The sequence below is a fragment of the Crossiella sp. SN42 genome, from assembly GCF_023897065.1.
In the GTDB taxonomy this organism is placed as follows: Bacteria; Actinomycetota; Actinomycetes; order Mycobacteriales; family Pseudonocardiaceae; genus Crossiella.
Genome location: NZ_JAMHIV010000057.1, coordinates 1 through 44,680 on the forward strand (window position 1 = coordinate 1; position 44,680 = coordinate 44,680).

At 70.8% G+C, this 44,680-nt stretch carries 41 protein-coding genes; 31 read left to right on the forward strand and 10 right to left on the reverse strand.

Annotated features, from left to right (window positions below; all coding sequences use genetic code 11):
* Positions 1 to 200: 200 nt before the first annotated feature.
* The gene (locus M8C13_RS42000) at positions 201 to 1,130 is read right to left on the reverse strand and encodes an ABC transporter ATP-binding protein (protein ID WP_252486425.1); all 930 of its coding nucleotides are present in this window, start codon (positions 1,128 to 1,130) and stop codon (positions 201 to 203) included.
* Positions 1,131 to 1,250: 120 nt separating this feature from the next.
* Between M8C13_RS42000 and M8C13_RS42005 the strand changes: the two genes are divergently transcribed.
* Both M8C13_RS42005 and M8C13_RS42010 read left to right on the forward strand, forming a co-directional pair.
* The gene (locus tag M8C13_RS42005) at positions 1,251 to 2,690 is read left to right on the forward strand and encodes an FAD-dependent oxidoreductase (RefSeq protein WP_252486426.1); all 1,440 of its coding nucleotides are present in this window, start codon (positions 1,251 to 1,253) and stop codon (positions 2,688 to 2,690) included.
* Positions 2,687 to 3,103: a DUF6314 family protein gene (locus tag M8C13_RS42010; RefSeq protein WP_252486427.1), complete on the forward strand. Its 417-nt coding sequence runs from the start codon at positions 2,687 to 2,689 to the stop codon at positions 3,101 to 3,103. The genes M8C13_RS42005 and M8C13_RS42010 overlap by 4 nt, the downstream gene beginning before the upstream one ends.
* Here the strand turns inward: M8C13_RS42010 and M8C13_RS42015 are convergent.
* The 3 genes from M8C13_RS42015 to M8C13_RS42025 are packed head-to-tail and all read right to left on the reverse strand — an operon-like array spanning position 3,093 to position 5,640.
* Positions 3,093 to 4,343 (reverse strand): AAA family ATPase, encoded by a 1,251-nt coding sequence (locus M8C13_RS42015; RefSeq protein ID WP_252486428.1) that lies wholly within the window; start codon positions 4,341 to 4,343, stop codon positions 3,093 to 3,095. The two genes, M8C13_RS42010 and M8C13_RS42015, sit on opposite strands and share 11 nt — an antisense overlap.
* The gene (locus M8C13_RS42020) at positions 4,340 to 5,200 is read right to left on the reverse strand and encodes a lipopolysaccharide assembly protein LapB (RefSeq protein WP_252486429.1); all 861 of its coding nucleotides are present in this window, start codon (positions 5,198 to 5,200) and stop codon (positions 4,340 to 4,342) included. Before M8C13_RS42020 ends, M8C13_RS42015 begins: the two co-directional genes overlap by 4 nt.
* A complete protein-coding gene (locus M8C13_RS42025) occupies positions 5,197 to 5,640 on the reverse strand; it encodes a hypothetical protein (protein WP_252486430.1) in 444 nt (147 codons plus the stop codon). Before M8C13_RS42025 ends, M8C13_RS42020 begins: the two co-directional genes overlap by 4 nt.
* Before the next feature lie 53 nt (positions 5,641 to 5,693).
* Between M8C13_RS42025 and M8C13_RS42030 the strand changes: the two genes are divergently transcribed.
* Positions 5,694 to 6,158 carry an NUDIX domain-containing protein gene (locus M8C13_RS42030; RefSeq protein ID WP_252486431.1) on the forward strand — a complete coding sequence of 155 codons (465 nt, stop codon included), beginning with the start codon at positions 5,694 to 5,696 and terminating at the stop codon, positions 6,156 to 6,158.
* A 24-nt stretch (positions 6,159 to 6,182) separates the two neighbouring features.
* Here the strand turns inward: M8C13_RS42030 and M8C13_RS42035 are convergent, their stop codons facing one another.
* The gene (locus M8C13_RS42035; protein ID WP_252486432.1) at positions 6,183 to 6,581 is read right to left on the reverse strand and encodes a hypothetical protein; all 399 of its coding nucleotides are present in this window, start codon (positions 6,579 to 6,581) and stop codon (positions 6,183 to 6,185) included.
* Between the two features lie 139 nt (positions 6,582 to 6,720).
* Here M8C13_RS42035 and M8C13_RS42040 point away from each other — a divergent pair, with 139 nt between their 5' ends.
* Positions 6,721 to 8,157, forward strand: coding sequence for a hypothetical protein (locus M8C13_RS42040; RefSeq protein WP_252486433.1), 1,437 nt, complete (start codon positions 6,721 to 6,723; stop codon positions 8,155 to 8,157).
* Here M8C13_RS42040 and M8C13_RS42045 read toward each other — a convergent pair.
* From M8C13_RS42045 to M8C13_RS42055, 3 genes are read right to left on the reverse strand one after another with little or no spacing between them, the layout of a single operon-like run.
* Positions 8,147 to 8,569 carry a hypothetical protein gene (locus M8C13_RS42045; RefSeq protein WP_252486434.1) on the reverse strand — a complete coding sequence of 141 codons (423 nt, stop codon included), beginning with the start codon at positions 8,567 to 8,569 and terminating at the stop codon, positions 8,147 to 8,149. The two genes, M8C13_RS42040 and M8C13_RS42045, sit on opposite strands and share 11 nt — an antisense overlap.
* Entirely contained in the window at positions 8,562 to 9,206 is a 645-nt protein-coding gene (locus tag M8C13_RS42050) for a response regulator transcription factor (RefSeq protein WP_252486435.1), read from the reverse strand. The genes M8C13_RS42045 and M8C13_RS42050 overlap by 8 nt, the downstream gene beginning before the upstream one ends.
* A gap of 14 nt (positions 9,207 to 9,220) precedes the next feature.
* A complete protein-coding gene (locus M8C13_RS42055; protein ID WP_252486436.1) occupies positions 9,221 to 12,199 on the reverse strand; it encodes an endo-alpha-N-acetylgalactosaminidase family protein in 2,979 nt (992 codons plus the stop codon).
* A gap of 170 nt (positions 12,200 to 12,369) precedes the next feature.
* Here M8C13_RS42055 and M8C13_RS42060 point away from each other — a divergent pair, with 170 nt between their 5' ends.
* From M8C13_RS42060 to M8C13_RS42105, 10 genes are all read left to right on the forward strand, one after another.
* Positions 12,370 to 13,263: an ABC transporter ATP-binding protein gene (locus M8C13_RS42060; RefSeq protein WP_252486437.1), complete on the forward strand. Its 894-nt coding sequence runs from the start codon at positions 12,370 to 12,372 to the stop codon at positions 13,261 to 13,263.
* Entirely contained in the window at positions 13,263 to 13,991 is a 729-nt protein-coding gene (locus tag M8C13_RS42065) for an ABC transporter permease (protein WP_252486438.1), read from the forward strand. The genes M8C13_RS42060 and M8C13_RS42065 overlap by 1 nt, the downstream gene beginning before the upstream one ends.
* A gap of 191 nt (positions 13,992 to 14,182) precedes the next feature.
* A complete protein-coding gene (locus tag M8C13_RS45700; protein WP_252486439.1) occupies positions 14,183 to 15,289 on the forward strand; it encodes a sensor histidine kinase in 1,107 nt (368 codons plus the stop codon).
* A complete protein-coding gene (locus tag M8C13_RS42075) occupies positions 15,286 to 15,891 on the forward strand; it encodes a response regulator transcription factor (protein WP_252486440.1) in 606 nt (201 codons plus the stop codon). Before M8C13_RS45700 ends, M8C13_RS42075 begins: the two co-directional genes overlap by 4 nt.
* 224 nt (positions 15,892 to 16,115) lie before the next feature.
* The gene (locus tag M8C13_RS42080; protein WP_252486441.1) at positions 16,116 to 17,312 is read left to right on the forward strand and encodes an oxygenase MpaB family protein; all 1,197 of its coding nucleotides are present in this window, start codon (positions 16,116 to 16,118) and stop codon (positions 17,310 to 17,312) included.
* A gap of 11 nt (positions 17,313 to 17,323) precedes the next feature.
* Positions 17,324 to 17,752 carry a nucleoside deaminase gene (locus M8C13_RS42085; RefSeq protein ID WP_252486465.1) on the forward strand — a complete coding sequence of 143 codons (429 nt, stop codon included), beginning with the start codon at positions 17,324 to 17,326 and terminating at the stop codon, positions 17,750 to 17,752.
* Between the two features lie 12 nt (positions 17,753 to 17,764).
* Positions 17,765 to 18,250: a hypothetical protein gene (locus tag M8C13_RS42090; RefSeq protein ID WP_252486442.1), complete on the forward strand. Its 486-nt coding sequence runs from the start codon at positions 17,765 to 17,767 to the stop codon at positions 18,248 to 18,250.
* A 92-nt stretch (positions 18,251 to 18,342) separates the two neighbouring features.
* Positions 18,343 to 19,548, forward strand: coding sequence for a hypothetical protein (locus tag M8C13_RS42095; RefSeq protein WP_252486443.1), 1,206 nt, complete (start codon positions 18,343 to 18,345; stop codon positions 19,546 to 19,548).
* On the forward strand, positions 19,545 to 21,068 hold the full coding sequence (locus tag M8C13_RS42100) for a VWA domain-containing protein (RefSeq protein WP_252486444.1): 1,524 nt from the start codon (positions 19,545 to 19,547) through the stop codon (positions 21,066 to 21,068). The genes M8C13_RS42095 and M8C13_RS42100 overlap by 4 nt, the downstream gene beginning before the upstream one ends.
* Positions 21,061 to 21,819 (forward strand): hypothetical protein, encoded by a 759-nt coding sequence (locus M8C13_RS42105; protein WP_252486445.1) that lies wholly within the window; start codon positions 21,061 to 21,063, stop codon positions 21,817 to 21,819. The genes M8C13_RS42100 and M8C13_RS42105 overlap by 8 nt, the downstream gene beginning before the upstream one ends.
* A gap of 1 nt (position 21,820) precedes the next feature.
* Here M8C13_RS42105 and M8C13_RS42110 read toward each other — a convergent pair whose 3' ends face one another.
* On the reverse strand, positions 21,821 to 22,966 hold the full coding sequence (locus M8C13_RS42110; RefSeq protein ID WP_252486446.1) for an NAD(P)/FAD-dependent oxidoreductase: 1,146 nt from the start codon (positions 22,964 to 22,966) through the stop codon (positions 21,821 to 21,823).
* Positions 22,963 to 23,280, reverse strand: a complete 318-nt coding sequence (locus M8C13_RS42115; RefSeq protein WP_252486447.1) for a bifunctional 3-phenylpropionate/cinnamic acid dioxygenase ferredoxin subunit — start codon at positions 23,278 to 23,280, stop codon at positions 22,963 to 22,965. Before M8C13_RS42115 ends, M8C13_RS42110 begins: the two co-directional genes overlap by 4 nt.
* Positions 23,281 to 23,463: 183 nt before the next feature.
* Between M8C13_RS42115 and M8C13_RS42120 the strand changes: the two genes are divergently transcribed.
* The 17 genes from M8C13_RS42120 (at position 23,464) to M8C13_RS42200 (ending at position 44,621) form a co-directional block, all read left to right on the forward strand.
* The gene (locus tag M8C13_RS42120; protein WP_252486448.1) at positions 23,464 to 24,252 is read left to right on the forward strand and encodes an IclR family transcriptional regulator; all 789 of its coding nucleotides are present in this window, start codon (positions 23,464 to 23,466) and stop codon (positions 24,250 to 24,252) included.
* Positions 24,253 to 24,428: 176 nt separating this feature from the next.
* Positions 24,429 to 26,864, forward strand: coding sequence for an FAD-dependent oxidoreductase (locus tag M8C13_RS42125; RefSeq protein ID WP_252486449.1), 2,436 nt, complete (start codon positions 24,429 to 24,431; stop codon positions 26,862 to 26,864).
* A gap of 14 nt (positions 26,865 to 26,878) precedes the next feature.
* Positions 26,879 to 28,021 (forward strand): N-methyl-L-tryptophan oxidase, encoded by a 1,143-nt coding sequence (gene solA / locus M8C13_RS42130; protein WP_252486450.1) that lies wholly within the window; start codon positions 26,879 to 26,881, stop codon positions 28,019 to 28,021.
* The gene (locus tag M8C13_RS42135; protein ID WP_252486451.1) at positions 28,018 to 29,175 is read left to right on the forward strand and encodes an aromatic ring-hydroxylating dioxygenase subunit alpha; all 1,158 of its coding nucleotides are present in this window, start codon (positions 28,018 to 28,020) and stop codon (positions 29,173 to 29,175) included. Before solA ends, M8C13_RS42135 begins: the two co-directional genes overlap by 4 nt.
* A 34-nt stretch (positions 29,176 to 29,209) precedes the next feature.
* Positions 29,210 to 30,682 (forward strand): aldehyde dehydrogenase family protein, encoded by a 1,473-nt coding sequence (locus M8C13_RS42140; RefSeq protein ID WP_252486452.1) that lies wholly within the window; start codon positions 29,210 to 29,212, stop codon positions 30,680 to 30,682.
* A gap of 36 nt (positions 30,683 to 30,718) precedes the next feature.
* Positions 30,719 to 32,248 carry an APC family permease gene (locus M8C13_RS42145; RefSeq protein ID WP_252486453.1) on the forward strand — a complete coding sequence of 510 codons (1,530 nt, stop codon included), beginning with the start codon at positions 30,719 to 30,721 and terminating at the stop codon, positions 32,246 to 32,248.
* Positions 32,245 to 33,792 carry a GMC family oxidoreductase gene (locus M8C13_RS42150; protein ID WP_252486454.1) on the forward strand — a complete coding sequence of 516 codons (1,548 nt, stop codon included), beginning with the start codon at positions 32,245 to 32,247 and terminating at the stop codon, positions 33,790 to 33,792. The genes M8C13_RS42145 and M8C13_RS42150 overlap by 4 nt, the downstream gene beginning before the upstream one ends.
* 48 nt (positions 33,793 to 33,840) lie before the next feature.
* The gene (locus tag M8C13_RS42155; protein ID WP_252486455.1) at positions 33,841 to 34,347 is read left to right on the forward strand and encodes a DinB family protein; all 507 of its coding nucleotides are present in this window, start codon (positions 33,841 to 33,843) and stop codon (positions 34,345 to 34,347) included.
* A 728-nt stretch (positions 34,348 to 35,075) separates the two neighbouring features.
* Positions 35,076 to 35,657: an amidase domain-containing protein gene (locus M8C13_RS42160; protein ID WP_252486456.1), complete on the forward strand. Its 582-nt coding sequence runs from the start codon at positions 35,076 to 35,078 to the stop codon at positions 35,655 to 35,657.
* Between the two features lie 156 nt (positions 35,658 to 35,813).
* Positions 35,814 to 36,380 carry a hypothetical protein gene (locus tag M8C13_RS42165; protein WP_252486457.1) on the forward strand — a complete coding sequence of 189 codons (567 nt, stop codon included), beginning with the start codon at positions 35,814 to 35,816 and terminating at the stop codon, positions 36,378 to 36,380.
* 629 nt (positions 36,381 to 37,009) lie between these two features.
* Entirely contained in the window at positions 37,010 to 37,624 is a 615-nt protein-coding gene (locus M8C13_RS42170; RefSeq protein ID WP_252486458.1) for a hypothetical protein, read from the forward strand.
* Complete coding sequence (locus tag M8C13_RS42175) at positions 37,624 to 37,830, forward strand: hypothetical protein (protein ID WP_252486459.1); 207 nt, start codon at positions 37,624 to 37,626, stop codon at positions 37,828 to 37,830. The genes M8C13_RS42170 and M8C13_RS42175 overlap by 1 nt, the downstream gene beginning before the upstream one ends.
* A gap of 22 nt (positions 37,831 to 37,852) precedes the next feature.
* Complete coding sequence (locus M8C13_RS42180; protein WP_252486460.1) at positions 37,853 to 38,599, forward strand: ABC transporter permease; 747 nt, start codon at positions 37,853 to 37,855, stop codon at positions 38,597 to 38,599.
* A 33-nt stretch (positions 38,600 to 38,632) separates the two neighbouring features.
* On the forward strand, positions 38,633 to 39,637 hold the full coding sequence (locus tag M8C13_RS42185) for an iron-siderophore ABC transporter substrate-binding protein (RefSeq protein ID WP_252486461.1): 1,005 nt from the start codon (positions 38,633 to 38,635) through the stop codon (positions 39,635 to 39,637).
* Between the two features lie 60 nt (positions 39,638 to 39,697).
* Complete coding sequence (locus M8C13_RS42190) at positions 39,698 to 40,762, forward strand: iron ABC transporter permease (RefSeq protein WP_252486462.1); 1,065 nt, start codon at positions 39,698 to 39,700, stop codon at positions 40,760 to 40,762.
* Positions 40,759 to 41,823, forward strand: coding sequence for an iron chelate uptake ABC transporter family permease subunit (locus M8C13_RS42195; protein WP_252486463.1), 1,065 nt, complete (start codon positions 40,759 to 40,761; stop codon positions 41,821 to 41,823). The genes M8C13_RS42190 and M8C13_RS42195 overlap by 4 nt, the downstream gene beginning before the upstream one ends.
* Before the next feature lie 524 nt (positions 41,824 to 42,347).
* On the forward strand, positions 42,348 to 44,621 hold the full coding sequence (locus M8C13_RS42200; RefSeq protein ID WP_252486464.1) for a germacradienol/geosmin synthase: 2,274 nt from the start codon (positions 42,348 to 42,350) through the stop codon (positions 44,619 to 44,621).
* The last annotated feature ends 59 nt before the right edge of the window (positions 44,622 to 44,680 follow it).

Here is a 44,680-nt window from a genome sequence, read left to right on the forward strand (position 1 = left end):
TGGCGGGGCCGGGGGAGCGGCGGTCGGGGCGGAGGCGGCTGGCGTGGTGGGGACGGGCGGAGCTGGCGCGGCGGGGGTAAAGGCGACTGGGGTGGCTGGCGAGGGCGGGGGAGGCGCGGCTGGTGTGGCGGTGGGCGCTGCTGGGGTGGCGCTGGCGGGGGTGGGCGGATGGGTGGCCTTGGCGGGGTTGGCGGGGCGGGTCATGCGGCGGCCTCGGGCTCGCGTTCGGTGAGGGGGTGGCCGGTGAGGGTGAGGAAGGCGTCGTCCAGGGTGGCGCGGTCCAGGCGGAGGTCGATCGGGATGACCTGTTGGGCGGCCAGGGCGGCGGTCAAGGTGTGCAACAGGTTGCCGTGGCCGGTGACGATGACCTCCGGGCCTTCCTGGCGTACCGCGTGCACCTCCGGCAGGGTGGTCAGCGGGTGTGGGTCCAGTGGCGCGGAGGGGCGGAATCGCACGGTCTGCTCATTGTCCACTGTGGACATGAGTCCGGCTGGGGTGTCGATCGCGGCGACCCGGCCTGCGGCCAGCACCGCGATCCGGTCGCAGAGCCGTTCCGCCTCGGCCATGAAGTGGGTGACCAGCAGCACCGTGACGCCCCGGTCCCGGATGCCCTCGATCAGCGCCCAGGTGTCCTTGCGCGCCTGGGGGTCCAGGCCGGTGGTGAGCTCGTCCAGGATGGCGATCTCCGGGTTGCCGATCAGGGCCAGTGCGATGGACAGGCGTTGCTGCTGGCCGCCGGAGAGCTTCTCGAAGCGGGTGTTCGCCTGTTTGGTCAGGCCGAGTTCGGCGAGTAACTGCTGCCAGGGCAGGGGATTGGGGTAGAAGGTGGCGTAGAGCTGGAGCGCCTCGCGGACGGTGATCCGGTCAGGCAGGCGGCACTGCTGGAGCTGGGCGCCGAGCTTGGCGCGCAGGGCGGGGCCGTCGCGCTGGGGATCCAGGCCCAGTACGGAGATCCGGCCGCGGTCGGGGCGGCGCAGGCCCTCCACGCACTCCACCGTGGTGGTCTTGCCCGCGCCGTTGCGGCCCACGACGCCGAAGATCTCGCCGCGCTCGACGGTGAAGGATACCTCGGCCACGGCCACGTGGTTCCGGTAGCGCTTGTGCAGGGAGTCGACCTCGATGACTGGCATGGGATGAGCTTGTCCTGTGCCAGTGCGGCACGACATCACTCGGATCGGTGGACCGGGAGGGCGGCTGGTTGACCGGGAATCAGCTGATCGGTTGATGCGCCAGGCCGTACAGTCGGTGGGGTGGGGGCGAGACTGGCGATCATCGGCGCGGGTCCGGCGGGACTGGCCACGGCACGGGCGGCGCGCGCGGCCGGGCTGGAGCCGGTGCTGTTCGAGCGGAAGACCGAGCTGGGCGGGGTGTGGCGGCCGGGCGACGGCGCGGCCTGGGCCGGTATGACGACCAACCTGTCGCACCAGCTGTGCTCGTTCTCCGAGCAGGCCTGGCCGGAGCGGACCCGGGACTACCCGTTCCAGGGCGAGGTGCACGGGTACCTGTCCGCCTACGCGAGTGGGCTGAGCCCGCGTTATGGCTGTGCGGTCAGCGAGGTCGCGCCCTCGGGTGACGGGTGGGCGGTGACCTGGACCGAGGCGGGGCGGGAGCATCGCGAGGTCTTCGCCGCGGCGGTGCTCGCCTCCGGGGTGTTCTCCCGGCCCTGGATGCCCGAGCTGCCGGGGAGTTTTGCCGGGGAGTCACTGCACAGCAGCCAGTACCGCGGCGCGGAACGGTTCGCCGGGAAGCGGGTCGCGGTGGTGGGGATGTCCTTCAGCGGCACCGAGATCGCGGCCGAGCTGGCCGGGGCGGGGGTGGCGACCACGGCGGTGACCGGCAGGCCGTTCTGGATCCTGCCGCGCTACGAGGGCGGTGTGCCACGCGACCTGCGGGGCATGACCCGCCGGCGTCAGCAGGAGCGGACCCGGTTGCCGAGGGCGGCGGCCAACCGGGCGGCGAACACCCGTTACGACGCCCTCGGCGGCAACCCGGGCCGGTTCGACTCCCGGCTCGCCCTGGACCCGTCCTCGACCGAGCCGCCGCACCTGGTCACCTCCGACCGGCTGCCCGGCCTGCTCGCCGGCGGCGCGCTGCGGATCGCGGTCGGCCACGTGACCGCCTTGTCGCCCAAGGGGTTGGTGCTCGCCGATGGGTCCGCTGTGGACTGTGACGCGGTGGTCTGGTGTACCGGGTACCGGCCCGAGCTGCCGCTGCCCGCGCCGCTACTGGCGGAGATCTCCTTCGCCGACGACTGTTTGCAGCCGATCCTGTTGCACGGCTGCACCTTCCACCCCGCGCTGCCGGGACTGGCCTTCGTCGGCGTGTACCGTGGGCCGTTCTTCGCGGTGATCGAGCTCCAGGCCCGCTGGGCGGTCGAGGTGCTCGCCGGGGCGATGCCGCCGCCCGCGCCGGAGGTGATGCGGGCCGGAATCCAGTCAGAGCTGGACATCCGGCTGGCCCGGCCGCGGCCGCAGTTCCCGCACGGCGACTACGTGGGTTTCGCCGATCGGCTGGCCGCCGAGTTCGGCGTGCTGCCCTCGCTGGATCCGGCGGGGGAGTGGTACGAGCAGCTCTGGCACGGGCCGGTGGTCGCCGGGCACTACCGGCTGCGCGGGCCTGGCGCGAACCCGGAGCTGGCCGCGCGGCAGTTACGATCGGCGTGGGAACGGGTCGGGAGGAGGCCGGGGTGAACGTCAGCGCGCAGCAGCTGTTCGCCACGCTGCCCGGCGAATGGCGGTTCAGCCGGGTGATCACCGGGCAGGGCACCGCGAGCGGCCTCGCCCGGTTCCGGCCCGCCGGGCCAGGGGAGCTGCACTACCGCGAGGACGGCACGCTCACCCTGGACACCGGCTACACCGGGCCCGCCTACCGCGAGTACCGCTACCGGCTCGACGGCGAGGCGCTCCAGGTGTGCTTCCCGGACGGCCGGATCATGCACACCCTGCGCCCGGACGCCGAGGCGGCCACCCACCTGTGCGGCGCGGACGTCTATACCGGCCACTACCGGCTGGCCGACCCGGACACCTTCCACATCTCCTACGAGGTGGCCGGGCCGCACAAGGACTTCACCATCGCCACCGTGTTCCGGCGGGTCACCGGCTGAGCCTGCGCCGGACCTCCTTGGCCGCCAGGTACTCGGCCACGTCGGAGTAGCGCTCGGACTGGTTGGCGAACTCCACGTACGCCTTGGCCCGCACCAGCCAGTCCACAGTGGACGGACGAACCTGGGCGAGGGCCTGTTCCAGGTGCGCCATCCGCAGTGGCGGCTCCGCGCCGGTGCGCAGCGCCTCGTCGATCACCGCGTCGATCGCGCGCTCGGTGACCGCGCGCAGGTCCGCGCCGCTGAACAACGCGGTCGGCTCGGCCAGCCTGCCGGGGTCCACGCCCTCGGTGGGCGCGGCGGCCAGCAGCACGCGCAGGATCTCCGCGCGGGCCGGGGCATCCGGCGGCGGCACGAACACCACCCGGTCGAACCGGCCGGGCCGCAGCATCGCCTCGTCCACGTCCCACGGCGCGTTGGTGGCGGCCAGCACCAGCACCCCGTCGTTGTCCGAGCCGATCGCGTCCAGCTCCTGCAACAGCACGTCCACCAGGCGGCGGGCGTCGGAGCCGTGGTGCTTGTGCCGGGCGAAGGCCAGCGCGTCCAGCTCGTCCAGGAACAGCACGCAGGGCGCCTGGGCGCGGGCGTTCTCGAAGGCGGCGTGCAGGTTCTGCTCGGACACCCCGAGGTAGGGGTCCATCACGTCCTCGATCCGGACGTTGACGAACGGCAGCCCGCACTCCCCGGCGGTGGCGCGGGCCATCATGGTCTTGCCGCAGCCGGGCGGCCCGTACAGCAGCACGCCGCCACCGGTGCGGCGGCCGTACTTGGCGTAGAGCTCCGGCCGGGACAGCGGCAGGATGATCATGCGGTGGATCAGCTGCTTGACCTCGGTCATGCCGCCGATCTGGTCGAAGGTCAGCGTTTCCGCCCGCGCGGGCGGACCCTCCGGCCGCTCGCCGGAGCGACCCTCGGCGGTGACCCTGATCGCGCCGCGCGCGGTGAGCAGCTCGTCGACCAGCCGCTGGAGCTTGCCGACACCCTCCACGATCCCGGCCTGTCTGGCGTGTTCCAGGCAGGCGCGCAGCAGCGGCAGCCGCTGCTCGGCCGCGGCCAACTCGCCGATGTGCACCAGCGACTCGGTGAGGTCGGCGTCGTGGTGCAGCAGCCAGTCGTACTCATCCAGCGCCGCCGCGGTCTGACCGGCGCCGGCCAGCTCCTCGGCCAGCATCAGTCGCAGCATGGGGTCATCCGGGCTGGCCGCGACCGCGCGGCGCAGCGACTCGATCCGGTGCTCGCTCATCGGTTTCGCTCCAGCCAGCGGCGCACCAGCGGCGGCGCCACCCACGAGTAGACGCAGTACAGGACCCAGATCACGGTCAGCCCCAGGGCCAGCGGCAGCAACCCGGCCGCGCGCAGGCCCAGCAGCACCAGCATGAAGCCCAGCCACAGCTTCATCGGCCCGATCCGGTACATCAGCCGCAGCGGCCGCAGCGCCGGGTGCGCGGCCACCCTGGCCTCGCGGGCGGCCGCGACGTAGGCGGCGTTGCCGGGTTCGGCGGCCGCGGCCGCCCGGAACGACCGGTACGCCTGGTCGACGTCCCCGGTCTGGGCCGCGGCGTTGCCGTGCATGGCCCGCGCCGCGGTGGAGTCCGGGTCCTGCGCCAGGGTGTCCGCGCTGTGCCGCACCGCCTCGGCGTCCTGGCCGCGGGCCAGCGCGATCATCGACCGGACCTGGCCGACCGACTCCAGGTGCGGATCGTGGTGTGCGGCCCGGGCGACCAGCCGCTCCGCCTTGTCCACCTGCCCGGCGGACAGGCACAGCCGCGCGTAGTCGCAGAGCAGCTGCGGCTGTTCCGGGTCCTGGTGCAGCGCGGCCAGCAGCGCCTCCTCGGCCGCCGGCCACTGGCCCAGCTCGTGCCGGGTGTTGCCGAGCACCTGCAGCAGCGGCAGGTCCGGCCCGAACCGGCTGATGCCGTCCGCGGCGACCTGGGCCGCCTCCTCGTTGCGGTCCAGCATCCACAGCGCGCTGGCCCGGAACACCGTGGCCGGGTAGCCGACCGCGTCCTCCCCGGGCAGCTGGGCCAGCGCGTCGAGCGCGCGCTCGGGCTGGCGCACCGACATCCAGTGCCGCACCAGCGCGAAGGTCTCCTCGCTCATGCCGTCCACACCACCACGGCCACCAGCAGCGCCTCCGGGATGCCGCAGCCGAACAGCGCGCCGAAACCGGGTCCCCACAGCGAGGCGTGCTCGCCGCCGCGCAGCTGGAACACCCGTTCCGCGGTGTGCTGCAAGCGGGCCTGGGCGAAGTAGCCGAGCAGCGCCACCGCGCGGATGATCAGCCGCAGCGCGTTGATCGCCACCAGGTCCGCGATCAGGTGCGCGAGCACGAGCTCCGCGGCCAGCGCCACCCCGCCGATCAGCAGCACCAGCCGCCGCTCGCGGGCGGCCATGCCCAGCTTGCCGGAGTTGAGAAAGGCGATGGTGGTGACCGCCAGCACGCCGCCGAAGAACGCGACATAGGCCTGGCTGCTCACCCGCCACGGCCGTGCGGTCCCGGCTGACGTGCGAATCGTCGGCCGGAGAAGATCGTCGGACACCCTGCCCCCTCCAGTTCCGCCGAAAGCGTAGTCGACGGCTCTACCCTGTTCCGGTGACGCGGCGAAGTGCGGGCATCCTGGTCCACCGCAGGGGCGAGAACGGGGTGGAAGTCCTGCTCGGACACATGGGCGGCCCGTTCTGGGCGAGCAAGGACGAGGCGGCCTGGTCCATCCCCAAGGGCGAGCACACCGAGGACGAGGCGCCGGAGGCCGCGGCCCGGCGGGAGTTCCTGGAGGAGCTCGGGCTGCCCGCGCCGGAGGGGGAGCTGCTGCCGCTGGGACAGGCGCGGCAGTCGGCGAAGGTGGTCGCGGTGTGGGCGGTGGAGGGGTCGGTGGACCTGGAGCGGGTGGTGCCGGGGACCTTCCGGATGGAGTGGCCGCCGCGGTCGGGGAAGTTCGCGGAGTTCCCGGAGCTGGACCGGGTGGCGTGGTTCGACCTGGAGACCGCGGCGGTGAAGCTGGTCAAGGGACAGCGGGTGTTCCTGGCGCGGTTGGCCGAGCTGCTGGCTCAGAGCTGATCAGCGGGTGCCCGCAGGCCCTGCTCAGTGCGTGCGCCAGAAGACGACCATGATCACGATCTGGAGGGTGAGGACGCCCACGATGATCGACCACTGCCTGCCGAAGCTCCAGCGCCGCGCGACCGCCAGCAGCACCAGCACCACACCGGCGACAGCGGCGACGACGCAGCCCACTGTCCACCACACGTCCCCAGAGCTGCCGCCGATGAAACCGACGATGACCGAGAACAGCACCGCTCCGACGATCATCCAGTCGCGGAGGAAGCCCTCGGCCAGCGCCACCACCGCTCTGGGCAGAAAACCGGCCCACGCGCGGCGGCGCTGGGTCGATCCCTCAGCCTTGTCCACCGCATCGGCGTGCTCGTAGGCCGAACGAAACAGCGGACCGTCCTCATCGGTCGGACCGGGCCGGTCGGCAACCATGGCGTTCACCCTAGACCCAGCGTCGCCGCTGGGCTGAACGGCAGCTTGCTGTCACGAGTTGGCCAAAACCGGGAGGGCTCCCCAGGCTGGTGCCGACAATCAGTGACGGCAACAGCCCGATCCGCGACGGAGGAGCCCGATGGACTACCCGACACTCCCGGTGCCGGAGCCAGCCCCCGCGCCGGAACCGGGCTGGACGCCGCCCCCGCCCCGCCCGCAGGACCCGTTGGCGGTGGCGCTGGGCAACGCCTCCCTGCTGAGCGTCGGCTACTTCCTGATGCGCAAGGTCAGGCTCGGCGTGATCACACTGCTGATCACCCTGGCCCTGGTCGCGGCGCAGACCGGGACGGTCCGGGAGACCTGGCTGGAGTTCACGCTGCTCGGCTGGTGGCTGCTGATGGTCTGGCACGGCTGGTTCCTGGCCCGCCGCGCCGAGCAGGCGGTCCGCAAGGGGCAGCGGCTGTGGGCGCTGGCGGCCGCGCTGGTGGTGCTGCTGGTGGTTGGGTTCCTGCGGTTCGACGCGGCTGGGATCGAGCGGGAGGTCACCGCGGCCAAGGAACGCGGGGACTGTGGGCAGGCGCTGTCCGCGCTGGACCAGGTCGGGTTCGGGCACCGGGTGGCCGACGCGCCGCTGACCGTGCGCGGGGAGCAGACCGCGGACGCCTGTCAGCGGTTGCGGCGCTCCGCTGACAAGCTCACCGCGGCGCTGACCGGGAACACCGAGGCGCTCAAGGCCGGATTTGACGAGCTGGCCAACGTGCTGGCCAACCTGCCCGGCCACGAGAAGATGACCGACACCGTGCTCAACGCCTTCCTCGGCGGCCTGCCCGCCAAGAGCCCCTGCCACACCGTGGTGGTCACCACCTGGCTGCGGCAGCGGCAGGCCACCAAGAACACCCTGGACCGCGCCGCCGAGGTGGTGGACAAGCACGCGCCGCTCGCGCTGGCCGAGTGCGGGGACCTGATCATGGACGGCAAGCAGTGGGAGCAGGCCAAGGCGCAGTACCAGCAGCTGATCGACCAGTACCCCGGCCACGAGCTCATCGGCCGGGCCGAGGAGGGCGTGCGCAAGGCGACCCTGGCCATCGAGCTGGACAACGTGCGCGGCCTGCTCCGCGGCTCCAAGTCCGCCTACTGCGCCAGCCCCGCGAAGTACAGCGCGGCCCCGCCCTACGGCAAGGGCACCAACCGGGCGATCATGGCCGGTGAGGGCGAGTACACCGGCAGGCTGCCCGGGGAGTGGAAGACCGAGGACCCCACCCAGGCGGTGCTGGTGGTCTGCGCGGGCCGGAAGGAGTACGGCGCGATGGTGCGCAGCTGCCTGTACCAGAACAAGATGCTGCCCCGGGTCCCGCACAGCGTGGCCTTCCACAAGATCGCCATCCCGGTGCGGGCCTACGAGCTGCGCACCGGCAAGCGGGTGGTGGACGCCAAGGTCGAGGTCGGCGGCTCGGTCTGCCCCAGGGTGCTGCACTACCGGACCATCTTCAACGACGGCCCGCCGCCCTCCCAGGTCTACGTCACCGAGTCCGACAAAGAGGTGCACGCCGCCTTCGGCTGGTTCATCAACCAGTGACCCGCCGGGCCAGCAGCCAGTCCACCAGCACCGTCAGCCCAAGTCCGAGCCCGCCGACCAGGCCGAGCGGGATGGTCTCCAGGCCGTTGACCAGCCCCAGCAGGTCGATCGGCAGCCACAGCAGCACCGACAGCGCCGCCGCGGCCGGGGCGATCAGCAGTGCCCAGCCGCGGCGGCCCGCCGGGGTCGCGGTGCGCGGGGTGACCGTGGGCGTGGCGGCGGCCAGCGCCCAGCACAGCAGCCACAGCACGGCCAGGGCCAGCGCGCCGAGCACGGCCACCCACAGCCAGACGGTGTCCGCGAACAGCCCCACCAGCACCGTGGTGACCAGGGGCGCGGCCGCGAAGCCGCCGAGTAGCACGGCCAGGGCGAGGCGGGCGTAGAGCGGGATGTGCCGCGCCGGGTCAGCCATTGAGGTAGGCCAGCACCGCGAGCACCCTGCGGTTGTCGTCCTCGGCTGGCAACAGGCCGAGTTTGCTGAAGATGTTGTTGGTGTGCTTGGAGACCGCCTTCTCGGTGATGAACAACCGGGCGGCCACGGCGGCGTTGGACCGGCCCTCGGCCATCAGGCTGAGCACCTCGCGCTCGCGCGGGGTGAGCGCGGTGACCGGCTTGTCCCTGGCGTGCCTGGCCAGCAGCTGGGCGATCACGTCCGGGTCCATCGCGGTGCCGCCCGCGGCGACCCGCCTGACCGCGTCCACGAACTGCCCGACGTCGGCCACCCGGTCCTTGAGCAGGTAGCCGACGCCGCCCGCGGAGTCCGACAGCAGTTCGCGGGCGTAGAGCTGTTCGACGTACTGGGACAGGATCAGCACCGGCAGGCCGGGCAGCCTGCGCCGGGCCTCGATTGCGGCGCGGAGGCCCTCGTCAGTGAACGTCGGTGGCAGTCGCACATCGCAGACCGCCACGTCCGGTCGATGCCTGACGAGGGCTTCCAGCAGGTCACGGCCGTTGTCCACGGCGGCGACCACCTCGAAGTCGTGCGCCTGGAGCAGCCTGATCAGGCCGTCGCGGAGCAGGACGAGGTCTTCAGCGATGACGACACGCACGGGGCCATTCTGGATCACCGCCCCGCCGGGCCGAGATGGAACACCGCAAACTCGTCCAAAGACAGCTCTTCCGCGACGCCACCGATCGCCCGGCGCAGCCCGACCCAGCTGTCCCCGGAGCTGGACGCGGTGAACTCCACCGTGTGCGTGCCGGGCTCGGCGCGGGCCGGCAGCGGGGTCACCGTGACGTCCCTCGGCTTGCCGTCGGCTGGATCCTCGCCGACCACCCAGCTGTAGGCGCCGCCCGCGGCCGCGTACGTGAAGCTCACCCGGTAGCGGTGGCCCGGCTCGAAGCGGACCGTGGCCGGGGTGGTCCGGTAGACCAGGTGCGCGACGTACTCGAAGGACTTCAGGCTCCAGTCGCCCTCAATCACGTCGTCCACTGCCTTGCCGTTCCAGCCGCGCTGAGTGAACGGGGCGTGCTTCTCGGCCAGGTGGGTGCGGGCGTCGGTGGGCGCGATCTCGCCGCCGGGCACGAACGGGCCCCAGCCCTGGTCGACCCGCTCGAAGTCCCAGCGGCTGCCGGGATCGGGAGCCGGGGTGACCCGCAGGTCGTCGATCCGGACCGCCGCGTCACCCTCGCCGACCCGGACGCCGACCTCGGTGCCGCCGGTGCTGGTGAAGAACACCCGGATCCGCTGTGACTTGGTGCCCTTCTTCTCCTCGGAGGCCACGATGTTGGTCACCGTGGAGCGGTCCAGCCGGGTTTCCTTGCCGTCAGCGAACACGGTGACCGGCCTGGACTTGCCGGGCTCGACCTCCACCATCAGCGAGGCCGCGTACTCACCCGGCGGCAGCTGCACCCGCTGGCTCAGGCTGGCCGATCCGCCGCGCACCACGGCCTCCCGCTGCCCGCGGTCGTTGGCCTCCACCGCGACCGCGCCGTTGTGCCGCCAGCCGGTGAGGTCGCCGGAGTCGAAGCCGGGGTTCGTGGTCGGCGTGCCCTCGCCGTAGCCGGCCTTCGGCGCGGGCGCGGGGGCCTGCGCGGTGACCAGGTACGGGGTGCGCGCGTCGGCGGTGATGGTCACCTTTCCGTCGCGCACCGGCAGCGCGCCGACGTGCGCACGGCCGTCGTCGGTGAGCCGGTAGAGCTGGAGGCTGGGCCACTTGGCCAGTGCCGGCGGCAGTGCCCAGGTGCTGGTGCCACCGGCGGGATTCCAGTGGTAGGCCTTGTCCGGCGCGGCAGGCGACCAGGGCAGCAGATAGGCGCCGTTGTCATAGATCAGCCTGCCGTCCTGGTGGAACTGGCGTTTGCCGCCGGGCGCGGTCACCTTGAGCCCGCCGTCCAGCACAGCCTCCACAGTGGACAGTCGCTGCACCGGGAAGTGCTGGAGGTACTTGGTGGGCAGGTTCTGCTCGAAGGTGTTGGCCAGGAACGCCCGGTAGTCGGTCTCGCCGGTCCAGCCCTCGAACTCCACGATCCGCGCGCCCATCAGCAGCGGGTGGTGCACGAAGACGTCCTTCTGGTGGTTGCGGGCCAGCCGGATGATGGTGGAGTTGATGCCGCGGTGGGTCTCACTGCTGTAGTCGATGTCGGTGGCCCAGTGCGTCCACAGCGTCTCCCGCTCCAGCCGGTGCGACCACTCGGTGGCCATCTCCCAGCCCAGCTGCCGCACCTCGCGCTGTAACCGGTCCGCGGTCCAGCCCGTCTCCCGGAACACGTCGAAGTACAGGAAGTCCAAGCCGCCCTTGGTCTCCCGCTGGAGCTGGGCCAGCCTGCGCTGGAGGTCGCCGGAGGCCAGGTCGCGGCGCTGGTTGATCCGGTAGGACTGGTCCATCCAGGCCCACTGCTTGTTGCTCTTGTCCACCAGCGTCTCGGAGAAGGCCTTCGCCTCCGGGTAGGACTCGGTCGCGTTGACGTGCACGCCGAAGTCGGCGTTCCAGCGCTTTCCCTTTTCCAGCAAGGTGTTCAGCCCGCGCAGGCCGCCAGCTCGCTCGTTGTAGTGGCCGCCGTAGTCCGGGTGCGCGGCGTCGTGGCCCTCCGACTGGTAGCCCTTGAGCAGCACGAACTGGCCGAGGCCGTCGGTGGCCAGGTTGACCCGCTTGGTGTCGTCCAGGGTGCGGGTGAACGGGTGCGTGGCCGAGGAGGCGATGTTGAACGGGATCCGCTGCACCACCCGGTCCTTGGTCCGCTGCCAGCCCTTCGGCTGCCACATGATGTCCCGGAAGGCGATCGCCGCGTCCTGCCAGTCCAGCACGCCGTCGCCGTTGCGCTCCCCGGTCAGCGTGACCTTGGCCCAGGGCGCGGGCTCGGTGTCCGGCGCGTCCTTGGCCCGGTGCGTCCACCGTCCACTCCAGACACTCACCGCGGGGCCGTCCGCGGTGGCCCTGGCCTGCCGCCAGATCCGGCCGTTCTCATCCGCGCCCGGACCGCCGTCCTGGTCGTAGGTGGAGTTGGTCTCGATCGCGGCGGCCAGCTTGCCGGTGCTGACCATGCCATAAGCCGAGCCCTGCGGCTGCGCGTCCGGCGCGGTGGCGGCGTTGACCGGGTAGATCCGGTCGCCGTTGCCGTTCTTGTTCAGCTCCACCCTGGCCGCGGCCACCTGCGCGGCCGGATCGGCGGCACGCACGGTGAGCAGGTCGTGGCCGGGGATGTCGATGGTGCCCACCCGGAAGGCCGGGGTGTCGCGCACCTGGTCGATCCGGAAGGTCACGGTGCGCCCGCGCAGCGCCAGGCTGGTCTCCAGGCGCACGCCGGGCAGGTCGGGGAAGGTCAGCGCGTACCGCACCGCGCCACCGGCCGGGCGGGCGGCGGCGCTGGTCCGGTACTCGGTTCCGTTGAGCCGCAGCGAGGTCAGCGGCGCGGACCGGCCGTGCAGCACCGCGCCGGAGCGGCGGTCGGTGTAGCTGACCACCCGGGGGAACTCCGCGCCGATGGCCACGCTCAGCTCGGCCGAGCGCAGGGTCAGCTCGGGTTGGGCAACAGCCGGTAGCGCGGGGGCGAGCAGGGTCAGGGCGGCGGCTAACACCACGGGGGACAGGCGGGTCGACACGGGCACCTCCACGATCGACTGCGCGAATGTGCTTGTTCTATGGCGCTAAACATCATTAGTCAACACTCAATCAATCAGGACTGAACAGTCCGGGGTTGGGACATGTGTACTGGCCAACCGTGGACAAAGCACTCTTACCTGCGGAAACGCCGGTAAATACGGTTGGTGCCATGAACGAGGCAGTCCAGCTGACCGCGGTGACAAGGGCCTACGGGCCGGTCCGCGCGGTCAACGGCGTCGACCTGACCGTGCCCACGGGGCAGACGGTCGCGCTGCTCGGCCCCAACGGCGCCGGCAAGTCGACCACGATCAACCTGATGCTCGGGTTGCTGGCCCCGGACTCCGGGCAGGTCAGGTTGTTCGGCGGCACCCCGGAGTCGGCGATCAGGGCCGGCCGGGTCGGCGTGCTGCCTCAGGATGCCAAGCTCATCCCCCGGGTCACCGTGGGCGAGCTTGTCGACTTCGTCCGGCGCGGCTATCCCTCCCCGCTGCCGCTGGCCGAAGTGCTGGGACTCGCCGGGCTCACCGACCTGGCCACGCGCAAGGCCGACGCCCTGTCCGGGGGGCAGGCGCGCCGGGTGCAGTTCGCGCTGGCCATGGCCGGTGACCCGGAGCTGGTGGTGCTCGACGAACCCACCACCGCGCTGGACGTCGAGCACCGCCGCGAGTTCTGGTCCTACCTGCGGGCCTTCGCCGCCCGCGGCCGGACCGTGCTGTTCTCCAGCCACTACCTGGAGGAGGTGCAGGAGAACGCGGACCGGGTGGTGGTGATCTCGGCGGGCCGCACGCTGGCCGATGCCACGCCGGACGAGCTGCGCCGCCAGGTCGGCGGGACCACGGTGTCCCTCGACCCGCGCGGGCTCAGCCCGGTCCAGCTGCACCGGCTGCCCGGGGTGCTCTCGGTGGCCATGCGCGGCGGCCGCGCCTACCTCAGCTGCGCCGACTCCGACGCCACCGTGCGCGGACTGGCCGAGATCGGCGCGATCCACGAGCTGGAAGTGACCGGAGCCGGACTGGAGGAGGCCTTCATGGCTCTCACCGCACAAGATCGGACGGCTGTCTGATGCTGGGCTACATCATCATCGAGTGCAAGCGGCTGGGCCGGGACACCGGGTTCCTGATCATGAGCGTGCTCACCCCGCTGGTCATGTACGTGGTGTTCAACAACCTCAACGTGGCCATCGGCCAGGACCCCCGGCACGCCGCGCTCTACACCATGATCAGCATGTCCGCCTTCGGCGCGATCAGCGGCGTGCTCAACAGCAGCGTCGGCGTCGCCGAGGACCGGGCCATGGGCTGGCTGCGGCAACTGCGGCTGACCCCGTTGTCCCCGTTGCGGATCGTGCTGGCCAGGGTGCTGATCTCGATGCTGCTGGCGCTGCCGCCGGTGCTCTCGGTCTGCCTGGCCGGGGTGCTGGTCAACGACGTGCAGCTCTCCGCGGGCCGCTGGCTGACCGTGGTGGGCCTGCTGTGGCTGGGCACCGCGCCCTTCGCCGCGGCCGGCATCGCCATTGGCTACCTGCTCTCGGTCCGGGTGGCCCAGCTGGCCAGCATCTTCGTCTACTTCGGACTGTCACTGGTGGGCGGACTGTGGATCCCGCTGGCCGCCTTCCCGGACTGGCTGGCCGAGCTGGCCCGCTACACCCCGACGAACCGCTACGCCGACCTGTCCTGGCGGGTGGTCTTCGAGCAGGGGCCGTCGGCGGCCGGGATCGGCATCCTGATCGGGTGGTTGGCGCTGGCCGCGGGCTTCGCGGTCTACGCATACCAGCGTGGGGGACGGCGGGCATGATCAGGCCGTGTCCCGTGGGTCTCGCACGTGAGCGCCGGAGTCCAGGTCGTTCCTGGCGGTGCCGCCGAGGCGGCCTCGTACTTGGGCGTACTTGGTCGTCTCGGCGGTGCCGCCAGGAACGGGCTGGGCCCGGCGCTCGCGTGCGAGACCCGCGGGACACGGCCTAGGGTGCGGGAATGCGGACGAGGCCGGTGACCGATCCGATCCACGGTCAGCTGCCGCCGGTGGTGATGCTGCCCTGGCTGGCCTCCCTGCTCATGCCCGCACTGCGCGCCGACACCCTGGGCGCCACCGCGCTCGGGGTGTTCGCGCTGGCCTACGCGGCCGCGGTGTGGCTGCTGCTGGGCACGCGCGGCCCGCGCTGGCCGTCCATCGCGCTGGCCGTGCTGCTCACCGCGATCGCGCTGGTGTTCGCGGCGAAGCTCGGCGAGTTCTGGTACCTGCCGATGCCGTTCGTGTTCGCGGTCTGGTCGCTGATCACCGTCGAGTACGGCGCGCCGCTGGTGAACGTGGCCGGTGTGGTGGTGGTGCACCTGCTCGGGGTGTGGGTGGGCAGCGACGCCCCGCAGATCGTGATCGGCGCCTTCCTCACCTTCCTGGCCGGCATGCTGACCTTCGTGGTGCTGCGACTGGGCGGCGCGGTCCGTGAGCTGGAGGCGGCCAGGGAGGAGCTGGCGCACACCGCGGTCGCCAGGGAACGGCTGCGCTTCGCCAGGGACCTGCACGACCTGCTCGGCCACACGCTCTCGTTGGTGGTGGTCAAGGCGGAGGCGGTGCGGCGGCTGATCCCGCGCGATCCGGCCGCGGCGGGGGAGCAGGCGGCCGACATCGAGACGGTGGGGCGGCGGGCGCTTTCGGAGGTGCGGCAGGCGGTCACCGGTTACCGCGAGCCGAGCCTGGCCGAGGAGCTGGCCGGAGCGCGGGCGGCGCTCACCGCGGCCGGGGTGGTCGCGGAGCTGCCGGAGCCGGGGGAGCTGCCGGGGGAGGTGGGCGCGCTGCTGGGCTGGGTGGTGCGGGAAGGTGTCACCAACGTGCTCCGGCACGCGCGGGCCCGGCGGTGCGTGATCGAGCTGCGGCAACTGGAGGAGCGGGTGGAGCTGAGCATCACCGACGACGGCGACGGCTGGGTGGGTGGCCCAGGGAGTGGGCCGCACGAGCAGGGCGGCCCGGTCGCCGAGGGCAACGGGCTGCGCGGCCTGGCCGAACGGGTGCGCGCCGCCGGTGGTGAGCTGCTCGCCCAGGGCACTGCCGCCGGTTTCACGCTGCGGGTGAGCCTGCCTGCCGGGGAGGCGTCGTGATCAGGGTGCTGCTGGCCGAGGACCAGGGCATGATGCGCGGCGCACTGGCCCTGCTGCTCGGCCTTGAGGAGGACATCGAGGTGGTGGCCGAGGCCGCCACCGGCGACGAGGTGCTGCCCAAGGCGCTGGAGACCCAACCGGACATCGCCGTGCTGGACATCGAGATGCCCGGCCGCAGCGGTCTGGAGGCCGCCGCTGACCTGCGCGAACAGCTACCGTCCTGCCGGGTCTTGATCGTCACCACCTTCGGCCGCCCCGGCTACCTGCGCCGGGCCATGGAGGCGGGGGCCAGCGGGTTCCTGGTCAAGGACGGCCCGGTGGAGCAGCTGGCCGTCGCGATCCGCCGGATCCTGGCCGGTGAGCAGGTCATCGACCCCGGACTGGCCGCCGCGGCGCTGCGCTCGGGCCCGAACCCGCTCACCGAGCGGGAACGCGAGCTGCTGGCCGCCGCCGCGGACGGGGCCACCGTGGCCGATCTGGCCGCTCAGCTGTTCCTCTCGGAGAGCACGGTGCGCAACTACCTGTCCTCGGCGATCCAGAAGACCGGCACCCGCAACCGGATCGAGGCGGTGCGTGCCGCGGCCGACCGCGGCTGGCTGTGAAGGATACGCAGAGTGCCCGGCCGGGCAGGCAGGAAGTCCGAGTTGGACGGTCCCCGCGGGGTTTCGCTTGGCCCGCAACGGGAACCCGGGTTCGCGACGCGAACGGGTCCGGACAAAGCCGGGAGATTCCTAACCGAGACCGGGCAAACCCTGGCGAAACCTGCCCGGCGCGAGTGAGAATCCGGGGAGATGATCGGCCCCCGACCCCCTGCGAGGAGCCTGGCATGACGACGGTCAGTCTGGACCACACCGCCGCGTTGACCAACAGCGCGTTCCGGACCACCGCCGCCCGCCGCGGACACTCCGCGCGCACCCCGAGTGCGGAGCGGCTGGCCCACCTGCGACACCGAGCCACCACCGTCGACGCCCTCGGCGACGGCCTGGTCGCGATGATGCACCGGCTCAAGGGTGAGGGCCGCGAGCTGTTCACCCGGGCCTGCCAGGACGGCATCGACTCGATCGAGAACCCGCCGGAGGAGCTGGTCGCGTTCTTCCGCGCGGTGGAGCGCACCCCCGCCTGGGTGGACCAGCAGCGACTGCGCCGCGGCGCGGAGGCGATCAGCCGCGGCGGCAAGCTGGCCGCGTTCACCCTGTGCGATGTCTACCTGGTGGTCGGCTTCCACTCCTTACGGGTGTGCAAGACGCTGACCTCCACCGGCCAGACCGGCAAGGCCACCAGCCGCCGGGTGCTCAACACCGCCAGCTGGTGGCTGGACGTGAGCACCCCGGGCAGCCTGGTCCGCGGTGGCGTCGGCTACGCGGCCGCGCTGCGGGTCCGCCTGGTGCACGCGCACATCCGCGACGTGCTGCTGCGCCGCGGCGACTGGGACCTGGCCGCCTGGGACCAGCCGCTCAACGACGCCCAGGCCAACCAGCTCACCCTGATGTTCTCCCTGGGCGTCATGGAAGCCACCCAGGTCCTCGGTATTCGTTACACCGCACAGGAACGCGCCGACATCCTGCACCTGTGGCGCTACGTCGGCTGGCTGGTCGGCATCCAGGAGGACATGCTCCCCGCGGACGAAGCCGAAGCCTGGCAACACCTCTGGGAACAGGCCGCCACCGAGCTGATCCCGGACGAGGACTCCCGCACCCTGGCCGCCGACCTGCGCGCGGCCTACCAGCGCCCCCGCCCCGACCAGAGCGCCCTGCGTGCCCGCTGGGCCGAACGCGTGCACACCGCGATCAGCCGGATCGTGATCGGCCCGGCCAGCGCCGACTCCCTCGGCATGCCCGACGACCCGACCGCTCGCGCGCTGGTCCGGGTGGCGGGCGCGCTGAACACCCTGGCCGAGCTGACCTACCGGCGCATCCCGGCCTTCCGCACCGCGCAGGCCGTGCACGGCCACGCCGCCCGCAAGGCCTACGTCGAGGTGCTCCGCGCCGCCCACGGCGACGGCGCTGGTGGCGGCAAGCCGTGACCCCGCAGGAGATGCTGGCGGTCGCGGTCGAGGAGGCCCGCGCCGGCCTGGCCGAGGGCGGCATCCCGATCGGGGCCGCCCTCTTCGGCGCGGACGGCACCCTGCTCGGCCGCGGCCACAACCGCCGCGTCCAGGACGGCGACGCCTCCACCCACGGCGAGACCGCCGCCTTCCGCAACGCCGGCCGCCAGTCCAGCTACCGCGGCACCACCATGGTCACCACACTGTCCCCGTGCTGGTACTGCTCAGGCCTGATCCGCCAGTTCGGCATCAGCAACCTGGTGGTCGGCGAGTCCCGCACCTTCACCGGTCAGCACGAGTGGCTGGCCGGGCACGGGGTGCGGGTGATGCTGCTGGACGATCCGGAGTGCGTGGCGCTGATGACGGAGTTCATCGCGGCGAACCCGGAGCTGTGGCACGAGGACATCGGGGTGGACTAGCAAGGGGGTCGCGTGCCGGGGACGGATGGTCCGGTGCCGCTGTTCACCGGCCGGGCAACAGTGCTGTCGGAGTACGGGTTCTTCCTGATCGCCGCCGAGGAGCGCGAGCTCCCGGCACCTGACGACGACGCCTTCTGCTCCCCGCTCAAGGTGTGCCACCCGATGCGGGACGCCGTGTACTTCCTCAGCTATCCGTCGATGCAGGAGGTCTGCTGCACCGTCGAGTCGTGGTCGGCCGCGCCACCGATGGACGACGGCGAGGAGCCGTACGACGAACAAGTCGAGGTCGACGTCCTGTTGACCGGAGAACAGTGTTCGGTCACCGGGTTCGAGGACTACCTCACCTCGATCCCGGTCGCCGTTCCCGGAAGGCAGCGCATGCGGGTCCGGGTGTCGGGGCGCGCGGCCTCGAAACGGCTGTACCAGTCGGATCCCCGGACGAACACCGACGGTCTCGAACGCTGGCGGATCCAGTTCTGGCCCTCGCCCGCCGTCTGAAGTTCCCAACACCTCTGGCAGTTGACGCGTAACGTTCGGCCCCGGCTTCGCGACGCACTGCCGGGACTGTCGAATCCCTGGGGGAGTTCGTGGTGGCGAACCAGACAACGACCGACGACCCGGCCCTGCGCATTGTCGATCCACCCCGCTCGGCCTTCCGCAGGCGCCGGTTCCTGCTGCCCTTCTGGGCGGCCGCGCTGATCGCCCTTTCGGGCACCGTCTCGCTGGTGGTCTCCGGCACGATCACGCTGCCGTTCAACCGGACGGTGGTGCTGGAGGGCAAGCTCGCCTCCAAGTCGGAGTTCTTCGCCGACGAACAGGTCCGGCGGATCCTGATGCGGCACGGCATCCAGGTGCACCTGACCAAGGCCGGTTCGCGGGACATCGCCAACAACGACGTCAGCGCCTACGACTTCGTCTTCCCCTCCGGCCAGCCCGCGGCCAAGATCATCCGCGACCAGCGGCAGCGGGACCGGCAGTACTTCAAGGTGTACAAGCCGTTCTTCAGCCCGCTGGTGCTGGCGACCTTCCGCAACTACGCCGAGGGCCTGGCCACCCGCAAGGCCGCGAGCAAACAGGACAGTGCGGACGGCAAGCAGGACTACTACTACAACCTGGTCATGCCGGAGTTCGTCCGGCTGATGGACTCCGGCACCAGCTGGCGGGAGCTCGGACCGGCCAACGGCAACCGGGTGCTCGCGCAGAGCTCGGATGTGTGCTGGTCCAACTCGGCCGGGGTCTACCTCGGCCTGATCGCCTTCGTGGCCAACAACAACCAGGTGCCGGTGACCGAGGCCGAGGCGCTGCGGCTGGCCGACCGGATCAAACCTTGGCTGACCAGCCAGGGCCTGGCCAACGAGGAGGTCGCCCGGCTGTACTTCGCCCCTGAGGGCCGAGGGCTGGCCCCGGTGGCGGTGATCTACGAGCACCAGTTCCTGGCCCACCAGCTGCGGGTCAAGGAGCAGACCGGTCAGCCGGACCACCAGCGGGTGCTGCTCTACCCGGAGGCGCAGCTGCAGACCGTGCCCGAGCTGATCGCGCTCACCGCGGGCGGCGCCCGGCTCGGCGACCTGATCACCACCCACCCCGAACTGCGCGCCCGCGCGCTGGCGCTGGGCCTGCGGGTGCTCGAACCCGACGGCACCCTGGCCACCGGGCAGCTCTCGGAGCTGTTGCACCGCAACGGGTTGCCGGTGCCGCAGACCGGGATCGGCGACACCGAGACCTTCCTGCCCTCGGTCCCGCTGCTGGAGAAGATGATCACCAGGGTGGGCGAGTGCCCCGAGGTGCCCCGATGAGACGCCTGGCCGCCGGCGCGCTCGTGCTGGCGCTGGCCGCCGCGTGCACCGGGAGCCCGCCGGAGCCGGTGCGGCTGTCCGTGCTGGCCAGCTCGGAGCTGGCCGACCTGGCCCCGGTGCTGGCGGAGCTGAAGCGGGACACCGGGATCGAGCTGGCCATGGACCACCGGGGCACGGTCGAGGCCAGCAAGGCGCTCAACCCCGGCGAGTACCGGCACGACCTGGCCTGGCTGTCCTCCGACCGCTACTTCCAGCTGCGCACCCGCAAGGCCGGTCAGCCCGGCCCGGCCCCGATCAGCACCCGCACCATGCTCTCCCCGCTGGTGGTCGGCGTCAAAGCGAGCAAAGCCAAGCAGTTGCGGGCGAGCGTGCCCGGCGGGCAGCCGACCTGGGCCGACCTGGCCGCCAAGGCCGCCGCCGGTGAGCTCACCTTCGGCATGGCCGATCCGCACGTCACCGGCAGCGGCCTGTCCGCGCTGATCGGGGTGGCCACCGCGGCCGCGGGCACCGGGGTCTCGCTGCGGCCGGAGGACGTGGCCTGCGACAAGCTGCGCGGCTTCTTCACCGGCCAGGCCTTCACCGCGAACAGCACCACCGGCCTGGCCGCGGAGTACGTCAAACGCCAGGACCAGGTCGACGCGCTGGTCAACCACGAGTCGGTGCTGCTGTCCCTGCAAGCCGGCGGACAGCTCAGGGAACCACTGGAGATCCTCTACCCGCGAGACGGCATCGTCCTGTCGGACTACCCGCTGCTGTTGCTGGACAACGGCAAACGCGCCGCCTACGACAAGGTGGCCGAATGGCTGCGGTCCGAACGCGCGCAGCGGATGATCATGGAGCGGACCGCGCGGCGGCCGATCGACCCCGCGCTGCCGCGCACCGAGGCGCTGCGCCCGGAGATCGGCAACTCGCTGTACTTCCCGGACCGGCAGGAGGTGGTGGACACCCTGCTCGCCGCCTACGACCGGGCCACCTCCGGCGCGGGCAGGCAGGTGGTGTTCGTGCTGGACTTCTCCGCCTCCATGGCGGGCAGCCGGATCGAGGAGCTGCGGGCGGCGTTCCGGGAGCTCAGCGGCGCGGGCGGGTTCGACCGCTTCCACCGCGGCGAGACCATCACCGTGCTCCGCTTCGCCGGGCAGGTGCTGGAGGAGCAGACGGTCACCGTCTCCGGCCCCGGCGACCTGGACCCGGTCAACCGCGTGCTGGCCACCGGCGGGCTGGGCAAGGGCACCGCGATCTGGTCCGCGCTGGCCCAGGCCTACCGCACGGTCAAGGGCCCGGCCTCGATCGTGCTGATGACCGACGGCGAGAACAACACCGGCATCGGCCTTGACCAGTTCCTGCGCGAGCGGGAAACCCTGCCGGCCGAGGCGAAATCGGCGCCCACGTTCGCGATCCGCTTCGGCTCGGCCGACCCGGCGGAGCTGACCAAGGCGGCGCGGGCCACCGGCGGCCGCCTGGTCGAGGCCGCCCAGACCTCGCTGCTCGCGGCGGTGAAGGAGATCCGTGGCTGTGGATAACGAGCTCTGGTGGTCGGTCTGGGGTTTCTGGGCCGTGGTCTGGCTGGTCACCGCGCTGGCCGTGCTCACCATGCTGGTCACCCTGGTGCTGGCGGTGCGCGCGAACCGCCGCCCCGCGGTCTTCCCCGACCTGGCCTTCTACCTGCACGAGAAGTCGGTGATGAACCTCTACCTCTCCGGCGGCTACGGCGACGCGCTGCGCCGGGAGGTGCAGGAGAAGGTGGACACCGCCAAGTCCCGCTGGTTCGGCCTCAAGGTCTTCCGCGCCGGCGCGGGCGCGGGCCACAGCGCCGGCCGCGAGGTGGTCGTCCGCTACATCGCGCAGAACCAGCCCATCGCGGTCATCGGCGACGTGCTCCGCGCCCTGGAGTCCGCCGACGGCGTCGTGCACGTGGACCTGCGCCGCCGCACCATCCGCCGCAACCCCGCGCTGACCAAGGCCCTGGCCAGCCTCGACCCCGACACCAGCCCCGAGCACGCGCAGCTGCGCCACCTGGACCGCTACGTCTCCATCCGCGGCCAGTTCCGCCTGCTCAACCGCACCGGCGCGCCCGCGACCTTCCAAGCCGCCTACGGCACCCCGGAGTCCCCGGCGACCACCGCCACCATCCGCCTGGACTGCCACCCCGACGACCTGCGCTACGACCAGGTCCCCGACGGCTGGTTCCAGGCCCGCTGCCTCGGCAAGGTCCAGTCCTGGCAACACGACACCCAGGAGCTGGTCGTGCTGCCGATCGCGATCTTCCAGTAGCTCAGACCGCGGCCAGCGCGCGCCGGATGCGGGTGAACGGCTTGGCGCGGTTGAGGGCGAGGGCGGCCACGGTCTGGCCCTCGCGTTCGTAGACGGCCAGGAAGCTGCGCGAGTCCGGTTCGCCCTCGGCGATGCGGACCTGGTCACCCGGCCGGGTGTGCCCGGCGAACTGGATGCGCACCCCGTACTGGTCGGACCAGAAGTACGGCGCGCTGCGCCCGGTGTGCACGGTCCGCCCGGCCAACAGGTTGGCCACCGCGACGGTGGGCTGTTCGGCGGCGTTGGTCCAGTGCTCGACCCGGCGGCCGGCCAGGTTGGCCACGTCGCCGACCGCGACCACGTTGGGCAGCCTGGTCACCCCGCCCGCGTCGCAGCTGACGCCGTTGTCCAGGGGCAGCCCGGAACCGTGCAGCCAGCCGGTGTTGGGCCGCACGCCGATGCCGACCACCACCACGTCGGCGGGCAGGCGGCGGCCGTCGGCCAGCGCCACCCCGGTGACCCGGCCCGGCCCGAGCAGGCCGGCCACGCCGACCCCACAGAGCAGCCGGACGCCGTGGTCGGCGTGCAGGCCGAGGCAGTGCGCGGCCATCTCCTGGCCGAGCACCGGGGCCAGCGGCAGGGACGCGGCTTCCACGATGGTCACGTGCAGGCCGAGCGCGGCGCAGCTGGCCGCGACCTCCGCGCCAATGAAGCCCGCGCCGACCACCACCACCCTCGGCGAGCCCTCGACCAGGTCGGCGCGCAGCGCGACGGCGTCGTCCAGGGTGCGCAGCACGTGCACCCCGGCCAGGAACTCCGCGCCGGGCAGGCTGCGCGGGGTCGCGCCGGTGGCGATCACCGCGCCGTCGCAGCGCAGCCGCCTGCCATCGGCCAGCTCCAGCGCGCCCAGGCCGGGGGAGAGGTGGCTGACGGTCTGGCCGAGCAGCCATTCGGCGTCCAACTCGGCCAGCTCGGACTCCTCGGCCAGCGCGAGGTCGTCCGGGCCGATGGTGCCGAGCAGGAAGTTCTTCGACAGCGGCGGCCGGTCGTAGGGCCGGTGGGCTTCCGCGCCGATGATGGTGAGCCGGCCCTGGAAACCCTGGTCCCGCAACGCCCGCGCGGCCGACAGGCCGGCCAGCGCGGCGCCGATGACCGCCACGGATCTCATGCGACGCCCTGCTCGGCCGGTCTGTGCAGGTAGATCACCCCGTCCGCGACGCTGACCCGGTGCGTGCGCACCGGCTTCTTCGCGGGCAGGCAGGTCGGGCGGCCGGTGCGCAGGTCGAAGCTGGCCGCGTGCAGCGGGCACTCCACGAAGCAGCCCTCCAGGTAGCCCTCGGCGAGGCTGGCGTCCTGGTGGGAGCAGGTGTCGTCGATGGCGTACAGCTCGCCGTCGACGTTGAACACGGCGACCGGCACATCGGCCAGCAGCCGCACGGCCTCTCCTGGTGGCAGGTCGTCGAGGCGGCAGACGGCGATCATCACGCCCTCCATGGCGGGGTAACGGAGTGGGAGTTGTTGCGTAGTGCGCGACGCGATGTGCTATGCGCAACAGCGTCCGTCCCGGTGCCCGGTCCCGTCAAGAGGTGAAACCGGCGAAATGTGTTGCCAACGCGTTGCGCGTTTGGACGGCGGCCGTTCGGCAGAGTGGTTACCGTGGGGTTCATGCCCAGCGATTGCGACCGCGAACCCCGTGCCGCCGGTTCGGTGCAGTCCGTCGACCGGGCGGTGAGCGTGCTGGAGATCCTGGCCAGGGACGGCGAGGTCGGGGTCACCGAGATCGCCGCTGAGCTGGGCGTGCACAAGTCCACCGCCTTCCGGCTGCTCGGCGTGCTGGAGGACCGGGGACTGGTCGCGCAGACCGAGGACCGCGGCAAGTACCACCTGGGCCTGGGCATCATCCGGCTGGCCGGGGCCACCGCGGCCCGGCTGGACATCACCCAGCAGAGCCGCCAGGTGTGCGCGGAGCTGGCGCAGGAGGTGGGCGAGACGGTCAACGTGGCCATCTCCGACCTGGAGGCCGCGGCCGCGGTCAACGTCACCCAGGCCCGCGGCACCGCGGCGGTGAGCAGCCAGAACTGGGTCGGCAGGCGCACCCCGCTGCACGCCACCTCCAGCGGCAAGGTGCTGCTGGCGCACATGCGCCCTGACGAGGTGCGCCGGGTGCTGGGCCGCCGCCTGGAGGGCTTCACCGACCACACCATCACCTCCACCCGCAGGCTCCGCGAGGAGCTGGTCGTGGTCGCGCAACGCGGCTTCGCCTCCTGTGTCGAGGAGCTGGAGATCGGGCTCAACGCCCTCGCCGCCCCGATCCGGTCCTACGAGGGCGCGGTGATCGCCGCGATCAGCATCTCCGGCCCGTCCTATCGACTCACCGAAGAGCGCCTGCCGGAAGTCGCCGAACAGGTGGTGGCCGCCGGCGCCGAGGTGTCCAGGCGGATGGGCTGGGCCTGAGCCCGGATCCCTTGTCGTAACAGCGAGTTCACCTGCCTGGGCACCGCTGCGCCATCAGCGGGATCCGGTCTTGACAAGGCTGCCCGCACGGCCGCACCGTGTTTCGCATCGCACAACCGGGTGCGCCATACGCAACTCCATCCACCACCCCGCCACCGGGCGGAGAGGAGTCGGCCGTGCAGCCGAACGTGGTCGTCATCGGGGCCGGGATCGTCGGCTGCGCCCTCGCGGACGAGCTGACCGAGCGGGGCTGGACCTCGGTGACCGTGCTGGAGCAGGGACCGCTGTTCGCCGCGGGCGGCTCCAGCTCGCACGCCCCGGGCCTGGTGTTCCAGACCAACCCGTCGAAGACGATGACCGCCTTCGCCGCCTACACCGTGCGCAAGTACGACCAGCTGACCCTGGACGACCGCTGGTGCTTCCGCAAGGTCGGCGGCCTGGAGGTCGCCACCACCCCGCAGCGCTGGACCGACCTGCACCGCAAGCACGGCTGGGCCACCTCCTGGGGTGTGGCAGCCAGGCTGCTGGATGCGGCCGAATGCCTGAAGTTGTGGCCGATGCTGAACCCGGACCTGGTGCTCGGCGGCCTGCACGTGCCCGAGGACGGCCTGGCCAGCGCCCTGCGCGCCGGGGAGGCCCAGGCCAACCGGGCGATCGCCCGGGGCGCGCGGTTCCTGGCTCACCACCAGGTTCTGGACATCCTCACCACCGGCGACCGGGTGAGCGGCGTGCGCACTGATCAAGGCGACTTCCCGGCCGACATCGTGGTCTGCGCCGCCGGGTTCTGGGGCCCGAAGATCGGCGCGCTCGTGGGTCTCACCGTGCCGCTGCTTCCGTTGGCGCACCAGTACGTCCGCACCAGCACCTTGCCCGAGCTGGGGACCATCGACCCCGCGCTGGAGGCGGTCCGGCCGATCCTGCGCCACCAGGACCGCGACCTGTACTTCCGCGAGCACACCGACCACCTCGGCATCGGCTCCTACGCGCACCGCCCCATGCCGGTGAGCCTGGACGAACTGCCCGGAGCCGAAGACTCGGCGATGCCGTCCATGCTGGCCTTCACCAAGGAGGACTTCGACCCCGCCTGGGCCGACGCGACTGACCTGCTGCCCGCGCTCGGTCAGTCCACAGTGGACGAAGGTTTCAACGGAATCTTCTCCTTCACCCCGGACGGCTTCCCGCTGATCGGCGAACACCGCGAGGTCAAGGGATTCTGGACCGCCGAGGCGGTCTGGGTGACCCACTCCGCCGGCGTCGCCCGCGCGCTGGCCCAGTGGCTGGTGGACGGCAGGTCCGAGCTGGACCTGCACGAGTGCGACCTGCACCGCTTCGAGGAGGTCCAGCTCAGCCCGGAGTTCGTGCAGGCCCGCGGCGCGCAGAACTTCGTCGAGGTCTACGACGTGCTGCACCCCTTGCAGCCCATGGCATACCCGCGCCCCATGCGCACCAGCCCGTTCTACCCCAGGCAACAGGAGCTGGGCGCGTACTTCCTGGAGGCCGCGGCCTGGGAACGCCCGCACTGGTACGAGGCCAACGCCCACCTCGCCGAAGGCATCGAGCTGCCCGAGCGCGATGACTGGACCGCCCGCTACTGGTCGCCGATCGCCGCCGCCGAGGCCAGGCACACCCGCGAACGCGTGGCCCTCTACGACATGACCCCGTTGAAACGACTGGAGGTCAGCGGCCCCGGCGCGCTGGATCTGTTGCAGCGCCTGACCACCAACCAGCTGGACAAGAAGCCCGGCGCGGTCACCTACACCCTGCTGCTGGACCACACCGGCGGCGTGCGCAGCGACCTCACCGTGGCCCGCCTCGGCCCGGACCACTTCCAGGTCGGCGCCAACGGCAACCTGGACCTGGACTGGCTGCTCCGCCAGAACACCGACCCGGCCACCCACATCCGGGACATCACCGGCGGCACTTGCTGCATCGGCCTGTGGGGTCCTTTGGCTCGCGATCTGCTCCAGCCACTGGTCCCGGAGAACCTGGCGCACAAGGCTTTCGGCTACTTCCGGGCCAAGCGCATCCACGTCGGCCTGATCCCGGTCACCGCCATGCGACTGTCCTATGTGGGCGAACTGGGCTGGGAGCTCTACACCAGCGCCGAGCTCGGCCTCCGGCTATGGGACGAGCTCTGGCAGGCAGGCCAGCAACACGGCGTGATCGCCGCCGGGCGCAGCGCCTTCAACAGCCTGCGCCTGGAGAAGGGCTACCGCGCCTGGGGCACCGACATGACCGACGAGCACAACCCCTACGAGTCCGGCCTCGGCTTCGCCGTCCGGATGGACAAGGGCGAGTTCCTCGGCCGCGACGCCCTGGCCAAGCTTGACCCGGACAACCCGGCCCGACGCCTGTCCTGCCTCACCCTGGACGACCGCAGCACCAACGTCCTGGGCAAGGAACCCGTGTTCCACCAAGGAAAACCGGTCGGCTACGTCACCTCGGCCGCCTACGGGTACACAGTGGACAGACCCATCGCCTACGCCTGGCTACCCGCCGAGGCCGCCACCCCCGGCACCGCGGTGCAGATCGAGTACTTCGGCCGCAAGCTCAACGCCACCGTGGCCGCCGAACCGCTGTTCGACCCCGAGATGGCCCGCATCCGCCGCTGAAGGAGACCAGCCCGATGTACGACGTGATCGTGATCGGCCTCGGCGGCATGGGCAGCGCCGCCGCCAGCCACCTGGCCGCCCGCGGCAGCCGGGTGCTCGGCCTGGACCGCTTCGGACCCGCCCACCACAACGGATCCAGCCACGGCGGCTCCCGGATCATCCGCCAGTCCTACTTCGAGGACCCGGCCTACGTGCCGCTGCTGCTGCGCTCCTACGAGCTCTTCGACCGGCTCACCGCCGACTCCGGCCGCGACGTGCTCACCGTCACCGGCGGCGTGATGATCGGCCGCCCGGACAGCCTCACCGTCAAGGGCAGCCGGCTGTCGGCGGAAACCTGGGACCTGCCGCACGAGATGCTGGACGCGCTGGAGATCCGCCGCCGCTTCCCGACCATGACCCCGGTCGAGGACGAGATCGCGCTCTACGAAACGAAAGCCGGGTTCGTCCGCCCGGAAGCCACCGTCACCGCCCACCTCGAACTGGCCGGCAAGGCCGGTGCGCACCTGCGCTACCACGAACCCGTGCTGGACTGGACCAGCGACGGCAACGGCGTCCGCGTGCGCACCGGAGCGGGGGAGTACCGCGCGGAGAAACTGGTGATCTGCCCAGGAGCCTGGGCACCCGAGCTGCTCGCCGACCTCGGCATCCCGTTCGTGATCGAACGCCAGGTGCAGTACTGGTTCGCCCCCACCGGCGGCACCGGCCCCTTCCAGCCCGAGGTGCACCCCATCTACATCTGGGAGGCCGCCGACGGCGTGCAGGCCTACGGCTTCCCCGCCAGCGACGGCCCGGAGGACGGGGCCAAGGTCGCCTTCTTCCGCGGCGGCCAGACCTGCACCCCCGACACCATCGACCGCACCGTGCACCCGCACGAGGTCGAGGCCATGCGCGCGCAGATGTTGCCGCGCATCCCCAGCCTGCCCGGCAGGTTCCTGCGCGCGGCCACCTGCATGTACACCAACACCGCCGACGAGCACTTCGTGATCGCCACCCACCCCGCGCACGAGCGGGTCACCGTGGCCTGCGGGTTCTCCGGGCACGGCTTCAAGTTCGTGCCCGTGGTGGGCGAGATCCTCGCCGACCTCGCGCTCACCGGCGCCACCGCGCACCCCATCGACCTGTTCCGCCCCGAACGGCTCTCCGAGGTGACCCCGTGACCGCAACCGGTCTGCCCCCGAGCCTGCTGGCCACCCTGCCCGGCAGCGCCTACACCGACCCCGAGGTCTTCACCGCCGAGCAGCAGCACCTGTTCGAGGCCATGTGGTTCTGCGCCGTGCGGCTGTCCGATCTGGACGGTCCGGGAGCCTACCGCACCGTCCAGATCGGACGGGAGAGCGTCATCCTCACCCGCAACCGCGCCGGACAGCCGCGCGCCTTTCTCAACATCTGCCGCCACCGCGGCGCGCGGATCTGTACCCAGGACAGCGGTGCGGTCAAACGCAACTTCCAATGTTCCTATCACGCCTGGACCTACGACCTGGACGGCAAGCTCATCGCCGCGCCCAACCTGACCAAGATGCCCGACCTGGACCGCGTCGAGTACGGCCTGGTCACCGCGCACGTCAAGGAATGGCTGGGCTACCTCTGGGTCTGCCTCGCACCGGAACCGCCGTCCTTCGCCGACACCGTGCAGCAGGTGGTCACCGAACGCCTCGGTTCCCTGGCAGCCATCGACTCCTACACCATCGGCCAGTTGACGGTGGGCCGCCGCATCGTCTACGACGTGCGCGCCAACTGGAAGCTGATCGTGGAGAACTTCATGGAGTGCTACCACTGCGCCACGATCCACCCCGAGCTCACCGAGGTGCTGCCCGAGTTCGCCGACGGCTACGCCGCCCAGTACTACGTCGGCCACGGGGCCGAGTTCGGACCGGATATCCAGGGCTTCACCGTCGACGGCAGCCCCGGCTTCGAACCCCTGCCCGGCCTGCGCGAGGACCAGGACCGGCGCTACTACGCGATCACCGTGAAACCGCAGGTCTTCATCAACCTGGTGCCCGACCACATCATCTTCCACCGCATGTTCCCGCTGGCCCCCGACCGCACCGTGGTGGAGTGCGACTGGCTCTACACCAACGAGGTGGTGGCCACGGGCAAGGACGTCTCCCGCTCGGTCGAGCTGTTCCACCGGGTGAACGAGCAGGATTTCCAGGCCTGCGAGCGGACACAACCTGCCATGTCCTCCCGCGCCTACCGAGATGGTGGTGTACTCGTACCCAGCGAACATCACATCGGTGCGTTTCACCAGTGGGTTCAGGAGGCAACGGGCAGGTTCGTGCCCACTTCGGGGTGCGCGAAACCGGAAGATTGAATTAGATAGCGGCCAGACATACCTAGGAGGTTGTATGGCCGAGCTGTTCATCGGCGGCAGATGGCTGGCGGCACAGGAGGGCGGCCAGCGGGAGATCCGCTGCCCCGCGGACGGTTCGGTCGTGGCCACCGTGGCCGAGGCGACCCGCGTGGACACCGAGGCGGCGATCGCGGCCGCGCGCACCGCCTTCGACACCGGCCCCTGGCCGCGCACCCCCGCGGCCGAACGCGGGCGGCTGCTGCTCCGGGTGGCCGAACTGTTGCAGCGGGACAAGGTCGCGCTGGCCCGCGCCGAGGCCATGGACACCGGAAAGCGCTTGGTCGAAGCCGAGTACGACATCGACGACGTGACCGCCTGCTTCCGCTACTACGCCTCGATCGCGGCCACCGACGCCGGCCGGGTGGTCGACACCGGCAACCCGGAGGCCACCAGCAAGGTGGTCTACGAGCCGGTCGGCGTGTGCGGGCTGATCACCCCGTGGAACTACCCGCTGCTGCAGACCGCGTGGAAGGTCGCCCCGGCGCTGGCCGCGGGCAACACCTTTGTGCTCAAGCCCAGCGAGCTGACTCCCAGCAGCGCGATCATCCTGATGCGCCTGCTGGTGGAGGCCGGACTGCCGCACGGCGCGGGCAACCTGGTCCTCGGCGCGGGCCCCGAAGCCGGTGCGCCGCTGTCCGAGCACCCCGACGTCGACCTGGTCTCCTTCACCGGCGGCCTGTCCACCGGGCAGCGGATCATGACCTCCGCCGCGGGCACGGTGAAGAAGATCGCCCTGGAGCTGGGCGGCAAGAACCCCAACATCGTCTTCGCCGACGCCGACTTCGACACCGCGCTGGACTACGCGCTCACCGCGGTCTTCCTGCACTCCGGCCAGGTCTGCTCCGCCGGAGCGCGCCTGATCATCCAGCAGGAGTGGCACGACCGGTTCGTGGACGCGCTGGTCGAGCGCGCGCAGAAGATCCGCCTCGGCGGGCCCTTCGACGAGCGCGCCGAGACCGGTCCGCTGATCTCGGCCGCGCACCGGGAGAAGGTCGAGGCCTACGTGGCCGCCGGGATCGCCGAGGGCGCGGTGCTGCGCTGCGGCGGCAAGCGGCCCGAGGACCCCGCGCTGGCCGACGGGTTCTACTACCCACCGACCATTTTGGACGGTTGCCGGTCCGGGATGACCGTGCTGCGCGAGGAGTCCTTCGGCCCGGTCCTCACGGTGGAGACCTTCACCGACGAGGAGGACGCGATCCGGATCGGCAACGACACCGACTACGGCCTGGCCGGCGCGGTGTGGACGGGCGACGCGGGCCGGGCCGAGCGGGTGGCCGGGCGGTTGCGGCACGGCACCATCTGGATCAACGACTACCACCCGTACCTGCCCCAGGCGGAATGGGGTGGTTTCAAGCGGTCCGGCATCGGCCGTGAGCTAGGCCCGAGCGGGCTCAACGAGTACCGCGAGGCCAAGCACATCTGGCACAACCTTCGGCCGGCGCCGCAGAAGTGGTTCTCCGGCGAGTGACCCTGCCCTTGCACCCCACCACGCTCGGAGGTTGCCATGACGACCGTCCGCTCGGACGACGCTGAGCTCCAGGAGTTCGGCTACCGCCAGGAACTGAAGAGGACCCTCGGAAACTTCCACACCTTCGCCGCCGGGATCAGCTACATCTCCATCCTCACCGGCACTTTCCAACTGTTCTACCTCGGCTTCGCCCAGGGCGGCCCGGCCTACTGGTGGTCCTGGCCGATGGTCTTCGCCGGCCAGCTCATGGTCGCGCTCTGCTTCGCCGAGCTCGCCGCCCGCTACCCGATCGCGGGCTCGATCTACAACTGGGCCAAACGGCTCAGCAACCCGCACGTGTCCTGGCTGGCCGGCTGGCTGATGCTGGCCGCCTCCGCCACCACGGTCGCCGCGACCGCGCTGGCGCTGCAGATCACGCTGCCGCAGATCTGGGACGGCTTCCAGCTGGTGCCGGACAACCCGACCAACGCGGTGATCCTGGCCAGCATCCTGATCGTGTTCACCACCGTGATCAACGCCTGCGGGGTCAAGCTGATGGCCCGGATCAACAGCGCGGGCGTGCTGATCGAGCTGATCGCGGCGGTGATCATGGTGGTGGTGCTGGCCGCCTTCGCCGTGCGCGGACCCTCGGTGGTGCTGGAGACCCACGGCACCGGCGAGGGCAACCCGCTCGGCTACATGGGCGCGTTCCTGGCCGCCTCGCTGGCCTCGCTGTACGTGATGTACGGCTTCGACACCGCGGCCTCCCTCGGCGAGGAGTCCAAGGACCCCTGCCGCAACGCGCCCAAGTCCATCCTGCGCGCGGTGACCGCCTCCTTCGTCATCGGCGGCCTGCTGCTGCTGTTCGCGCTGATGGCGGTGCGCGACATCAACGCGCCGGAACTGGGCACGATCGGCCTGCAGTACATCGTGCTGGACGTGCTCGGCCCGGTGGTCGGCAAGATCTTCCTGGTATCCGTGGCCATCGCGATCGTGGTGTGCGTGCTCGCGGTGCACACCGCGGCGATCCGGATGATGTTCGCCATGGCCAGGGACAACAACCTGCCCGGCGGCGCGAAGCTGGCCAAGGTCAGCGCCCGGTTCCAGACCCCGGTGCTGCCCGCGCTGCTCATCGGCGCCTTCGGCATCGCCTTCCTGATGATCAACATCGGTCAGCCGCAGATCTTCTCGGTGGTCACCAGCATCGCGATCATCCTGATCTACCTGGCCTACCTGCTCGTCACCGTGCCGCTGCTGATCGCCAGGTTCCGCGGTCGCTGGCCACTGTCCACAGTGGAGGGTGCGGAGTCCCGATTCGGGCTCGGCAAGTGGGGTCTGCCGGTCAACATCGTGGCCGTGCTGTGGGGCGCGGCCATGGTGGTCAACCTGCTGTGGCCACGGCAGGCGATCTACAACCCGAGCCCGCCGTTCCACTGGTACCTGCAGTGGGGCGCGGTCCTGTTCGTGGGCGCCGTCACGATCATCGGCTTCGCGTACTACTGGTTCGTCCAGCGCCACCGCAGCGGTGTGCTGGCCGACCACGCGCACACGCCTGCCGAGGCGGCCCCGATGCCGGAGGTGCGTTGATGGAGGAGTTCGACTACGTGGTCGCCGGCGGCGGCACAGCGGGCGCGGTGGTCGCCGCGCGGCTGTCGGAGGACCCGGACGTGCGGGTCTGCCTGCTGGAGGCCGGACCGTCCGATGTGGACGATCAGGCGATCCTGCGGCTGGACAAGTGGATGGCGCTGCTGGAGTCCGGCTACGACTGGGACTACCCGGTCGAACCCCAGGCCACCGGCAACTCCTTCCTCCGGCACGCCCGCGCCCGCGTGCTCGGCGGCTGCTCCTCGCACAACTCCTGCATCGCTTTCTGGGCGCCCGCTGAGGATCTGGACGAGTGGGCCTCGATGGGCTGCACCGGCTGGAGCGCGGCCGAGGTCTTCCCGCTGTACCAACGGCTGGAGACCAACGACGCGCCCGGCGAGCACCACGGCCGCTCCGGCCCGGTCAACATCATGACCGTGCCCGGCGAGGATCCCTGCGGCGCGGCGCTGCTGGAAGCCTGTGCGCAGCAAGGCATTCCGACCACCCCGTTCAACAGCGGCACCACCGTGGTCAACGGCGCCAACTGGTTCCAGATCAACGCCACCAAGGAAGGCGTGCGCTCCTCCTCCTCGGTGTCCTACCTGCACCCGATCATCGGGCAGCGGCCGAACCTGGAGATCCGCACCGGGGTCCGGGTCAAGCGGCTGCTCATCGACGAGCACAAGCGGTGCACCGGGGTGGAGTACCTGGCCGCGGACCTGCACCACAGCCTGGAAGTGCGGGCCAGGCGGGAGGTGGTGGTCAGCTGCGGCTCGATCGACACCCCGAAGCTGCTCATGCTCTCCGGCATCGGCCCGGCACAACACCTGCGCCAGCACGGGATCGACGTCGTGGTCGACTCGCCCGGTGTGGGGGAGAACCTGCAGGACCACCCCGAGGGCGTGATCCAGTGGCAGGCCAAGCAGCCCATGTCGCGCAAGTCCACCCAGTGGTGGGAGATCGGCATCTTCACCACCACCCAGGAGGGCCTGGACCGCCCGGACCTGATGTTCCACTACGGTTCGGTGCCCTTCGACCTGAACACCCTGCGGCACGGCTACCCGACCACGGAGAACGGCTTCTGCCTGACCCCGAACGTCACCCGCAGCCGCTCGCTGGGCACGGTCCGGTTGCGCAGCAGGGACTACCGGGACAAGCCCATGGTCGACCCGCGCTACTTCAGCCACCCGCACGACGAGCGGGTGATGACCCACGGCCTGCGGCTGGCCCGCAAGATCGTCGCCCAGCCCGCGATGGCGGAGTGGGCCGGTCCCGAACTGTTCCCCGGCCCGGAGGCCACCACCGACGAGGAGCTGCTGGACTACATCCGCCGCACCCACAACACCGTCTACCACCCCTCCAGCACCGTCCGGATGGGCGCGCCCGGCGACGCCCAGGCCCCGCTCGACCCGCAGCTGCGGGTCAAGGGGATCGACGGCCTGCGGGTGGCCGACGGCTCGGTGATGCCGTTCCTGGTCACCGTGAACCCGTGCATCACCACCATGATGATCGGCGAGAAGTGCGCCGACCTGATCAAGGCGAGCTGACCGGATAACCGGCGGCGCCTGCCAGCGCCGCCGGTTACCCTGCCCGCCATGATCACCGAACGCCCCGAGCCGCCCTACCGGGGCAGCGAACGCGAGACCCTGCGCGTCTACCTGGACTTCCACCGCGCCACCCTGGCCATGAAGTGCGCGGGCCTGTCCACCGAAGACCTGCGCCGCCAGTCCTCACCGCCCTCCACGCTGTCCCTGCTCGGCCTGGTCCGGCACATGGCCGAGGTCGAGCGCACCTGGTTCCGCCGGGTGATCAACGCCGAGGACATCCCGCTGGTCTGGTCGGACAGCTTCGACTTCCAGGCCGCCTACGACGCCACGAACTGCACCCGCGAGCAGGCATTCGCCGCCTGGGAGGCCGAGGTCGAGCACTCCCGGCGGATCGAGCTGGCGGCGGAGTCGCTGGAGGTGACCGGCTACCAGCCGCGCTGGGGCGAGCACGTCTCGCTGCGGCTGGTGATGCTGCACCTGATCCACGAGTACGCCCGGCACAACGGTCACGCCGACCTCCTACGCGAGGGCATCGACGGCGTCACCGGGGCGTGAACCAGACACGCACATCCCGTGATCTCGGCGGCGCTTCGTCATCACCCGCCAACTCTCCGTCTTGTTGCTGGGCGGAGAAGGGGGAAACAAATTCAATAAGGGGGGACTATGTTCCTACGGGAACGTCCATGGCGGCATGCGCTGGTTCTGGTGCTTGCCGCTGGTTCTATTGTCGGCTCCGCAGGCTCTGCGGTAGCCTTGGCCAGCGATGTCGAGAAGGACCGTTCGCGGATTCAGCGACTGCTGACGGACTATCTCACTGATCGGGCGAACCGGGTCACGGAAAGCAGTACTCTCGCGGTGCCAGCCGACCCTGTAAAACTGACTTCGGTAGCGGTCAGCCGGGGCCTTGCTGGCAAGTTCGCAGCTGAGGCTGCCGAGTTGGACGCTCGGCGTGACAGATATTCTGATCTTGGTGGCGCTTCAAATACGCCGAAGTGCAAGTCCGCGACGTTTTTGTTGATCACCGGGGCGCAGCGGCTGGTGTCGCACTGGTCGAGCAGACCCGGCTGCACTATCGGAATCCCAGCAGCGACCAGGCTCCCCAGTACCTGGACTACACGCTGAGCCACAAATTCTCCCTCGTTCGCAACGGTGCCATGTGGGTGCTGGACGCCGACTCCGTCCAGTTGCCCAGCGGACCGCTCTCGCCGTTCACCTACGTGGCGCAGAGCAGGGCCACACCGTTGGCGTAGCGGTCGGCCGCACCAGCCATCACCGATCAGTCGATGGGTCTGTGGAACCACTCCACCTCGGCTGCGCCGCCGACGGGTCGAGCTAAACTGGGATACGACTACACGGCCATGGTGAACTACGCTCGCCAGTGGGCGTACGCCAGGAACCCGCAGTATCCGAATTTCAACAACGACTGTGCGAATTTCGTGTCTCAGGCGTTGCGTGCCGGCGGCTGGGAGATCGTGCTCGACGCGTCCTCGGGATATCCGGCGAGAGATCCCAAGAATTGGTATCACTATCAAGTCCAGGCCATCCATCACTGGAGCCGTACGTGGTCCATCTCGCATGAGTTCTACTTCTTTGCTCGCGACGAATCGCGCCGGGCGACTCCTTTGCGCTACTTCGAGGAGCTGTCGATCGGTGATATCCTCCAGGCTGACTGGAATACTGCAGAAGGAGAACCTGCTCCCGACGGTCACCTTGACCACACGATGATGGTCAGCCGAAAGGATGGCACATCGCCGAATCAGATCCTGCTGACATATCACACCGAAGACCGATTCGATCATCCACTCGCCCTGGTGCTGGCTGCCGCACCGCTGAGCCGGGCGAACTATTACGGCCTCCGAACGTGAGCATTACCGGTACCGTGTCTCACGAGGCATCATGACGTTCTAGGACAGGTGGTCATGTCGTTTACCCGGGTCGGGATCGCACTTGCTTCCGTCGTCGCGTTGGCGGCTTGCACGAGCCCCGACCCGGGGAGCGTGACCCGTACGACCGTACGCGCCATGTCCGAATCGGCTGCCGTTCGGCCGTCCACCTCCGCCCCGTGGCCCACGGCTGTTGTTGACGTGCGGCCGGTGCCGGACTCTGCTCGTGCCGAGTGGTTGGAGGCCCGGCTCCGCACCGTGCTCGAACCCATGGTCCGGGTGCAGAAGCTGGCCTCGGCCGTGCAGCGGGCAGGCGGCTCGATGAATTACCAGGTTGCTGCTCTGGTGGGCGACGCCGAGAGTGGATTCGGTTCGGTAGCAGTGTATTTTGCCGCGCCGCCGTTCACCCGCGGCACGCCGGGCTGTCCGCCACCGGACGAGCGCACGTGCCGGATCCTTGATCACCCCGAGGGTGCGGTGGCGCTCGCTGACCGCAGCGCACCCGGCGCGGATCCGGCCGGCCTGACCATCTCGGCTGAACGGTTCAACGCCGAGTCCTACCTCGTGGCCAGCGTTCGGGCCACCGATCGCGCCGACTCCACCCGAGCCGTCTTCTGGCACGGCGGCAAGCCCATGGGCCGAGTGCCGCTGACCGCGGATCAGGTCGTCGATCTGGTGACCCGGCCCGAATTCCGGCCGAGCTAGATGTATTGCGCGCCAACAGGGCCCGGCCACCGCTGGCCCAGCAGTGGCCCTCACTTGTAACGGGCAGCACAGTCCCGGTCACCCGGGCGGCGGTTTCCGGCGCCCGCGTGAGCCCGAAAGCGACGGTCCGGTCTCGCGCCGCTTTCCCCATGGCCCGGACACAGGCCTCATGGCTCGATCGCCGCGGCAGCATCGCCAAGGTGGTCTGGACACCGACCCGCGGCGCAAGCGATTTCGGGCATACCTGAAAGGCTTCTGCCGCCGCGATGGCGCTGACCAGACTCATCCCGTTGAGGTTTTCCCCATCGGAGGTCGAGTTGACTTCTCGTCTTGCCCGCACTGACCTGGCGCTCGCGGCCGCGGCCACCCTGACCGCCGGCCTGGCCACCCCCGCCTCGGCGGCCCCCGCGCCCAAGCCCTTCCCGGACTGCTCCGTCGGCTGGGCCTGCGGTCGGTCGGCGGCTACTGACCCAGCCGAGGAGTCGCGCGTGGCAGGCGCCCGGAGCTTGTCACGCGCAGCACTCAGGACAACACTCCTCCAGGCTCAAAGATGACGGTCCGATCTCGTCGCGCTTTCCCTATGACCCGACCCCGGGCTCCCCGGCCGATAACGCGGTAACACTGGAGCCGTGCCCACACCCACGCCGCCCGTCCCGCGCCCCGGCCGCCGTCCCGGCCCGCGCGCCTTCGTGGCGGTGTTGTGCGCACTCCTGCTCGCCGGCTGCGCCGGGCTCACCGAACTGGTCAAACTTGGTGGCAGACTGGAACAAGCCGGTCTGGCGCAGGTCTCCACCCAGCACTCCAGCGACAACGGCCTGGTCCGGCTGCGCGTCCAGGCGCAGCTGAAGGACCCCAGGGCCGATGCCGAAGCGGCCGGGCAGAGCGCGGCCAAGGTGGTGTGGGACACCTACCCGCGGCGGGTCGACGAGCTCGAGATCGCCCTCAACGGCCGGCTGGTCCTGCGCGCCAGCCACGCCGAGCTGACCGACCGGCTCGGCGAGCGCAACCCCCAGCTCGAGGAGACCACCGGAGACGGCGACCTCGGGTTCTGGCTGCCGGTCGTGCTCATCCTGCTCGCGGTGCTGCTCGCCGGCGGGCTGACCGGTTTGTTGCTGTGGCTGCGCCACCGGCGTCAGCGCCGGGCCGCCGTGGCGGCGCAGCGACCACCTCCTTGTCCATCCGCGGTGGCCTGGCCGCCGTACCAGGGACCGCCACCCCCGTCCGGAAGGGGACGCACCCACTGATGTACGTCTACCTGTTGTGGCACACCAGTCATCTCGGTGGCCGGGACGAGAAGCTGCTGGGCGTCTACGCGACCCGCACCGAGGCCGAGGCGCGTGTGCGGCGCTCCCGCGCGCTACCCGGCTTCCGGGAGGAGCCCAACGGCTTCCACATCGCCGAGTACCGGGTCAACGCCGACCAGTGGGCGGAGGGCTTCCTCACCGTCTGAGCCGGCGGGGCACACTCCGCTGGTGCGTGTTGACCTTGGGCCGTCACTTGCGGTCGTGCTGTTGCTGCTGGCCGTGTTCGCCGCCGCCGTGGTCCGCCTCGGCGGGCTCGGCCCAGCCCGCCCGGTGCTCACCGCCGCCGCCCGCGCGGTGCTCCAGCTGACGCTGATCTCGTTGGTGCTGCTGGGTGTGCTGCGCTCGGCCGGATGGACCGCGGTGTTCATCACGCTGATGTGCGCGGTCGCCGTGCTCACCGCCGCCCGCCGGGTCAGCTCACCGCGGGACAGCGGCTGGCTCGCCCTGGCGATCGCTGGCGGCGCGCTCCCGGTGCTGCTGCTGTTGACCGCCAGCGGGGTGGTGCCCCTCGCACCGGTCGCGGTGCTGCCGGTGGCGGGCATCCTCATCGGCGGCGCGATGACCGCCACCAGCCTGGCCGGTCGCCGCGCGCTGGACGAGTGGCACGCCCGGCACGGCGAGTACGAAGGCGCACTGGCCCTGGGCCTGTCCCACCGGGACGCGGTGCTGGAACTGTGCCGCCCCACCGCGGGCCAGGCCCTGGTGCCCGCCCTGGACCAGACCCGCACCGTCGGGCTGGTCACCCTGCCCGGCGCCTTCGTCGGCATGCTGCTCGGCGGCGCCACCCCGCTGGCCGCCGGTGCCACCCAACTGGTTGTGCTCATCGGACTACTGGCGGTGCAAGCGGTCGCGGTGCTGGTCACCGTGGAGCTGATCGCCCGGGGTCGCATCGGCGGCCCCCGCAGGAGAGGTTAGGCTTTCCTAAGCTCGTCACTGGGAGGAAAGCGCATGTCCATGAGAACTCGGCTGCCCGGCGTGGCCATCGCCCTGGCCGCCACCCTGGTGCTCACCGCCTGCGGCTCGGGCGGCACGGTGCCGGCCGCCGGGCCGGGCGGGGGAGACGGCGTCTTCCCGGTGAAGATCGACCACAAGTACGGCAGCACCGAGATCACCAAGCGCCCGCAGCGGGTGGTCACCCTCGGCCTGTCCGACCACGAGACCGCGCTGGCCCTGGACGTCAAGCCGGTCGGCGTCGTGGACTGGTTCAAGGAACGCCCCTTCGGCAAGTTCCCGTGGCAGGCGGAGAAGTGGGCGGGCACCGAGCCTGCCATCGTCGGTGAGCGCGACGACATCAACATGGAGAAGGTCGCCTCGCTGCGCCCGGACCTGGTGATCGCCCAGTACTCCGGCATCACCAAGGAGCAGTACGAGACGCTGACCAAGCTCAACATCCCGGTGGTGGCCCAGTCCGGCAAGCACCCGGACTACGCCACCCCGTGGGAGGAGATGGCCCGCACCATCGGCAAGGCGCTGGGCAAGGACAAGGAGCTCGACGCCAAGATCGCCGACCTGAAGGCCCAGTTCGCCAAGGCCCGCGCCGAACACCCCGAGTGGGCCAAGCAGACCGCGCTGGTCGCCGACAACTTCCAGCCCGGCATCTTCGCCGCCTTCGCCGCGCACGACCCGAAGCTGGCCTTCCTGCTCGACCTCGGCTTCCAGACCCCGGATCGGCTGCGCCAGGCGCCCAAGGAGCAGAACATCATCGAGGTCGGCTCCGAGGGCCTGCCGGAGTTGTTCGAGGTGGACCGCCTGGTCTGGCTGACCAGCGACGCGACCAGCGAGCCGAAGGTCAAGGCCGACCCGGTGTACCAGCGCCTCAAGGTGGCCAAGGAGAAGCGGGACCTGTTCGTCTCCTACTACGAGCCGCCCATCGGCGCGGCCATCTCGTTCAACACCGTGCTGAGCATGCCGTTCGCGCTGAAGAACCTGGTGCCGATCCTCGCCGCCAAGTGACCTGAGCCGGGCAGGCGCGCACCCCGCCCCTGCCCGGCAGCGAGGAGTCCCGTTCCGCGGATGGAGATCCACATGGTCCAGGTGCCCGGCGCGCGGGGGAGCGCGCCATCGCGCCCGGCCCGCCTGCGCGGCGTGCCGCTGCGCGCGGGCGGGCTGCTGCTCGCGCTGGCCGCGCTCGCCCTGGTGTGCCTGCTCAGCGTGTGGCTGGGGCTGAAGTCGATCCCCTTCGCCGACACCTGGTCGGTGTTGTGGCACAACGACGGCAGCGCCGAGGCGGTGATCGTGCACGAGCTGCGGATCCCGCGCACCCTGCTCGGCCTGCTGGTCGGCGCCGCGCTGGGGCTCTCCGGCGCGCTGATGCAGGCGTTGTCCCGCAACGCCCTGGCCGAACCCGGCCTGCTCGGCGTGACCATGGGCGCCTCCTCGGCGGTGGTCATCGGCATCGCTTTCCTCGGTGTGTCCGGCACCTCCGGTTCCGTCTGGCTCGCCTTCGCCGGGGCGGCCTTCGCCTCGGTCGTGGTCTACGTGCTCGGCTCCACCGGCCGCGCCGCGGTCACCCCGGACCGGCTGATCATGGCCGGGGCGGCGATCACCGCGGTGCTGCTGGCGTTCAACTCCGCGGTGCTGCTGCTCGACCCCGGCGCCTTCAACCAGTACCGCTTCTGGCACGTGGGCTCGCTGGCAGGCCGCCGCATGGACGTGGTGACCGCGGTCGCCCCGTTCCTGCTCGGCGGCACCCTGCTCGCCCTCGGGCTGGCCCGTCCGCTCAACGGACTCGCCCTCGGCGAGGAGACCGGCCGCGCCCTCGGTGTCCACATCGGACGGACCCGCTGGCTCGGCGCGCTGGCCATCACCGTGCTCTGCGGCGCGGCCACCGCGGCGGCGGGCCCGATCGGCTTCCTCGGCCTGGCCGTGCCGCACATCGCCCGGCTGCTGGTCGGCGCCGACCAGCGCTGGGTGCTGCCCTACTCCGCGGTGCTCGCGCCGATGTTGTTGCTGGGCGCGGACATTCTCGGCCGCCTGCTGGTGGCGCCCGCCGAGCTCGCGGTCGGGATCGTGACGGCGGTCCTGGGCGCGCCCGTGTTCCTCGCCCTGTGCCGCCGCCGGAAGCTGGTGCACTCGTGACCCGTGTCCAGGAACGTACCACGCCGATCAGGGGCCGGGTGCTGCGTGTGCACAGGGGCTGGCTGTCCCTGCGCCTGGACCCCAGGGCGCTGACGGTCTGCCTGCTGCTGGCCCTCGGCGCGGCCACGGCGGGCGTGTTCGGCATGACCACCGGGGACTTCCCGCTCACCCCCGGCGAGGTGGTCAACGTCTTGCTGGGCCTGGGTGACGGGCCCACCGAGTTCATCGTGCTCACCCTGCGCCTGCCCAGGGTGGTGGCCGGACTCGTCATCGGCGCCGCGCTCGCGGTCAGCGGCGCGGTGCTGCAGAGCCTGACCCGCAACCCCTTGGGCAGCCCCGACTTCCTCGGCTTCACGCACGGCTCGGCCACCGGCGCGATCGTGGTGATCGTCTGGTACCAGGGCAGCATGGCCGAGATCTCCCTCGGCGCGCTGGCCGGCGGCACGCTGACCATGGTGCTGACCTACCTGCTCGCCTTCTCCAGGGGAGTGCAGGGCTTCCGGCTGGTGCTGGTCGGCATCGGCGTGAGCAGCCTGCTCATCGCGGTCAACCTGTACCTGGTCACCCAGGCCAACATCTACGACGCGCTGCAGGCGCAGGCCTGGCAGACCGGCTCGCTCAACGGCCGTACCTGGGGCCACCTGCTGCCGCTGGGCGCGGCCATGGCGCTGCTGCTGCCACTGGCCCTGCACTACGGGCGCAGGCTGGCCGTGCTGGAGATGGGCGATGAGGCCGCGGCCGCGCTGGGGGTGCGGGTGGAGCCGACCAGGCTGGTGCTCATCGCGATCAGCGTCACCCTGTGCTCGCTGGCCACCGCCGCGGCAGGCCCCATCGCCTTCCTCGCGCTGGCCGCCCCGCAGCTGGCCCGCAGGCTCACCGGCGCGACCGGCCCGAACCTGGCCGCCTCCGCGCTCATGGGCTCGCTGCTGCTGGTGGTCAGCGACCTTGCCGTGCAACGGATCTTCGCCCCGGTGCAGCTGCCGGTGGGCATCGTCACCGGCGCGATCGGCGGGCTGTACCTGGTGTGGCTGCTGGCCCACGAGTGGCGGCGCGGCCGGTAGAAACGACACCGTTTTCGCACAACAGCCAACAGCATCCGGACAGTGGCGGACACAACCGCGCCCGCAGGCTGCGCGGCCGCCTCGATCAGGACACGAACGTGTTGCGGGAGCAATCATCCGCGCGGTTCACCAGGCATGGTCTACCCAGCGTTTCCGCACGTCGCCAACGATTGCGGAACCTCTGGCCCAGGTGGCGCCCCGCGCCCGCGCCCCCGTCTCGCGGGGCGCCACCTTCCTGCACCGAACAGGTGACCGCCCCCGAACGAGGCGAGCAGGGCCGATGTCTCCGGTACCGCCATTTGTCTGGCATCCCCGGCCACAAAACCCGGACAACCGAACCCCCGATCCGGCACCTTCCGTCATCCTCCCCGCCCCCGGTTGGGCTGGTCGAGCGATGACCACTCCCTAAAGTGTGCAACCACCCTGGAGTGGTTGAGCCCCCCGATATCGCCTGGTTGCCTGGCCCCAGCGACCCCTGCGTCGCCCGGCCCGACATCCCCGCGAGAAGGCACAGGTGCGAGGTTATGCAGCCATTCGAGCTGCCCGAGTTCTACATGCCCTACCCGGCCAGGCTGAACCCCAACCTGGAGGCGGCGCGCGTCCACAGCAAGGCGTGGGCGTACGAGATGGACATGATCGACGTGCCCCAGCACGGCGTGCCCATCTGGGACGAGCACGACCTCGACTCGCACGACTACGCCCTGCTGTGCGCCTACACCCACCCCGACTGCGACACCGCGACGCTCAACCTCATCACCGACTGGTACGTCTGGGTCTTCTACTTCGACGACCACTTCCTGGAGATGTACAAGCGCACCCGCGACATGGGCAGCGCGGTCGGCTACCTGGACCGGCTGCGCCTGTTCATGCCGGTCACCGGGCACATCACCGAGGAAGCGACCAACCCGGTGGAGAAGGGCCTGGCGGACCTGTGGAACCGCACCGTGCCCTCGCATTCGGCGGACTGGCGACGGCGGTTCGTGGAGAGCACCAAGAACCTGCTCGACGAGTCGCTGTGGGAACTGTCCAACATCAACGCCGAACGGGTGTCCAACCCGATCGAGTACATCGAGATGCGCCGCAAGGTCGGCGGCGCGCCCTGGTCGGCCAACCTGATCGAACACGCCACCGGCGCCGAGGTGCCGGAGAGCATCGCCGCCGCCCGTCCGCTTGAGGTGCTGCGCGACACCTTCGCCGACGCCGTGCACCTGCGCAACGACCTGTTCTCCTACGAGCGCGAGGTGCTCGACGAGGGCGAGCTGAGCAACGGCGTGCTGGTGTTCGAGAAGTTCCTGGACATCCCCACCCAGCAGGCCGCCGAGGCCGTCAACGACCTGCTGACCTCCCGCCTGCACCAGTTCGAGCACACCACCCTGACCGAGCTGCCCCCGCTGTTCGAACGCTTCGCGGTCACCCCGGAGCAGCGCCTGGCCGTGCTGGCCTACGTGAAGGGCTTGCAGGACTGGCAGTCCGGCGGCCACGAGTGGCACCTGCGCTCCAGCCGCTACATGAACAAGGGCGGCAAAGCCGCACCCACGGCCCTGTCCGGCCCCAACGGCCTCGGTACCTCAGCCGCCCAGATCCTCCCGTCCATCCTGCGCACCATGCCGCAACGCCTGCGCAGCTTCACCAACCTCCCCTTCCGCCAGTGCGGCCCCCTGCCCCGCCCCGACTTCTACCTCCCCTACACCACCACCCTCAGCCCACACCTGGACCAGGCCAGGGAGAACGTGGTGGTGTGGGCCAAGGAAATGGGCATCCTCGACGAGCCCCACCCCGCCGCACCCGACCGCACCATCTGGTCAGAGCAAAAGATCCGCGACTACGACGTCCCCCTGTGCGCCGCGGGCATCCACCCCAACGCCACCCCCGAGGGCCTCGACCTCAGCTCGGCCTGGCTGGCCTGGGGCACCTACGGCGACGACGCCTACCCCCTGATCTTCGGCCACCCCCGCAACCTGGCCGCCGCCCGCCTGCAAACCGAACGCTTCAAGCTCTTCATGCCCCTGGACGCCACCCAGACCGAAACCCCGCTCAACGCCATGGAACGCGCCCTGGCCGACCTGTGGAACCGCACCGCGGGCCCGATGACCGACGCGCACCGCAAGATCTTCCGCAAGGCCAACGAGGACATGACCGAAAGCTGGGTGTGGGAACTGGAGAACCAGTTCAACAACCGCATCCCAGACCCGGTGGACTACATCGAGATGCGCCGCGCCACCTTCGGCTCAGACATGACGATGGCACTGTGCCGCCTGCAACTGGGCCAGTCCGTGCCGCCGGAGATCTACCGCTCCCGCCCGGTCCAGTCCCTGGAGAAGTCCGCCCAGGACTACTCGATGCTGATGAACGACATCTACTCCTACCAAAAGGAGATCCAGTTCGAGGGCGAGCTCCACAACGCCGTCCTGGTAACCCAGAACTTCCTCGACTGCGACCTCCCCCGCGCCGCCCACCTGGTCAACAAACTCATGACCGAACGCATGCGCCAGTTCGAACACATCCTCGCCGTCGAGTTCCCGGCCCTGTTCCGCGACTACAACCTCGACCGCAAGGCCCAGCAAACCCTGCTCCACTACGCCGAAGACCTCAAACACTGGATGGCCGGCATCCACATCTGGCACGAGGACTGCACCCGCTACAACGAACCCGCCCTCCACCGCCACAACCCCACCACCCCATCCCCCCACCCCGCACCCACCCCATCCGCACCCACCCCACCTCTCCCAACCGGCCCCACCGGCCTAGGCACCGCAGCCACTCGCCTAAACCCCCTCTCCACCCCAACCCCCACCTAACCCCCAAAAAACCCGCGCACCCCAACGCCGACCATGTCCCCCCAGACGTGGTCGGCGTC

What these genes read in the sequence shown, in the direction of transcription:
- M8C13_RS42120 (WP_252486448.1), top strand. Translation starts at nt 23,464, where the DNA reads ATGCCCAGCGATTGCGACCGCGAACCCCGTGCCGCCGGTTCGGTGCAG.
- M8C13_RS42155 (WP_252486455.1), top strand. Translation starts at nt 33,841, where the DNA reads ATGATCACCGAACGCCCCGAGCCGCCCTACCGGGGCAGCGAACGCGAG.
- M8C13_RS42060 (WP_252486437.1), top strand. Translation starts at nt 12,370, where the DNA reads ATGAACGAGGCAGTCCAGCTGACCGCGGTGACAAGGGCCTACGGGCCG.
- M8C13_RS42100 (WP_252486444.1), top strand. Translation starts at nt 19,545, where the DNA reads ATGAGACGCCTGGCCGCCGGCGCGCTCGTGCTGGCGCTGGCCGCCGCG.
- M8C13_RS42200 (WP_252486464.1), top strand. Translation starts at nt 42,348, where the DNA reads ATGCAGCCATTCGAGCTGCCCGAGTTCTACATGCCCTACCCGGCCAGG.
- M8C13_RS42175 (WP_252486459.1), top strand. Translation starts at nt 37,624, where the DNA reads ATGTACGTCTACCTGTTGTGGCACACCAGTCATCTCGGTGGCCGGGAC.
- M8C13_RS42190 (WP_252486462.1), top strand. Translation starts at nt 39,698, where the DNA reads ATGGAGATCCACATGGTCCAGGTGCCCGGCGCGCGGGGGAGCGCGCCA.
- M8C13_RS42040 (WP_252486433.1), top strand. Translation starts at nt 6,721, where the DNA reads ATGGACTACCCGACACTCCCGGTGCCGGAGCCAGCCCCCGCGCCGGAA.
- M8C13_RS42015 (WP_252486428.1), bottom strand. Translation starts at nt 4,343, where the DNA reads ATGAGCGAGCACCGGATCGAGTCGCTGCGCCGCGCGGTCGCGGCCAGC.
- M8C13_RS42185 (WP_252486461.1), top strand. Translation starts at nt 38,633, where the DNA reads ATGTCCATGAGAACTCGGCTGCCCGGCGTGGCCATCGCCCTGGCCGCC.
- M8C13_RS42160 (WP_252486456.1), top strand. Translation starts at nt 35,076, where the DNA reads ATGGGTCTGTGGAACCACTCCACCTCGGCTGCGCCGCCGACGGGTCGA.
- M8C13_RS42045 (WP_252486434.1), bottom strand. Translation starts at nt 8,569, where the DNA reads ATGGCTGACCCGGCGCGGCACATCCCGCTCTACGCCCGCCTCGCCCTG.
- M8C13_RS42110 (WP_252486446.1), bottom strand. Translation starts at nt 22,966, where the DNA reads ATGAGATCCGTGGCGGTCATCGGCGCCGCGCTGGCCGGCCTGTCGGCC.
- M8C13_RS42085 (WP_252486465.1), top strand. Translation starts at nt 17,324, where the DNA reads ATGCTGGCGGTCGCGGTCGAGGAGGCCCGCGCCGGCCTGGCCGAGGGC.
- M8C13_RS42080 (WP_252486441.1), top strand. Translation starts at nt 16,116, where the DNA reads ATGACGACGGTCAGTCTGGACCACACCGCCGCGTTGACCAACAGCGCG.
- M8C13_RS42035 (WP_252486432.1), bottom strand. Translation starts at nt 6,581, where the DNA reads ATGGTTGCCGACCGGCCCGGTCCGACCGATGAGGACGGTCCGCTGTTT.
- M8C13_RS42115 (WP_252486447.1), bottom strand. Translation starts at nt 23,280, where the DNA reads ATGATCGCCGTCTGCCGCCTCGACGACCTGCCACCAGGAGAGGCCGTG.
- M8C13_RS42065 (WP_252486438.1), top strand. Translation starts at nt 13,263, where the DNA reads ATGCTGGGCTACATCATCATCGAGTGCAAGCGGCTGGGCCGGGACACC.
- M8C13_RS42145 (WP_252486453.1), top strand. Translation starts at nt 30,719, where the DNA reads ATGACGACCGTCCGCTCGGACGACGCTGAGCTCCAGGAGTTCGGCTAC.
- M8C13_RS42000 (WP_252486425.1), bottom strand. Translation starts at nt 1,130, where the DNA reads ATGCCAGTCATCGAGGTCGACTCCCTGCACAAGCGCTACCGGAACCAC.
- solA (WP_252486450.1), top strand. Translation starts at nt 26,879, where the DNA reads ATGTACGACGTGATCGTGATCGGCCTCGGCGGCATGGGCAGCGCCGCC.
- M8C13_RS42165 (WP_252486457.1), top strand. Translation starts at nt 35,814, where the DNA reads ATGTCCGAATCGGCTGCCGTTCGGCCGTCCACCTCCGCCCCGTGGCCC.
- M8C13_RS42020 (WP_252486429.1), bottom strand. Translation starts at nt 5,200, where the DNA reads ATGAGCGAGGAGACCTTCGCGCTGGTGCGGCACTGGATGTCGGTGCGC.
- M8C13_RS42140 (WP_252486452.1), top strand. Translation starts at nt 29,210, where the DNA reads ATGGCCGAGCTGTTCATCGGCGGCAGATGGCTGGCGGCACAGGAGGGC.